The sequence below is a fragment of the Pseudomonas sp. B21-019 genome (assembly GCF_024749225.1).
GTDB lineage: Bacteria > Pseudomonadota > Gammaproteobacteria > Pseudomonadales > Pseudomonadaceae > Aquipseudomonas.
In genome coordinates this window covers 2,176,707-2,231,986 of sequence record NZ_CP087193.1, presented here as the reverse complement: position 1 = coordinate 2,231,986, position 55,280 = coordinate 2,176,707, and the positions used below count along the sequence as shown (strand labels likewise).

At 57.9% G+C, this 55,280-nt stretch carries 60 protein-coding genes and 3 pseudogenes (2 of these 63 cut by a window edge); 29 read left to right on the top strand and 34 right to left on the bottom strand.

Annotated features, from left to right (window positions below):
- The 3 genes in view from cas6e to cas5e are tightly spaced (at most 3 nt apart) and all read left to right on the top strand, a layout consistent with a single transcriptional unit that may run on beyond the window.
- A protein-coding gene (gene cas6e / locus LOY36_RS10040) for a type I-E CRISPR-associated protein Cas6/Cse3/CasE (protein ID WP_258673198.1) crosses the window boundary here: on the top strand, positions 1-136 show its 3' portion. 500 nt of this gene lie to the left of the window's left edge; the window shows 136 of its 636 coding nt (coding positions 501-636); the start codon falls outside the window, past its left edge; the stop codon is at positions 134-136.
- Between the two features lie 2 nt (positions 137-138).
- Positions 139-1,158: a type I-E CRISPR-associated protein Cas7/Cse4/CasC gene (gene cas7e, locus LOY36_RS10035; protein WP_258673196.1), complete on the top strand. Its 1,020-nt coding sequence runs from the start codon at positions 139-141 to the stop codon at positions 1,156-1,158.
- 3 nt (positions 1,159-1,161) lie between these two features.
- On the top strand, positions 1,162-1,869 hold the full coding sequence (gene cas5e, locus LOY36_RS10030) for a type I-E CRISPR-associated protein Cas5/CasD (RefSeq protein WP_258673183.1): 708 nt from the start codon (positions 1,162-1,164) through the stop codon (positions 1,867-1,869).
- Between the two features lie 1,115 nt (positions 1,870-2,984).
- Here the strand turns inward: cas5e and LOY36_RS10025 are convergent.
- The 9 genes and pseudogenes from LOY36_RS10025 to LOY36_RS09985 all read right to left on the bottom strand — a co-directional run.
- A pseudogene (locus tag LOY36_RS10025) lies at positions 2,985-3,197 on the bottom strand (type II toxin-antitoxin system PemK/MazF family toxin); the annotation flags it as partial.
- Between the two features lie 114 nt (positions 3,198-3,311).
- Positions 3,312-3,485 carry a hypothetical protein gene (locus LOY36_RS10020; RefSeq protein WP_258673171.1) on the bottom strand — a complete coding sequence of 58 codons (174 nt, stop codon included), beginning with the start codon at positions 3,483-3,485 and terminating at the stop codon, positions 3,312-3,314.
- Between the two features lie 43 nt (positions 3,486-3,528).
- Positions 3,529-3,720 (bottom strand): hypothetical protein, encoded by a 192-nt coding sequence (locus LOY36_RS10015; protein ID WP_258673170.1) that lies wholly within the window; start codon positions 3,718-3,720, stop codon positions 3,529-3,531.
- A 185-nt stretch (positions 3,721-3,905) separates the two neighbouring features.
- Positions 3,906-4,048 (bottom strand): annotated as a pseudogene (locus LOY36_RS10010) (DNA-binding protein); the annotation flags it as partial.
- 122 nt (positions 4,049-4,170) lie between these two features.
- Positions 4,171-4,389, bottom strand: a complete 219-nt coding sequence (locus LOY36_RS10005; protein WP_217857770.1) for a CopG family transcriptional regulator — start codon at positions 4,387-4,389, stop codon at positions 4,171-4,173.
- Between the two features lie 38 nt (positions 4,390-4,427).
- On the bottom strand, positions 4,428-4,670 hold the full coding sequence (locus LOY36_RS10000) for a hypothetical protein (protein ID WP_258673167.1): 243 nt from the start codon (positions 4,668-4,670) through the stop codon (positions 4,428-4,430).
- Positions 4,671-4,812: 142 nt separating this feature from the next.
- Complete coding sequence (locus tag LOY36_RS09995; RefSeq protein WP_217857771.1) at positions 4,813-5,031, bottom strand: ribbon-helix-helix protein, CopG family; 219 nt, start codon at positions 5,029-5,031, stop codon at positions 4,813-4,815.
- A 202-nt stretch (positions 5,032-5,233) separates the two neighbouring features.
- Entirely contained in the window at positions 5,234-5,371 is a 138-nt protein-coding gene (locus LOY36_RS09990) for a hypothetical protein (protein ID WP_258673155.1), read from the bottom strand.
- Between the two features lie 203 nt (positions 5,372-5,574).
- Entirely contained in the window at positions 5,575-6,171 is a 597-nt protein-coding gene (locus LOY36_RS09985; RefSeq protein WP_258673153.1) for a recombinase family protein, read from the bottom strand.
- A 1,018-nt stretch (positions 6,172-7,189) separates the two neighbouring features.
- On the opposite strand from LOY36_RS09985, the gene LOY36_RS09980 reads away from it, so the two are divergent.
- From LOY36_RS09980 to LOY36_RS09960, 5 genes are all read left to right on the top strand, one after another.
- Positions 7,190-7,696: a hypothetical protein gene (locus tag LOY36_RS09980; protein WP_258673151.1), complete on the top strand. Its 507-nt coding sequence runs from the start codon at positions 7,190-7,192 to the stop codon at positions 7,694-7,696.
- 169 nt (positions 7,697-7,865) lie between these two features.
- Positions 7,866-8,162 (top strand): hypothetical protein, encoded by a 297-nt coding sequence (locus LOY36_RS09975; protein WP_258673149.1) that lies wholly within the window; start codon positions 7,866-7,868, stop codon positions 8,160-8,162.
- Positions 8,163-8,178: 16 nt separating this feature from the next.
- Positions 8,179-10,962: a hypothetical protein gene (locus tag LOY36_RS09970; protein ID WP_258673146.1), complete on the top strand. Its 2,784-nt coding sequence runs from the start codon at positions 8,179-8,181 to the stop codon at positions 10,960-10,962.
- Positions 10,940-11,308 carry a hypothetical protein gene (locus tag LOY36_RS09965; protein WP_258673144.1) on the top strand — a complete coding sequence of 123 codons (369 nt, stop codon included), beginning with the start codon at positions 10,940-10,942 and terminating at the stop codon, positions 11,306-11,308. Before LOY36_RS09970 ends, LOY36_RS09965 begins: the two co-directional genes overlap by 23 nt.
- Positions 11,305-11,586, top strand: a complete 282-nt coding sequence (locus LOY36_RS09960) for a pyocin activator PrtN family protein (RefSeq protein ID WP_258673142.1) — start codon at positions 11,305-11,307, stop codon at positions 11,584-11,586. The genes LOY36_RS09965 and LOY36_RS09960 overlap by 4 nt, the downstream gene beginning before the upstream one ends.
- On the opposite strand, the gene LOY36_RS09955 is transcribed toward LOY36_RS09960, so the two are convergent.
- A complete protein-coding gene (locus tag LOY36_RS09955) occupies positions 11,583-12,695 on the bottom strand; it encodes a tyrosine-type recombinase/integrase (protein ID WP_258673140.1) in 1,113 nt (370 codons plus the stop codon). The genes LOY36_RS09960 and LOY36_RS09955 overlap by 4 nt on opposite strands.
- A 100-nt stretch (positions 12,696-12,795) precedes the next feature.
- On the opposite strand from LOY36_RS09955, the gene dusA reads away from it, so the two are divergent.
- Complete coding sequence (gene dusA, locus LOY36_RS09950) at positions 12,796-13,806, top strand: tRNA dihydrouridine(20/20a) synthase DusA (protein ID WP_258673121.1); 1,011 nt, start codon at positions 12,796-12,798, stop codon at positions 13,804-13,806.
- 357 nt (positions 13,807-14,163) lie between these two features.
- Positions 14,164-15,090: a transaldolase gene (gene tal, locus LOY36_RS09945; protein ID WP_019582092.1), complete on the top strand. Its 927-nt coding sequence runs from the start codon at positions 14,164-14,166 to the stop codon at positions 15,088-15,090.
- A 113-nt stretch (positions 15,091-15,203) separates the two neighbouring features.
- Here the strand turns inward: tal and rssC are convergent, their stop codons facing one another.
- Entirely contained in the window at positions 15,204-15,686 is a 483-nt protein-coding gene (gene rssC, locus LOY36_RS09940) for an anti-sigma factor antagonist RssC (protein ID WP_007935262.1), read from the bottom strand.
- A complete protein-coding gene (gene rssB, locus LOY36_RS09935; RefSeq protein WP_258673119.1) occupies positions 15,686-16,867 on the bottom strand; it encodes a two-component system response regulator RssB in 1,182 nt (393 codons plus the stop codon). The genes rssC and rssB overlap by 1 nt, the downstream gene beginning before the upstream one ends.
- Positions 16,868-17,143: 276 nt before the next feature.
- Between rssB and LOY36_RS09930 the strand changes: the two genes are divergently transcribed.
- A complete protein-coding gene (locus LOY36_RS09930; RefSeq protein WP_258673114.1) occupies positions 17,144-17,443 on the top strand; it encodes a PilZ domain-containing protein in 300 nt (99 codons plus the stop codon).
- Positions 17,444-17,515: 72 nt separating this feature from the next.
- Here the strand turns inward: LOY36_RS09930 and LOY36_RS09925 are convergent, their stop codons facing one another.
- A complete protein-coding gene (locus LOY36_RS09925) occupies positions 17,516-18,205 on the bottom strand; it encodes a VacJ family lipoprotein (RefSeq protein ID WP_019649407.1) in 690 nt (229 codons plus the stop codon).
- A 200-nt stretch (positions 18,206-18,405) separates the two neighbouring features.
- Here LOY36_RS09925 and LOY36_RS09920 point away from each other — a divergent pair, with 200 nt between their 5' ends.
- The gene (locus LOY36_RS09920; protein WP_019649408.1) at positions 18,406-19,026 is read left to right on the top strand and encodes a hypothetical protein; all 621 of its coding nucleotides are present in this window, start codon (positions 18,406-18,408) and stop codon (positions 19,024-19,026) included.
- Positions 19,027-19,135: 109 nt separating this feature from the next.
- Positions 19,136-19,399, top strand: a complete 264-nt coding sequence (locus LOY36_RS09915; RefSeq protein WP_019649409.1) for a DUF4404 family protein — start codon at positions 19,136-19,138, stop codon at positions 19,397-19,399.
- A gap of 154 nt (positions 19,400-19,553) precedes the next feature.
- Here LOY36_RS09915 and queF read toward each other — a convergent pair whose 3' ends face one another.
- Positions 19,554-20,384 carry an NADPH-dependent 7-cyano-7-deazaguanine reductase QueF gene (gene queF / locus LOY36_RS09910; RefSeq protein WP_019649410.1) on the bottom strand — a complete coding sequence of 277 codons (831 nt, stop codon included), beginning with the start codon at positions 20,382-20,384 and terminating at the stop codon, positions 19,554-19,556.
- 61 nt (positions 20,385-20,445) lie between these two features.
- A complete protein-coding gene (locus LOY36_RS09905) occupies positions 20,446-20,982 on the bottom strand; it encodes a plastocyanin/azurin family copper-binding protein (protein ID WP_007935275.1) in 537 nt (178 codons plus the stop codon).
- A 154-nt stretch (positions 20,983-21,136) separates the two neighbouring features.
- Here LOY36_RS09905 and LOY36_RS09900 point away from each other — a divergent pair, with 154 nt between their 5' ends.
- Together LOY36_RS09900 and LOY36_RS09895 are read left to right on the top strand one after the other, a co-directional pair.
- The gene (locus LOY36_RS09900) at positions 21,137-21,817 is read left to right on the top strand and encodes a heavy metal response regulator transcription factor (RefSeq protein ID WP_258673111.1); all 681 of its coding nucleotides are present in this window, start codon (positions 21,137-21,139) and stop codon (positions 21,815-21,817) included.
- Entirely contained in the window at positions 21,817-23,163 is a 1,347-nt protein-coding gene (locus tag LOY36_RS09895; RefSeq protein WP_258673109.1) for a heavy metal sensor histidine kinase, read from the top strand. Before LOY36_RS09900 ends, LOY36_RS09895 begins: the two co-directional genes overlap by 1 nt.
- Positions 23,164-23,281: 118 nt before the next feature.
- Here LOY36_RS09895 and LOY36_RS09890 read toward each other — a convergent pair whose 3' ends face one another.
- From LOY36_RS09890 to LOY36_RS09880, 3 genes are all read right to left on the bottom strand, one after another.
- Complete coding sequence (locus tag LOY36_RS09890) at positions 23,282-24,526, bottom strand: lipoprotein-releasing ABC transporter permease subunit (protein WP_018928148.1); 1,245 nt, start codon at positions 24,524-24,526, stop codon at positions 23,282-23,284.
- 65 nt (positions 24,527-24,591) lie between these two features.
- Positions 24,592-25,275, bottom strand: coding sequence for a lipoprotein-releasing ABC transporter ATP-binding protein LolD (gene lolD / locus LOY36_RS09885; protein WP_018928149.1), 684 nt, complete (start codon positions 25,273-25,275; stop codon positions 24,592-24,594).
- 7 nt (positions 25,276-25,282) lie between these two features.
- A complete protein-coding gene (locus LOY36_RS09880; protein WP_258673107.1) occupies positions 25,283-26,533 on the bottom strand; it encodes a lipoprotein-releasing ABC transporter permease subunit in 1,251 nt (416 codons plus the stop codon).
- A 94-nt stretch (positions 26,534-26,627) separates the two neighbouring features.
- On the opposite strand from LOY36_RS09880, the gene LOY36_RS09875 reads away from it, so the two are divergent.
- Together LOY36_RS09875 and LOY36_RS09870 are read left to right on the top strand one after the other, a co-directional pair.
- Positions 26,628-27,209, top strand: a complete 582-nt coding sequence (locus LOY36_RS09875) for a PilZ domain-containing protein (RefSeq protein WP_019649415.1) — start codon at positions 26,628-26,630, stop codon at positions 27,207-27,209.
- 13 nt (positions 27,210-27,222) lie between these two features.
- Positions 27,223-27,945 carry a glycerophosphodiester phosphodiesterase gene (locus LOY36_RS09870; protein WP_258673105.1) on the top strand — a complete coding sequence of 241 codons (723 nt, stop codon included), beginning with the start codon at positions 27,223-27,225 and terminating at the stop codon, positions 27,943-27,945.
- 42 nt (positions 27,946-27,987) lie between these two features.
- On the opposite strand, the gene sthA is transcribed toward LOY36_RS09870, so the two are convergent.
- Both sthA and LOY36_RS09860 read right to left on the bottom strand, forming a co-directional pair.
- Positions 27,988-29,382, bottom strand: a complete 1,395-nt coding sequence (gene sthA / locus LOY36_RS09865; RefSeq protein WP_258673103.1) for a Si-specific NAD(P)(+) transhydrogenase — start codon at positions 29,380-29,382, stop codon at positions 27,988-27,990.
- Positions 29,383-29,589: 207 nt separating this feature from the next.
- On the bottom strand, positions 29,590-30,639 hold the full coding sequence (locus tag LOY36_RS09860) for an FAD:protein FMN transferase (RefSeq protein ID WP_258673101.1): 1,050 nt from the start codon (positions 30,637-30,639) through the stop codon (positions 29,590-29,592).
- Positions 30,640-30,729: 90 nt separating this feature from the next.
- Between LOY36_RS09860 and LOY36_RS09855 the strand changes: the two genes are divergently transcribed.
- Positions 30,730-32,031: an MFS transporter gene (locus LOY36_RS09855; protein ID WP_258673096.1), complete on the top strand. Its 1,302-nt coding sequence runs from the start codon at positions 30,730-30,732 to the stop codon at positions 32,029-32,031.
- Between the two features lie 19 nt (positions 32,032-32,050).
- Here LOY36_RS09855 and LOY36_RS09850 read toward each other — a convergent pair whose 3' ends face one another.
- From LOY36_RS09850 to LOY36_RS09840, 3 genes are all read right to left on the bottom strand, one after another.
- A complete protein-coding gene (locus tag LOY36_RS09850) occupies positions 32,051-32,977 on the bottom strand; it encodes a LysR family transcriptional regulator (RefSeq protein ID WP_258673095.1) in 927 nt (308 codons plus the stop codon).
- Positions 32,978-33,005: 28 nt separating this feature from the next.
- Positions 33,006-33,980, bottom strand: coding sequence for a quinone oxidoreductase (locus LOY36_RS09845; protein WP_258673090.1), 975 nt, complete (start codon positions 33,978-33,980; stop codon positions 33,006-33,008).
- Between the two features lie 84 nt (positions 33,981-34,064).
- The gene (locus tag LOY36_RS09840) at positions 34,065-35,486 is read right to left on the bottom strand and encodes an MFS transporter (RefSeq protein ID WP_258673088.1); all 1,422 of its coding nucleotides are present in this window, start codon (positions 35,484-35,486) and stop codon (positions 34,065-34,067) included.
- 128 nt (positions 35,487-35,614) lie between these two features.
- Here LOY36_RS09840 and LOY36_RS09835 point away from each other — a divergent pair, with 128 nt between their 5' ends.
- Together LOY36_RS09835 and LOY36_RS09830 are read left to right on the top strand one after the other, a co-directional pair.
- Entirely contained in the window at positions 35,615-36,508 is an 894-nt protein-coding gene (locus LOY36_RS09835) for a LysR family transcriptional regulator (RefSeq protein WP_258673086.1), read from the top strand.
- Between the two features lie 124 nt (positions 36,509-36,632).
- Positions 36,633-37,178 carry a cupin domain-containing protein gene (locus LOY36_RS09830; RefSeq protein WP_258673084.1) on the top strand — a complete coding sequence of 182 codons (546 nt, stop codon included), beginning with the start codon at positions 36,633-36,635 and terminating at the stop codon, positions 37,176-37,178.
- A 297-nt stretch (positions 37,179-37,475) separates the two neighbouring features.
- Here the strand turns inward: LOY36_RS09830 and LOY36_RS09825 are convergent, their stop codons facing one another.
- Entirely contained in the window at positions 37,476-37,658 is a 183-nt protein-coding gene (locus LOY36_RS09825; protein WP_081628231.1) for a DUF1289 domain-containing protein, read from the bottom strand.
- A gap of 3 nt (positions 37,659-37,661) precedes the next feature.
- Positions 37,662-38,033: a hypothetical protein gene (locus LOY36_RS09820; RefSeq protein WP_258673081.1), complete on the bottom strand. Its 372-nt coding sequence runs from the start codon at positions 38,031-38,033 to the stop codon at positions 37,662-37,664.
- 365 nt (positions 38,034-38,398) lie between these two features.
- Here LOY36_RS09820 and katG point away from each other — a divergent pair, with 365 nt between their 5' ends.
- Positions 38,399-40,639 (top strand): catalase/peroxidase HPI, encoded by a 2,241-nt coding sequence (gene katG, locus LOY36_RS09815; protein ID WP_258673080.1) that lies wholly within the window; start codon positions 38,399-38,401, stop codon positions 40,637-40,639.
- Positions 40,640-40,865: 226 nt separating this feature from the next.
- Positions 40,866-41,297 carry a hypothetical protein gene (locus LOY36_RS09810; protein ID WP_258673079.1) on the top strand — a complete coding sequence of 144 codons (432 nt, stop codon included), beginning with the start codon at positions 40,866-40,868 and terminating at the stop codon, positions 41,295-41,297.
- Between the two features lie 310 nt (positions 41,298-41,607).
- On the opposite strand, the gene LOY36_RS09805 is transcribed toward LOY36_RS09810, so the two are convergent.
- Positions 41,608-41,937: a DHCW motif cupin fold protein gene (locus LOY36_RS09805; protein WP_007935309.1), complete on the bottom strand. Its 330-nt coding sequence runs from the start codon at positions 41,935-41,937 to the stop codon at positions 41,608-41,610.
- Between the two features lie 105 nt (positions 41,938-42,042).
- Positions 42,043-42,417 carry a tautomerase family protein gene (locus LOY36_RS09800; RefSeq protein ID WP_064616942.1) on the bottom strand — a complete coding sequence of 125 codons (375 nt, stop codon included), beginning with the start codon at positions 42,415-42,417 and terminating at the stop codon, positions 42,043-42,045.
- 108 nt (positions 42,418-42,525) lie between these two features.
- Between LOY36_RS09800 and LOY36_RS09795 the strand changes: the two genes are divergently transcribed.
- Positions 42,526-43,419: a LysR substrate-binding domain-containing protein gene (locus tag LOY36_RS09795; protein ID WP_258673078.1), complete on the top strand. Its 894-nt coding sequence runs from the start codon at positions 42,526-42,528 to the stop codon at positions 43,417-43,419.
- A 6-nt stretch (positions 43,420-43,425) separates the two neighbouring features.
- Here LOY36_RS09795 and LOY36_RS09790 read toward each other — a convergent pair whose 3' ends face one another.
- Both LOY36_RS09790 and LOY36_RS09785 read right to left on the bottom strand, forming a co-directional pair.
- Complete coding sequence (locus tag LOY36_RS09790; RefSeq protein ID WP_258673077.1) at positions 43,426-44,319, bottom strand: tyrosinase family protein; 894 nt, start codon at positions 44,317-44,319, stop codon at positions 43,426-43,428.
- Positions 44,306-44,770, bottom strand: coding sequence for a hypothetical protein (locus tag LOY36_RS09785; RefSeq protein WP_258673076.1), 465 nt, complete (start codon positions 44,768-44,770; stop codon positions 44,306-44,308). The genes LOY36_RS09790 and LOY36_RS09785 overlap by 14 nt, the downstream gene beginning before the upstream one ends.
- Before the next feature lie 532 nt (positions 44,771-45,302).
- Between LOY36_RS09785 and LOY36_RS09780 the strand changes: the two genes are divergently transcribed.
- Positions 45,303-46,559, top strand: coding sequence for a hypothetical protein (locus LOY36_RS09780; RefSeq protein ID WP_258673075.1), 1,257 nt, complete (start codon positions 45,303-45,305; stop codon positions 46,557-46,559).
- Positions 46,560-47,542: 983 nt separating this feature from the next.
- Here the strand turns inward: LOY36_RS09780 and LOY36_RS09775 are convergent.
- Positions 47,543-47,854 (bottom strand): annotated as a pseudogene (locus tag LOY36_RS09775) (malate:quinone oxidoreductase); the annotation flags it as partial.
- Positions 47,855-47,954: 100 nt separating this feature from the next.
- Between LOY36_RS09775 and LOY36_RS09770 the strand changes: the two are divergent.
- From LOY36_RS09770 to LOY36_RS09755, 4 genes are all read left to right on the top strand, one after another.
- Entirely contained in the window at positions 47,955-48,467 is a 513-nt protein-coding gene (locus LOY36_RS09770; protein ID WP_258673074.1) for a type VI secretion system amidase effector protein Tae4, read from the top strand.
- Positions 48,464-48,706, top strand: coding sequence for a hypothetical protein (locus LOY36_RS09765; protein ID WP_258673073.1), 243 nt, complete (start codon positions 48,464-48,466; stop codon positions 48,704-48,706). The genes LOY36_RS09770 and LOY36_RS09765 overlap by 4 nt, the downstream gene beginning before the upstream one ends.
- Positions 48,707-48,845: 139 nt before the next feature.
- Positions 48,846-49,316 carry a hypothetical protein gene (locus LOY36_RS09760; RefSeq protein WP_258673071.1) on the top strand — a complete coding sequence of 157 codons (471 nt, stop codon included), beginning with the start codon at positions 48,846-48,848 and terminating at the stop codon, positions 49,314-49,316.
- A gap of 29 nt (positions 49,317-49,345) precedes the next feature.
- On the top strand, positions 49,346-49,969 hold the full coding sequence (locus LOY36_RS09755) for a hypothetical protein (protein ID WP_019649435.1): 624 nt from the start codon (positions 49,346-49,348) through the stop codon (positions 49,967-49,969).
- Between the two features lie 164 nt (positions 49,970-50,133).
- Here LOY36_RS09755 and mqo read toward each other — a convergent pair whose 3' ends face one another.
- The 4 genes from mqo to LOY36_RS09735 all read right to left on the bottom strand — a co-directional run bounded on the left by mqo (position 50,134) and on the right by LOY36_RS09735 (position 55,063).
- Positions 50,134-51,774, bottom strand: a complete 1,641-nt coding sequence (gene mqo, locus LOY36_RS09750; RefSeq protein ID WP_019649436.1) for a malate dehydrogenase (quinone) — start codon at positions 51,772-51,774, stop codon at positions 50,134-50,136.
- A gap of 318 nt (positions 51,775-52,092) precedes the next feature.
- Positions 52,093-52,803: a GNAT family N-acetyltransferase gene (locus LOY36_RS09745; RefSeq protein ID WP_258673069.1), complete on the bottom strand. Its 711-nt coding sequence runs from the start codon at positions 52,801-52,803 to the stop codon at positions 52,093-52,095.
- Between the two features lie 77 nt (positions 52,804-52,880).
- A complete protein-coding gene (locus LOY36_RS09740; protein ID WP_258673068.1) occupies positions 52,881-53,450 on the bottom strand; it encodes a YceI family protein in 570 nt (189 codons plus the stop codon).
- Between the two features lie 281 nt (positions 53,451-53,731).
- The gene (locus LOY36_RS09735) at positions 53,732-55,063 is read right to left on the bottom strand and encodes a PLP-dependent aminotransferase family protein (protein ID WP_258673067.1); all 1,332 of its coding nucleotides are present in this window, start codon (positions 55,061-55,063) and stop codon (positions 53,732-53,734) included.
- A gap of 90 nt (positions 55,064-55,153) precedes the next feature.
- Here LOY36_RS09735 and LOY36_RS09730 point away from each other — a divergent pair, with 90 nt between their 5' ends.
- On the top strand, positions 55,154-55,280 hold the 5' portion of the coding sequence (locus tag LOY36_RS09730) for a DMT family transporter (RefSeq protein WP_258673066.1). The gene runs 770 nt beyond the window's last position; the window shows 127 of its 897 coding nt (coding positions 1-127); its start codon is at positions 55,154-55,156; its stop codon lies off the right edge, out of view.

Below are 55,280 nucleotides of genomic sequence, written 5' to 3'. Positions count from 1 at the left end.
AGCCCATGTAGAGGGCGTCCTTTCAGTTATTGATCGCGAACAGTTCACCCATTCATTTCGTCGTGGTATCGGCCGGGCTCGCGCCTGGGGTTGCGGCCTGCTCCAACTCGCTCCGGTTTCTCATAGGACTCACTGACAATGAAGAACAAGCGCATCGAGTTCCACATCCTGCAATCCTTCCCAGTCTCCTGCTTGAACCGGGATGATGTCGGTTCGCCCAAAACAGCCATCGTCGGTGGCACCCGCCGCGCCCGCGTCAGCTCTCAGTGCTGGAAGCATTCTGTACGCCTCGGCCTGCATAACGAAGGGATTACCCTCGGCCACCGTACCAAGCAAGTTGCGCAGTTCCTCACAGCGGCCTGCAGTGCGGCAGGCGCTAACGAGGAACAGGCCGTCGCCTGCGGCACAGCCATGGCGAACATTCTGGCCGACAACACGCTGTTCTTTATCGGCAATCATGAGGCCGAGACGTTTGCCCAGCTCGCCAAGGATAATGACTTTGACCCGGTCACCGTCAGTAAAAAGGCGATGACCAAGGCTTCGAAAGCTGTCTTGAACAAGAACCTCGATGCCCTGGATATCGCGCTATTCGGCCGGATGGTCGCCAAGTGCAAAGAGCTGCAGGTGGAAGCGGCTTGCAGCTTCTCGCATGCTATCTCGACACACTGGGCCCCGACCGAGTACGACGCCTTCACTGCAATGGATGACAACCCAGTTAAAGAAGGCGCAGCTCACCTAGACGTCCTTGAGTTCAACTCGGCCACCTACTACCGCTACGTCTCCCTCGACGTGGCTTCACTGCTGAACAGCCTTGGCAGCGGCGACGTGGTCTTGGCGGTAAAAGCCTTCACCTACTCCCTCTTCGACCAGGTACCGCGTGCACGCCAAACCACCATGGCCGCCGCCTGTAGTTGGGACTACGCGCGAGTGCTGGTGCGTACCGGTCAGCCGCTGCAGCTGTCATTCGATGAGCCGGTGAAATCCACTGGTGAGGGTTTTCTGAAGCCGAGCATCAAGGCCCTGGACCAGCAACTGCAGCGCAAGGAGAAATTGGCCGGCAGCCGCTTCGGGAAAATCATGGACCTGGCATTCGGCGTTGACGAGGACTATTCGATTGACCGTCTTGTCGAAGATCTCGTTGCCACCATAGAGGCTTGAACCGTGACCAATCGTTATTTGCTGATGTGGCTCGAGGCGCCGCTGCAATCATGGGGGTATGACTCCAAGTTCGCCCGGCGGGATAGCCTCGATTTCCCAACCAAGTCAGGGGTTCTCGGCTTGCTGTGCTGCGCCATTGGTGCCGGAGGCCCGCAAGAGCAATGGCTCGCTCATTGGTCAAATTTGGATATGCAGGTCGATGCCTATATGCGCACCGATTGGCAGGGCAATCCCCTGTCCCGGCTACCACTGCTGCGTGACTTCCAGATGGTGGGCAGCAGTTACGGTGACCCGCCCTGGGAAAAGTTAATGGTTCCCAAGATGTCTGATGGTGGTTCGCCGAATGGCTCTGGGGTAAAAGTCACTCACCGTTACTACGTACAGGACATGGCCTTTGCCGTCGCCCTTGAGGTGCCGGCAGCGCTCGAGGCAGATCTGGTCGAGGGTCTGGACAGTCCCGTGTGGCCGCTCTACCTGGGCAGGAAATGCTGTGTGCCGAGTGAGTTGATCAACCAGGGCGTGTACGTGACTGCATCTGAGGCCATGCGTGCTGGTGCCGCAATCGCCGCGGACAAGAAACGAGCCCTCTCCTTCAGCGTTGTCCAGGCCGAAGCTGAAGGTGAGCTTCTTACCCTCAACGATGTGCCGCTCGCCTTCGGGGAGCACAAGCACTACCAGGTCAGGCAGGTGACTGTGCTGAAAACCAGCTAAACCCTGCGAGTGGATGAACCACAACATGCTGGGGTATTGAAGCTGAAACCGTCTAAATGTTGGTGTCTCCCCACAGTTGTGGGGGTGTTTCCGCAATCAAAGCGATGATTAACAACCTGGAGGAGTCTTCTCCACACGTGTGGAGGTGTTTCTAAATTTCAGATCGGCACTGCCGAACTGCGGGTATCTTCCCCACGCGTGTGGGGGTGCGTCCATCCTCGACAAGTCGACCGAGGGCGACCGGCAGTTATCCCCACTGCGTGGGGAGTGTTTTCGAAAAGACGCTGGATCTCTACACCCACATGCGGGACTCCCCGCGAACGTGGGTTATTTCTGGTTCCCCGAGCTCCTGTTGCCAGAGCCGATTGGTGTGTCCTGAATCGGCGAACCTGCGATGGATTCGCCACCACCTCAAGCACTTAGCGGCGCATTACCTTAGCCCAGGCCGCTATGGCGGCTAGTGCGCGGAAACGAGGCAACAAAACCTGGGTATCGACTACGCGACTGGATACCTAGTTTTGAAGTATTACGCTTTCGTACTGAGTATTTATCGGATACCCAACTGATTATTTGCTTGCTATCTATTCGTTTGTTTAAACGAGTAGCTAGAATAGCGCTGATAGCAATACCTTTTCTCAAATTCGATATCGGCAAAAACCCCTCAAGACATTGATTGTATTAGAAATTATTAAAACAGCCGCAAACAGACCCGCGAAGAATTTGCCTTATAAACAAGTCACCAAGTCAACCACGAAGACTTAGCGACTTAATTTTTTAGGGTTTTCGATACGAGTTATTCTCACTTAGAATTCTTTCGCTTTTTTAGCCTTCCTTTCTCATATAAATAAATAATAATTAAATATTAATATATATAAGAAAGGTAGCTAAAAGTAGCGGGCAAGGCTCTGCCCTGCGGGAGCAGCTGAGTCCTTCCTGTCGGTTCCTTTCAGGCAGCCGTAAACCGTCGGCCAGCTTTTCAGCGGCAGCAGTTCGTTCGTACTTCAGTCCTGCGGCTAGGGTTTCCTCGCGTTTATAGTTCACTTCAAGGACTAGGAGCGTCTGGGGGTCGCTCCTTTTCAGGTGGAGCTACCTTGTCGGGTGGGTGCAGGGGTGGATTAAGGAGGACCAATCAACGCCGCAACCACGCGCTGGATTTGCTCCAGTTCTGCGGCGGTTAATTGGCCTTTGTACTGTACCTTGCGCGCTACCCAGTCGACTCTTTTGACTTTATCGGCCAGCACCGCGCTGGGCTTGGCCCCGGCAATCGGCACCTTGAACGGATAGCCCTTGATCTGGGTCGTCATGGGCGCACAGATCATCATGCCGCTCGCCCGGTTGTACCCGCCGGAGTCAGCACCACCGCAAGGCGGTGGCCGGCTTGCTCATGTCCAGCCAGCAGGCTGAACCACACCACGTCGCCCGCGTTGGGCACATAGACGCTTTTAGCTATTACCAGACCTCCTTGCCAACCGGTGGCCCCAGTCAACCGCTTCGTGGCGGTTCTCCGGGGTCACCTTGGCCAACAGCCTGGCCAGGTCCAAGGACTCGCGCACCGGTTCGATGATCATCCGGTTGCCTTCAACCCGCACGTCGACCTCCAGGTCAAGCTCGAACACGGTGCCACCGAGCACGGACGCCGGCAGACGTAGGGCCGGTCACCTACACGGTGAGACCAGCCTCGGTGATGAACAGGCCAATGGCGAAGGCAAGCGGATACCAGAAGGTCTCGCGGGTGAACTGCCGCGCTTCGACGTTCGGCGTTCGGGTCGCGGGACCGACAAGCTTCATGGTCTCGACCCGCAGCCGGGCAATGTCAGCGTGGATTTTTTCGAGTTCGGCTTGGGTCAACATGCGGTTCTCCTTCTGGCCCCCATGCTTCAAGTTCGCGGCCTACCGACGGAGCTTCCAGCCATGCGGTCTCTTCTGCCGACCTCGGCACCTTCCAGTCGCAGCGGGCCAGCAGCTCGTCCAAGGTGTAGTGGGGTTTCTGCTTCGTGCGCTTCATCGGGGTTGTCTCCTTCTCAGGCAGGTCCGGCTCACACATGCAGGCGGATGGTCATGTCGATGCCCACGGTGCGCATCACCGCCAGATGGTCTTCAGGGTGGGGTTGCCCTTCTCGCTGAAGGAGCGGTACAGCTGTTCGCGGGCCAGTTCGGTCATGCCTTTCGCGCGGGCGACGAACACCCCGAAGCAGATCAGTCCCAGCAGCATCTGCCGGGCAAAGCGTAGCCGCTCGCCTTCATTGAGTGACACTCCCGCCCCGCGAACACCGTGGCCAGGCATATAGTCGGGCTTGTCCATCAGAGACCCACCACGCGGCCCATGGCCTCCAGCGTGTGGTCGTCGCGTTTGCGGACGATGCCCAGCGAGAAGCCGGGCTTGCGCGCCTCACTGTCGGCGATGACCAGCAGGGCGAAGGCCTTGCGCATCGCTTCGGCCTTGGTGATGCCGCGACGGCGAGAAATGTCGTTGAGGGCCTGGTCGATCTCGTCGGACAGGTCGAGGGTCATGCGCGGCATGGGACTCTCCAGATAGGTGGAGGCGTAGTTACGCCGGTTTAGTGGAGCAGCCTGTAAATCACGGTCATGATCACGGCGATGACACAGTAGAGCCCAGTCACCACGGCCATCGGATACCAGAAGGTTTCACGGGTGAACTTGCAGGCCTCGACTGTCGGTTTCGGGACCTCGGCACTGACCTTGCGCGACTCTTCATTGCGCTGGATTGTCTGGTCGATCAACTGGCTGATCGCGGCATGGATCTTGTCCAGTTCGGCTTGTCTCAAACCGTGGGTGGCCATGGTGTTGGCTCCTCCTTCTCAGAAGGGGTTAAGAACGGCCAAACCTCCTTGCCAACTGGCGGACCCCAGTCGACCGGCGCATGTCGATTCTCTGGGGTGATGGCCGCGATCAGGGCGTCCAGATCAATCTCCGGCGTGTCCATCAGATCCCTACCACGCGGCCAACCGCTTCGAGGGTGTGATCGTCGCGTTCACGAACAATGCCCAGGGAGAAGCCGGGCTTCTTCTTCTCGGCGTAGGCCACCGCCAGCAGGGCGAACGCCCGGCGCATGGCTTCGGCCTTGGTGATGCCGCTTTGCTTGGCGATGTCGGTCAGCGCGCCGTCGATCTCGTCCGACAGGTCGAGGGTAAAACGTGGCATGGCGGATGCTCTAGTCGAGGGAATTGAGTGGAAATTTTACTGCATATTGCAGCTACTGCCGCTACTCCGTCCGACCACTGGCCTGGTGCACGCCCGTCGACCTGCGGCTGTTTGGCACCCTTGCGGCAGTTGTGGTGCAGGCGCGTGGTTTCGGCTGGCCAGACCTTGGCGTAGGTAGACCTCGCCCAACGGGTCGCCGAGATCAAAGCTGGTGGTGCCATTCGTGGTCGAAGTCGCCGACGTAGAGCCGGGCGAAGACCATCAGTTCGTCCAGCACGGCGCGGCCCAGCAGCCCGCTGGCGATCGCTGGGCGCCGACCGTGTTGGTTCCAGTTCGGCACAAAGGCTCAACGCGCCTCTGCGCTGTGTGTGTGTGTGTGTGCGCTCCCCCCGGTTCTTTCAGGTTGTACAGCGGCGGCTGTAGGTGGCTTCGACAGTCAGGGGCAGGACGCCGTAGGCGGCGAAGCAGGACCAGTCACGGAGCATAAGACATCCAATAGCTGTGGGATGCTTGGGCATGGCAGAAAAAACCGAATTCCCCCCTTCATAGTTCAGAAGTGAGCGGGACAGCTGACCGAGTCACGGCATCGGTACGGTAAAGGGCCAGTTCGCGGTAAACCGTGGCCTGCCCGACGCCAAGCTGCTTGGCAATCTCGACCTTAGTCACGCCCTCCCCCGCCAGGCGCAGTATGGCCGCGCGTTTTTCCTCGTGGATTGGCTTACGTCCCTTGTATTTGCCGGCCTTCCGCGCTTTGTCGATCCCCTCGCGCTGCCGCTCCAGCATCATTTCCCGCTCAAACTGGGCAATCCCTCCCAACACGGTCAGGATTAACTTGCCGGTGGGCGTGCTGGTGTCCAGCCCCAGATTGAGAATCTTGACCTCAACCTTTTTCAGTTCCAATCGGTACAGTGTCTGCAGCAGGTCGGTGATCGAGCGAGCCAGCCGGTCGAGCTTAGTGACCACAAAGGTATCCCCCACACGGGCAAACTCAATGGCCGCTTCAAGCTGGACGCGCTGGGCCACGGACGATACCTGTTCTTTAAATATTTTTTCACAGCCACATCGTTCTAATTCGCGCAACTGGGCTTCAAAACCAGCTTCTTGTTCGATGGTTGAAGTACGTGCATAGCCTATATCCATAGGTTTTCTCCCACATATGTTTAAGACTCTGTGATAGCCCACCTCCCAAATAAATTAACCCACTTATATGAGAGGTTTAGGTAGGGCTTCGCCTGCTATCACAAGGGCCGGCTCTATTTGGAGATTGCATATTTTTTGTCACACTGGTGAGCTTTCACCAATGCTTAGACGATCAGCTCGCCCAGGCTGGCCATCGCGGTCGTTTTCGCCAGTGACCGCGCCTCGATGGACGCAACACACGAATGGGTCGTATCTGCCGCTATCCGAACGCGATGCTGTTAATTTTTTCGGACGAACTAATTAATGCAGTCCTTTCTTAACCAGTCCATATTGCTGTCTTAGGCACGAATGAAAGCGTTCCCCCGGTGTGGCGTTTGCCATTTCTCCAAGGGGCACCGTCCTCTCGACATGACTGGCACATCACATAAAAAGCCAACCATACAAACATGTAAGCACAGCCAATAACAACGCAACATATATACTTCGACACGAACTAGATTATTTAGCAATACCTGAAAATATTAACCAATACATAAAATATAAAAGCATTTAACACACCAACAGACACCCCACCCACGACTTTTTGCTATTGTTTTTTTCTCAACCATCCAGTACAGACCTCCTAACTATTTTTAACCAATCCTAAATCCCAACTGTACTCAGTACAAGTTTTTAACCCCACCAACGGTACTCAGCACAAGTTTCTTACCCCCGACAGTACTCAGTACAAATTTCAAAGAAAAAATCACACAAAATGAAAAAAAACAGACCAATCAGCGGCAACACTAAAAGCACGCGCGGCCCCAACAAAAAAAAGATACAATATCCTATAAAATCAATCAGTTATTATAAATACACTTAACTTCCTATCCTGTGCCGCACTAGGTATCAGCACGTCGACGAGTGATATTTTTAGCCAGTAATTGCCTACCCCTACGCAACCGCTGCGGGATCCTTGTCTATTCTTAAGTGTGTAAACCGATGGACCAATCAAATAAGAAATTTTGGGGACTTCAGAATGAAAAGCAAAAACGAAGTCACTGCCAAACCGAACTGGAACGCTGACGGTATTGCGTTTTCAGTATTCGAGCCTGGTAGTCTCAGCTATGAGCATCTGATCCAAGAGCGCGTAACGCGTGCCTTCCACCACCAACCAGCGACCCTTATCTACGACGCATTGGCTTTAAGTTACAACCAGATCAAGAAGGGCGAGCTGATGCTGTTGGAGTTGCCGAACCGGCCGACCATCAGCAACCTGCGCAAGACCCTCGAGGGGCGCGGGCTGGAAGAGCAAGATTATCGCTTGTTCAAATCAAACTGCGACGAACACGGCCAGCTCGCCCCGAAAGACAGTCGGCCACTGGTTTTGCACCGCCTCAGTGAAAAAGTTATGAGGACGGTGCAGCCGTATATGACCATCGCGGCGAAGATGGCCGAAGAAGCCAAACAACGAGGCACCTCGCACAACCTCGTGCAAGATGAAAACCAAAAAAAAACCACAGGTAGTGGAGAACGTTTCATCTGAACATCAGAACCAGATTGATTCATTAAACAACAAGGATTGATTACGAAATGACCACCCCCTGAGAGGGCGGCATTCAAGTTAACACCCGGTTTATCCGGACCTTTTTCCTCCAATTTTGTATTAAAACGGGAACCCCTGGTTTTCGGGGGGTGCGATCAAGGTAACTATCGTGACCAAACACAATCGTCCCCGCACCGCCGGGGAAAGCATGACCGCGGATGATCGAATGGCGTACATCCGCAACCTCGCCAAATCCGACCACCTGTCACACGAGGATCTCGCGCTACTCACGGGCTATTCGCGGCACAGCGTTTCCGGTTGGTTCACCGACTGCGACTCACGTCGCCATCGGGACGTTCCGGCCAGAGCGATCGACCTCCTGCGGTTGAGGCGCGTCGCGGCGGATGCCAACGGTACCACGTCGACAGGGGGGCAACGGCATGTATCACTATTTTCAACGATCTGAGCACGACGCCTGGTTTGTGCTTCCCTTCAAAACTGGCGAAGACCCGGTCGCGCTGGCCAAGGCGCAGGGTGCGAAGAAGCTGACGATCCTCGCCGTCAATCAAATAATCAGCGACGGCACCGACGCCGAGATACCGCGCAACCGCGACAAGATCGGTTACCGGGGCCCACTGTACTTCGACATCGACTGCAAGGATGATCTCAGCCAAGCCATTCGCAGCGGCCAGGAACTGGTCGGTAAGTTGATGCGCATGGGCGTACCGAAAGGCGCCATCAAGGTCTACCTGTCGGGCAGCAAGGGCCTGCACATCTTGGTCGACGAATTGCTGTTCACGAGCAGCCGTTTCACCCTGCGCTTGCCGGAAATCTACAAGGAAATGGCGCGAGACTTATTCGTTATCGGCCTCGATTACTCGGTGTACAGCAGCGGTCGGGGCAACAGTTTTCGCATCGTCAACCTTCAGCGGCATGACGGCAACTACCGGGTGCCGGTGACCCCGAACGAACTGACCGAGCTGACCGTCGACCGCTATCGCGAGTGGGTCAAGGCGCCGCGCGTGGTGGAAGTCGACGACCCGCAGGGGCTGGTGGTGCACGAGCTGAAGGCGCTGTTCGAAGAGGCTAAGAAGCGCGTCAAGGCCAAACCGAAGCTGATGATCATCGCTTCCTCCGCGGACATGGAAGCCATCCGCGAGCCGATACCGGCGTGCGTCCAAATGCTGTGCGACAGCGAATCGCTGAAGGCGGACGCCTCATACAACCAGATCGCGACCCAACTAGCCACCTACATCGTGCGCGCCGGGGTGTCGCAGACCGTGGCTGAGAGCCTGGCTTCGCGCCTGGCCAGCAGCGCCAAGAGCAGCACGTACAGCACGCCGAAGTTGCGCCGCGATCACATCGAAGCGCAGATCCGCTACGTCGAACACACCCCGACCTTCGGTTTTGGCTGCAACGCGATCCGTGCCCTGCTGAGCAAGCGCCCGTGTGAGGGCTGCGCGATCGAGCATGGGGCGAACAAGGACGGCAACCCGGACGCCGACCTGAGCGCGGTGGCCGAGGCGGACGGCTACTACATCCGCGCCGGCGACAGCAAGCGGCGCATCAGCAACTTCACCCTCCAGCCGCTCGACATGTTCATCGACGTGCCGCAGGACAACACCAGCCCACGTCGGATCGGCACCCGTATGAATGTGCTGAAGGGCGGCGAGACGGTGGGCAGGATCATTTTCAAGGAGTCAGCCTTTGCCAGTCGCTCGGCGTTCCTGAAGGAGTTCGAAGGCATCACCGACCTGGTGTTTCAGGGCACCGACCTCGACATTCAGAAAATCAAAATTGTTGTGTTTCGGGAGGACCAGGACATGGGCGAGATTTTTCAGGTCTACACCGCCGGGGTCCACCTGGACTTCGTCGACAACAGCCCGATATTCACTTACGTGGAACCGGACATGTCCGTGAACTCGGTCAAGGTGCGTGACACCCACCAGTTTCTCGGCAACCTGCTGGCCCGCCCGTACTTTGCGCACACCACCATGGCCGAGTGTGGCGATGAAAAGGTCGACCAGACCCTAGCTCACCTACTCAAGATCAATCAGAAACACGAGATCGGCCTGATGATTGGCTGGTGCATCGCGGCGCACTTCAAGTCCCACTTCATGCACCTGTACAGCCAGTTTCCGATCCTCGCGCTGTGGGGCAGTGCCGGCGCCGGCAAATCGAAGACCGCTGGTTTGATCACCTGGCTCAACGGTACTGACTACATGCAGAGAGACTCTGGAATCAGTGCTCCATCAACCTCGCACTATGGCTTGCTCGAGTACCTAACCAGCACCACGACCATTCCCCGGATCATCGAAGAGCTCAACAAATCGAAGATGACCAGCAAGACCTACAAGGACGTGGTCGAGAGGATCAAACAGGCGTGGAACGGCGAGGCGACGTTGAAGGGTCGACTGGGCCGGGGCAACATGGGACGCACCAACGCTGAGGCCATTTCCATCCCGCTATCGTCGCCGCTGATCGTGATCTCTGAACAAGAGATCGAGGTGCCTGCGATTCAGGAGCGGAGCATTCGCGTACACCTGACTAAAATCAAACGGGCGCACTGCCGGGATCACTTCCGGTTGGCCACGGCGGGCCGCGATCACTTGCGCAGCTTCGGTAAGGCAATCATGGCCAGCGCCTTGACCACACCGCCCGAGGAGATCGAGGCACTGATGGAGAAGGTTTCCGAACTGCTGCCGCCGGAAATGGACGACCGCCCGCGCTTTTCCTTACAGGTGGTCATCGTCGGCTTGTGGAAGTTGAAGGAAGTGTGTGAGCAGCTGCGTTTATTCCAGTCACTGAACGCGCTCGACCTAGTGATCAAGGTGATGATTGACCACTGCGCCAATTCCGGCGACGGTTATGTGCAGAGCGAGATCGACCTGGTGATGCAGAAGATCGCGGTCATCGTGGCCATTTCGCGCAGCGCCGAGGAAGCCACCAAGGGCAACGTCTACCTGACCGAGGGCCTGCACTACTCGATAACGCCCGAGTATCTGGTCCTCGACCCGGTACTGGCCCACGCCAGTTACACCCGCTATTGCAACATCGATGAACGCAGCACGCCGGTAATCAATAGCGGCACGCAGTTCATCAAGTTGATCACCGAAGAGCCCTATTTCGTGAAGAACGAGCCGTATTCCGGTATGGGTGGCGGTCGTCCGATGTTGTTCCTGTCGCTGAAAATGCTGCAGGAAAAGAACATCGACATCAGCCTGCTCGGCTGGGGAGGTACAAATGCAAACGCCAACTTTAGCTGAATACTTCCAGCGCGCCCGCATTGATCGTTATCCGGCATTGACTCCGTTCGTGCAGTTGGACAAGAAACCGTTCAAGTCCAAAGTGCGAAAGCCAAGCCTCTGCACGCATAACCAGTGGTACAAACTGCGCCCTGAGCCGAGCATATGGAAATCAATACCGGCGGTAGAGGCCGCCCCGCATTATATCTGCACGAGCAACCTTAAGCTGCTTCGCGTCACCAGCAAAAACTGGAACGACGCTAGCAGTGAGGGCGGCGGCGCCCCCCATCTCAAACTGATGCAGCGGGTCTTTGCTCTTTACCACGAACTGGCCATGGCCAGGAAGTCGATAACAGGTGCGGTATGAATACGGCCTTCCTGCTAATGGCGCAGTACAACGGCCAGGCAATCATCCCGCTTGAGCGCGTCTGCGCTGACTACTTCAGCCATCTGACACCGGAGAAAATGAAGCTCAAGGTCGCCGCAGGCCAGATAGACCTAACGCTCGTGCCAATGGAGAGCAGCCAGAAATCCGCGCGAGGCGTCCACCTGTCTGACCTGGCTGATTATCTCGACGCTCAGCGCACCAAGGCCAAGGCCGAGCACGAAAAACTAATGGGCCGAGGCATACACCGAGCGTCCTAACCTGACATGGCCCCAATCACGGGGCCAGTTACAATTTTCTCCAACCACGGCCAATCCTTGTATGGGTCGCCATTCCCACGCAGGTGCGTATAGCGTCGCATCGAGTTCCAATCTCGGTGGCCCGACACACTGGCCACTTTCGGAATATCCCACCCCATTTCAAACAGTCGGCTCACGCCATCGTGGCGCAGGTCGTGAAAATGTAAGTCCTCAATTTCGAGGAAATGACAAGCCCGGGTAAATGACGCCGATATGGATTTGGCATTGTACGGAAACACCTCGTCGGCGACTTTCGGCATGGACTTCAATATCCTCCAGGCCTCGTCCGGAACATAGCACCAAACGTCGTTGCCATATTTCTGCCCGGGATTCTTCATGTCGGTGATCAGCACCGATTGGCGAGCCTCGTCCATCGCGTCCCAGCGAATACGGGTGATTTCTTCCTGTCGGCGCGTGGAGAACAGTGCGAAAGCAGTCACCCTAACCATGTCGATCTCTTGCTTACGACGTGCGCGCATATCGACAAAGTAGGTCAGGATACTTTCGAGTTCTTCCAGAGTGGGTCTGCGGCCTCGCTCCTTACTCCTGGACACGGCGCCCATTTTGCGTAACACGCGGCGTGCATCCGGCATAGCCATGGGATCGATATCAAATCCCCAGGCCGGTCGGGCAATAGATAGCACCGCGCCAAAGTGTGCTAGGTCGTTGCCAACGGTCTGCGGTTGAATGCCGTCGCTCTGCATCCGGTCGTTGGCATACTCAACCAGTTTCTGGCTGGTGATGTCCTTATCTTCAAGCTTACCCAGCCAGGTTTCGCTGATAGCCTTGAGGGTGGCGCGCTTGGTTTTGCCCAGTGGCCGGAGTTTTTCATACTCCTCGAGATAGCGCTCGATCATTTCCTTGACCGTCACGCCCTTACGGTTGGCCTTGGCAATCGCACCAGGTTCGGCCATCTCAGTCTCGCGCCGCTTGATCCAGGCCTGAGCCGTGGTCTTACGGTCGAACGTCTGGCTTTCCTGATAAACTGTTACACCCTTTTGCATGATGCGGATCTGTGCGGTGTACGCTGCAGAGCCATTCTTGCGCTTGCGAACGGTGATCGATCCCATGATTTTGCTACACGACAGGTTAGAGTTGCTACATTGTAGCAACGACCTTGCTAAAACAAGCAAAAACAGTGGCAAATAGTAGTGAATGAGAAGTAGCTAAATGCAGACGAAACCCGCAGAAAACCTAGCCCATCCAGCATATTCAGTATCTAGGAGGTTTTCTGTTGCGCCCATGATGGATTGGACCGACCGCCACTGCCGTTTCTTCCTGCGCCTGCTCTCCAAGCACGCCCTGCTCTACACCGAAATGGTCACCACCGGCGCCCTCCTCAACGGCGACCACGACCGTTTCCTGCGTCACAACGAAGCCGAGCACCCGCTCGCCCTGCAGCTCGGCGGCAGTGTTCCGCTGGACCTGGCCGCCTGCGCCCGCATGGCCCAGGACCACGGTTACGACGAGGTAAACCTGAATGTCGGCTGCCCGAGTGATCGGGTGCAGAACAATATGATCGGGGCGTGCCTGATGGGGCATCCGCAGTTGGTGGCCGATTGTGTGAAGGCGATGCGTGATGCGGTGTCGATCCCGGTGACGGTGAAGCATCGGATCGGGATTAATGGTCGGGACAGTTACGAGGAGCTGTGTGATTTCGTTGGCACGGTTCGGGATGCCGGGTGCACGAGTTTTACCGTGCATGCGCGGATTGCGATTCTGGAGGGGTTGTCGCCGAAGGAGAACCGCGACATTCCGCCTCTGCGTTATGACGTGGCGGCGCGGTTGAAGGCGGATTTTCCGGAGCTGGAGATTATTCTCAACGGCGGGATCAAGACGCTCGAGGCCTGTCACGAGCATTTGCAGACGTTCGACGGTGTGATGCTGGGCCGTGAGGCGTATCACAATCCTTATGTGATGGCTGAGGTGGATCAGCAGCTGTTTGGCAGCACGGCGCCGGTGATCACTCGGGCCGAGGCGCTGGCGCAGTTGCGGCCTTATATTGCCGAGCATCTGCTGGCGGGTGGCGCGATGCATCACATCACTCGGCATGTACTGGGGCTGGGCACCGGGTTTCCGGGGGCGCGCAAGTTTCGGCAGTTGTTGTCGGTGGATATTCACAAGGCTAAAGAGCCGTTGGCGTTGCTGGATCAGGCGGCAGAGTTGTTGGAGGGACGTTAATCCCTCATCACTCACTTGCAGGTTTCGCGCGCCGGTGTCCGCGCTCTGCCTCGTTAGAAAATGGCCGCTTTGAAATGGCGGCCGTCACTTGTTCGGCCCGAGCGCTCAAAGGTCTAATTCGCAAGCTGGTCAAATCGGTAAGTATTGAGGACATGACCCAGGCCTGCTCAGCACGCTAACCGTCACCTCCATTGAACCTGCCTTCCATTTCAGCATCGTATTTACCGAGACCACGCCCCGCCTTTCAAACATCCGTTTTCAGGATGTTGCCACTGGGGCCTTCGATACGCACATGCACCCTTGAGTGGCTGTCAGCGCTCGGGTAATGTCATTAGACCCATAGGACAGAGCACGCCCATGACTTCCAAGCTGGAACAACTCAAACAAATGACCACCGTGGTTGCCGATACCGGCGACTTCGAAGCAATCGCTCGCGTTAAACCCGTGGACGCCACCACCAACCCTTCCCTGCTGCTCAAAGCAGCGGCCATTCCCGGTTATGCCGAGTTGCTGAACGCTTGCGTCAGCGACTGCAAGGGCGATGTGGGCTTGGCCAGTGACCGTTTTGGTGTCGCGGTGGGGCAAGAGATTCTGAAGGTGATTCCTGGCCGTATTTCCACTGAAGTGGATGCGCGCCTGTCGTTCGACACTGACGCCGTATTGAAGCGTGCGCACCGTCTGATCGACTTGTACGAAAAGGCCGGCGTTGGCCGTGACCGTGTGCTGATCAAGATCGCTTCGACCTGGGAAGGCATCCGCGCTGCCGAGAAGTTGGAAAAGGAAGGCATTCAGACCAACCTGACCTTGCTGTTCTCTTTCGCTCAGGCGGCGGCATGTGCTGACGCCGGGGTTTTCCTGATTTCGCCGTTCGTGGGCCGTATCTACGACTGGTACAAGAAGGCCACCGGCAACGACTACACCGGCGCGGATGATCCGGGCGTGCAGTCGGTGACGCGCATCTACAACTACTACAAGGCCAATGACTACAAAACCGTAGTGATGGGTGCCAGCTTCCGTAATCTGAATCAGATCGAGCAGTTGGCCGGTTGTGATCGGTTGACCATCAGCCCTGATCTGCTGGAGAAACTGGCGGCGGATACCGGCAAGCTGGAGCGCAAATTGGTGCCGGGGCATGCGGGTGAAGCGCGTCTGAGCTTGAATGAAGCGCAGTTCCGTTGGTTGTCCAACGAGGATGCGATGGCGACCGAGAAGCTGGCTGAGGGCATTCGTCAGTTTGCTCGGGACCAGGAGAAGCTTGAGGCGTTGTTGCAGGCCAAGCTGTGATTTGAGTTAGCTGGATGCAAAAAGGGCGAACCATGGGTTCGCCCTTTTTTTGCGTTGAATTTGGGTAGTGGGCTTTGTGCTGGAAGATGTGGCGGGGCCTCAGCTTCAGGGAATCAATGACGCTCCAGCGCATTCACCAGGTCGTGAAACGCCTCACGGTTGGAGTCGTTCAGGCCCATGAGGATTTTGTGTGCTTCGAGGACTTTGATCCGCACCACTTCTTCGGACTGGTCCTGGTCTGGCAGGTCGGTCAGGCATTCAGGGCATGGGATCGGGCGGTCAACGATGTTGAACACTTGCTCGAAGCCCATGGACTGCAGCAGACGGGTGATGTCTTCGTGGGTGGTGACAACAGTCGGCAACAGGCCGACTTTTTGCCGCGACAGGATCGACAGCTTGGCCAGCAGGCCCAGGGTGGTGCTGTCGATGCTGCGGGTTTCGGTCAGGTCGATCACGATGGCGTTGAAGTTCAACGCAGTGAAGATCCGCTCAATAGTCGCATCCAACGCCGAACACAGGGTCAGGCGAACTTCACCGACGAACTTCAGGACGAAGGTGCCGTCCTGCTCGGCGAACTGGATTCTACCGGTACTCATTAAAGATTCCTGCTCAACACCAACAGGGCGATATCATCCGGCATCTCCCCTAGCGTGGCCAATCCAAAAACCTGGCGCAGACCATCCAGGCTGCCGCCCGCCGCTTTCACCCGTTGAGGCAAAGCAGCTTCTTTATCTTTGAGTGTGGGTTCTGGCAAAAGGTCCAGAATGCCATCAGACATCAGCGTCAGGCTGAATACCGGCGGCAGCTCCAGTACGTGGTCTTCGTAGGTGGCTTCATTGAAGAGGCCCACCGGCAGACCACGCCCATCCAGGTAACGAACACTGTCTGGCGTGTACAACACGGGCAACGGCAGATGACCGCCGATGCTATAGGTCAACAAACCTGTCTCCTCGTCGATGACTCCACCGACCATTGTGACGTGTTTACCCAGCTTACAACTGATCAGGCCCCGGTTGATATGACCAAGGACTTCTGAAGGCTTGAATTCCGGCAATGTGCCGTTGCGCTTGGATTCGAACAGCAAGCGCGTGGTCATGAACTTCAGCAGCACGGTAACGAAGGCTGAAGAGGCGCCATGACCGGAAACGTCGGCCAGGTAGAAGGCTACCCGACGCTCGTCGACCCGAAAGTAGTCGACGAAATCGCCCGACAGGTACAGCGACGGGATGATCTGGTGCGCAAACTGAAACTCGTCGATGGTCCAGGGGCTGACCGGCAGCATGTTCATCTGCACCTGGCGACCAGCGTTCTGGTCCTCCTGGAGCAAGTTCAGGCTGGCTTCCAGCTCGCGGTTGGCCTTTTCCAGCTTCTCGCGGTAGCGCTGGTTTTCCAGCAGCAGGCGCGCACGATCCAGGGCACGACGCACGGAGTGCTCGAGCACGGCGAGATCTTCGAGAGGCTTGATCAGGTAGTCCGCTGCGCCCAGGCGCAGGGCCTCGACGGCGTCGTTCATCACACCGGCGCCCGAAACCACGATTACCGGGGTTTGCGGCGACAGTTCGGTGACCTGGCGAATGAGTTCGAGTCCGCCCATCTGCGGCATGCGCAGATCGCAGATGACCAAGTCGGGCTTGTCTTGCTCGAATACCTGTAGACCCTGCTGGCCGTTACTGGCCTGCAGGACACTGAAACCACTGTCTTCCAAGTAGGCCGCGAGGCTCGCACGCACTACTTCGTCATCATCGATTATCAGCAGCGTGGCACTGGTTTTTGGCATGTGGGCAAACGGCGCCAGAATTAGGTTGGCGTAGCAGGCTGGGCATTTGGCCCTGCACACACTACTGGATTCGCTTTCTAGCCTCTCTGCTGCACCGTTTTCGAGCGTTTGCCCTACTCACTGTTCCACCAGAGGTGCCCTTCTAAGGCGCAGACGGTACTCCCATCCGCGAGGCGTTTCAAGCTCACGCCGATGGTCGCTTGACGTCTTTACTTGTCAAATCACCGAGAGTTATAAGAACAGGCAAAACCGTAACCCAAAGGAAGGATCGAGCCCATGAGCCAAACCGATCGGGACTACAGCGAAAAGCGCGATTTCATCCGCATGCGGGTTGATGCCGATGTGTCGCTGATTCATGAAGGCGACGAGGTGCAAGCCGTCTGCATCGACCTTTCCAGCAGTGGCATGCAGCTGGAGGCGCCCCGCTCATTCAAGGTCGGTGACCGGCTCAGCGTACGGATCGATTCCGATCACGCAGCCCTCAGAGGCCTTGAGGCCGACACCGAAGTGGTGTGGGTGAAAGCACAGGACGATGGCGGCCAGAAACTCGGGCTTACAATCCGGAAGATGAAATAGCCCTGACTTAACCCGCAAGCCAAACGAAAGAAGGCGGCCAAATGGCCGCCTTCTTCGTTTTACCGGTCGAGATTAAAAATCGTCTTCGACCTTACCGTCCTTGACTTTGAATTCGCGGTTTTGCAGGTATGCATTGCGAATAAAGGTGTATTTGTCGCCAGTGATCAGTTTCTCGGCCGACAACAGGCTGGCGCGAGTGTCGACGATGTTCAGGCCGTAAATCGAGTTACGCACCGGTATATCGTTGATGTAAGGGTACGGACCGGTATAGCCGTCGACGTACTTGGAAGGCGCATCACGCAAGGTGCTTGGGCCCAGCAGCGGCAGCATCACGTACGGGCCGCTGCCCACGCCCCAATAACCGAGGGTCTGGCCGAAGTCTTCGTCGTTGCGGTGCAGGCCCATTTTGGTGCCCACGTCAAAGAAGCCCAGCAGGCCGAAGGTGGTGTTGAAGATCAAACGCGCGGTGTCGACGCCAGCCGCGGCGGGCTTGGCCTGCAACACGTCGTTGGCGAGGTTGGTCACATCGCCGACGTTGCGGAACATGTTGTGGATGCCGTCTTCCAGGAACTGCGGTGTGACGAACTGGTAGCCCTGAGCCAACGGCTTCAGTGCGTAGGTGTCGACAAAGTCGTTGAATTTGTAGATCGGGCGGTTGATGCTTTCCCAAGGGTCTTCTTCCGTGGCAGCCTGGGCCGCGAACGGAACCAGCAACACGCTGGCACACATACAAAGCTGAGCGAGTCGATTGCTCCAGCGCATAAGAAACTCCTTGGATTGTACTGACGCGGGCGCTTGGCCCAGGCGCAAAGACCGCTAGTATATGACGGAAAACCCGGTTTAGGCAGCATCGTGCACGATGGTCTACGAACGACGCCCTCCTGACGGCGAGCGATTCACATCCGTGTCACTCGATTGTCATCGTCCATGAATAGCCTTGTCGCTATTTCAGGGACGTTTCCATGCCGCACGCCGAAGTCTTGCCCCTTGCCGCACCAAATCTGACCGCCGTGCTGTTCGGCCTCAGTGGTTGCCTGGTGGATTTCGGCGCGCGCACGCGTCAGCACGGTACCGTTTCTGCCGAGCACGCCGAGGTCACGCCCGGTGCCCTGGAGAGCCTGTCCAGCTTGCAGCGACAACGGATTCCCTGCGCCTGGATTGATGAACTCCCCCCTGCCCTCAGCCATTCCCTGGCCGTCGCACTTCCGGCCTGGATCAAATCTTTGCAACACTCTGAAACAATCAATCCATGGCCGGCCCCGAATGCCTGCTGGCAAGCCTTGATGGCGCTGAATGTCGAGCGCCTGGACGGTTGCGTGCTGGTCAGCGGCGAGCCGCGACTGCTGCAATCGGGCCTGAACGCCGGGCTGTGGACCATCGGCCTGGCGTCGTGCGGCTCGCTATGCGGGCTCGCGCCGAACGAATGGCAAGCCTTGAGCCAGAAGGAACGGGAACACTTGCGCGGCAAGGCGACGGTGCAGTTGTTCGGCCTGGGCGTGCATTCGGTGATCGATCATCTGGGCGAACTCGACACCTGCCTGGCCGATATCAGCCTGCGTCGGCTCAAAGGCGAAAAGCCCTGACTGAGATCATGCAGGTTGCCCGGGAGTGGATTAATCTAAAGGTCAGCCATAGACCTTTGGCACGCCGCTGCGGTCTATGCCAGTGCCTATCGATAAAAGGAAGAACGCCATGCCCGCCCGCGAACTGCAAGAACAGCTCAATAAACTGCGCGAGCAATTGGAACAGAATCCGCCACTGACCGAAGCCGAGCGCGAAGACCTGCACGCGCTGATGCAACAGATCCAGCTGGAGCTTGAGCTGGAAACCAAAACCCAGGACACCAACCTCGCCGACAATGTGAACCTGGCCGTCGAGCGCTTCGAACTCGAACATCCCACGCTGGCCGGCACCCTGCGCAACATTGTGCAGGCCTTGGGCAACATGGGGATCTGAACCCTTCAGATGCAAAAAAGCCCCGCTATTGATAGCGGGGCTTTTTGATTTCCAGAAGCAAAAGCAAAAAGATCGCAGCCTTCGGCAGCTCCTACAGGGTGTACGTCGTCCCAATGTAGGAGCTGCCGAAGGCTGCGATCTTTTGATCTTTAACCTACTGACGGACCAGCCGATGGTTCGGCAGTTGCACCTCTTCGGTGCTGCGATACGGGTTGATGTCCAATCCACCACGACGCACATACCGCGCGTACACCGTCAATTTCTCCGGCTTCAGCAACCGCTGCAGGTCGAGGAAAATCCGCTCTACGCACTGTTCATGGAAGTCCGAGTGCTGGCGGAAGCTCACGATGTATTCCAGCAAACTCGCGTGATCCAGCGCCGCGCCACGATACTCCACCACCACGCTGCCCCAGTCAGGCTGACTGGTGACCGGGCAGTTGGATTTGAGCAAATGGCTGTGCACGCACTCTTCAACGATGCGCGACTCATCGCAACGCAGCAGTTCCGGACGCGGGTGCTCATAGTTGCTGACACTGATGTCCAGGTCATCGATGCACACGCCCGGCAACGCCACGACGCCTTCCGCCTCTACCTCTTTCAGGCTGCGAACCCGCACGCCCACCGATTTGCCGGCAGCGGCCGAGAGGTCTTTCACCAGCGTCGCTTCAAGGCTGGCGGTGTCGGCAAATGGCGTCTGGTTCAGCGAGTTGAGGTACAGCTTGAACGACTTCGACTCGATGATGTTCGGCGAATCCGCCGGAATGCTGAATTCGCCGATCGCCACCACAGGCTTGCCAGACGGCAACAGCCACGACAGCTCGAAGCAGTTCCAGAAATCCACGCCCTTGTACGGCAGGGTTTGCGCGGTCAGGCCCAGCTCGGCCCATTTCGCGGTGCGCGGGATCGGGAACAGCAAGGACGGCGTGTAGGTGGCGATGTATTCGCTGGATTTGCCCAGCGGCGAATGTTCGGCTGCGGGATGCATGGCGGAAACCTGACTGAAGAATCAGCGGATTCTACCAGCCTTTGCTCCCGCCTTTGAGTGCTTACTGACTGACTGTCAGTTTGCCGACCATGCCGGCCTGGTAATGGCCGGGGATGTTGCAGGCAAATTCCAGGTTAGTGGCCTTGGTGAAGGTCCAGGTCAGCTCGGCGGTTTTACCCGGTTCCACCAACACACTGTTGGGGTCGTCATGCTTCATGCCGTGATCCATGGCGCCATGATCCATTCCGGCCATGGAACCGTGGTCCATGGCCTTCATGCCTGTAGGCATCAGCATGCCGCTTTGCTGCATCTGGAGCATTTCCTGCTGATGCCTGGCATGCATCTGTGCATCGCCGAGGTTGAATTCATGCAACAACTGGCCTTTATTCACCAGTACGAGACGCACGGTTTCCCCGGCCTTGATATCGATGGTCTTGGGGCTGAAGGTCATATCGCCCATTACCACTTCGACGCTGCGGGTAGCCTGGGCGGCCGAGGCCGGCTGACCGAAATCGTAGGTCTGCGCCGGTGAGGCTTCCAGCCCTAAACTCAGAGTCAGCAAACAAGCGGCCAGTACCAGACGCTTTTGCAAAAACATAGTCGCACTCCAATAAGATGAGGTTCAGCTTGTGGGAAACTCTACTCCGCCGGCTCTGCCAGCCACCTGACAGGCAGATTACAACTTTGTCAGGTTGGCCTGTTTCCTCGCCGCCCACGGTATAACGCACCTGTTCAAACTGCCCGAGTCGCCCATGAAACTGCTGATCGTCGAAGACCAACCGAAAACCGGCCATTACCTGCGCCAGGGCCTGACCGAGGCTGGCTTCAACACCGAACTGGTGGCCGATGGCAGCACTGGCCAGCAACTGGCCTTGAGCGGCGATTACGCCTTGTTGATTCTCGATGTGATGCTGCCTGGACGCGATGGCTGGCAGATTCTGCAAGCGGTGCGCAGTGCAGGCCTGGACACGCCGGTACTGTTTCTGACCGCGCGGGACGCGGTGGAGGATAGAGTCCACGGCCTGGAACTGGGCGCCGACGACTACCTGGTCAAACCTTTCGCCTTCTCCGAACTGCTGGCCCGGGTTCGCAGTCTGCTGCGTCGCGGCAGCGCCACGCCCCAGGAAACCAGCCTGCAACTGGCCGATTTGCGCCTGGACCTGATCCGTCGCCGGGTCGAGCGTAACGGTCAGCGCATCGACCTGACCGCCAAGGAATTCGCCCTGCTGGAAATGCTCCTGCGGCGCCAGGGCGAAGTTCTGCCCAAGTCGCTGATCGCGTCCCAGGTGTGGGACATGAATTTCGACAGCGACACCAACGTCATCGAAGTGGCGATCCGCCGTTTGCGCCTGAAGATAGACGACGATTTCCCGAACAAGTTGATTCACACCGTGCGCGGCATGGGTTACGTCCTTGAAGAGCGCCCCGCCTGATGCGCCGGCTTTCATTAAGCAACCGCCTGGCACTGCTGTTTGCCGCCTGTACTGCGGTGGTGTCGTTGTTCGCCGGGGTGCTGTTCAGCCGCGCCAGCGAGGCGCACTTTGTCGAGTTGGACCAGCAGCTGCTGGATGACAAACTGATTGGTTTACGTCGGGCGCTGGATGACATTCAGGCCGGCGACGCCGAGGCCAGGCTGGCCGATGAATTGAGCCGACAGGCCGATCTTTCGCTGCGCATCATTAGCAGTGACGGCCAACGCATGTACGACAGCTCGCCCAGCGTGCCCAAAGAATTACCGCGCAAGCATGGCCTGTCGACAGTGAGCGATGACGGCACCGATTACCGCGTCCTGAATGCGCCGCTGTTCCTCGACAAACCCGACTCACCGCAACTGACCTTGTTGCTGGACATCACCCATCACCAACACTTTCTGCAGCGCATGCAGCACCTGATCTGGCTGACGGTCGGCCTCTCGGCCCTGGCCACCGCCCTGCTCGGTGCCTGGGCGGCGCGCAGTGGTTTGCGTCCGTTGCTGCGCATGAGTGCGGTCGCCAGCGGCGTGTCGGCGCAATCGCTCAACGCCCGCCTGCCGGAAGCAGGCATGCCGCCGGAACTCGCGGAAATGGCCCACAGCTTCAACGCCATGCTCGGACGCCTCGATGACTCTTTTCAGCGGCTCTCGGCCTTTTCCGCCGACATCGCCCATGAACTGCGCACACCGCTGTCGAACCTGCTGACCCACACCCAAGTCACCCTCACCCGCCCTCGCCCCCTTGAGGATTACCGCGAGGCGCTGCACAGCAACCTCGAAGAACTGCAATGGATGGCGCAACTGGTCAACGACATGTTGTACCTGGCCAAGGCTGACCACGGTTTGCTGATGCCCAAGCGCGAACCGCTGGACCTGGCGGAAGAAGCGGATGTGCTGCTGGAGTTTTTCGCGCCGCTGGCCGAGGACGCCCGGGTGAAGCTGAGTCGTGACGGCCGCGCGAGCCTGCAGGGCGATCGCAGCATGCTGCGCAGGGCATTGTCCAACTTGCTGGACAATGCGTTGCGGTTTACCCCGGCCGGTGGTGAGGTGCGGGTAAAGATTGTCGAGCAACCGGCAGGCTTGAGCCTGACTGTTGAAAACAGTGGGGACGGGATTTCAGAAGACTTGTTGCCGCGGTTGTTTGACCGTTTCTACCGGGCAGACCCCGCGCGCCGTGAAGGCAGCAGTGAGCATGCGGGATTGGGGCTGGCGATCACCCAGTCGATCATCCGCGCCCATGGCGGGCAGATTCGTTGCGAATCGGCTCAGGGATGGACGCGGTTTGTGATTGAGTTACCGCAAACCTGATCATTCCCACGCTCTGCGTGGGAATGCAGCCAGTGACGCCCTGCGTCACATCAGGAGCCGAACGCAGAGCGTCCGTTGAGGCATTCCCACGCGGAGCGTGGTAACGATCATTGGGGACTCACGAATACCGCAACGCGGTAGCCGGCTCGACTTTCGCCGCCCGCCACGCCGGATAAACCGTCGCCAGAAAGCTCATGATGAAACCGGCGGAGCAGATCAACAGCACATCCGCGCCCTGCAATTCGGACGGCAAGTTGCTGACGAAGTACACATCGGAACTGAAGATGTGCTGTCCGCTGACCCGCTCCATCCAGCCCACCAGTTCACTGACGTTCAACGCCGCGATCACGCCCAGCACGCCACCGATCAAGGTGCCGACAATCCCGATCACCGTGCCCTGCACCATGAAGATCGCCATGATCTGCCGAGGTGTGGCGCCGATGGTGCGCAGGATGGCGATGTCCGCACCCTTGTCGTTCACCACCATGATCAGCGTGGCAATGATGTTGAACGCTGCCACCGCGACGATCATCAGCAACAACAGGCCGATCATGGTTTTTTCCATTTTCATCGCGCTGAACAGACTGCCCTGGGTGTGGGTCCAGTCGTCAGCCTTGTAGGCGGCGCCCAGGCCGGTCGCGATGTCGCTCGATACTTGCGGCGCGGCGTACAGATCCTTCACCGCCAGGCGCACGCTCTGTACCTGATTCGGCTGCCAGTGCTGCATTTGCGCGGCATCGGCCATGTGGATCAGCGCCATCGAACCGTCCAGTTCGGCACCGACCTTGAACACGCCCACCACGTTCAGCCGCTGCATGCGCGGGGTTATGCCACCCGGTGCATTGCTGACTTCCGGCACGATCAGGGTGATCTTGTCGCCGACGTTCAAGCGAAAGCGCCGCGCGGTGATCTCGCCGATCACCACGCCGAACTCGCCCGGCTTCAAGGCGTCGAGACGCCCCTGAACAATGTGCTTGGCAACGATCGAGACCTTGCTTTCCAGCGCCGGATCGACCCCGCTGACCTGGATCGGCTGCATGGTGCCCTTGTAGGACAGCATGCCTTCCATCTCGGTGAATGGCACGGCGGCGGTGACTTCAGGATTCTTCATCGCCGCGGCGGCCACCGGCTGCCAATCGTCGATAGGGTTCACGCCGACGATGGTCGCGTGGGGCACCATGCCGAGGATGCGCGAGCTCATTTCGCGCTGGAAGCCGTTCATCACCGACAGCACCACGATCATCGCCAGCACGCCCAGGGCGAGGCCGATCATCGAGGTCATCGAGATGAAGGAAACAAAGCGATTGCGGCGCTTGGCGCGGGTATAGCGCGTGCCGATAAAGATCGATAACGGTCTGAACATTCGCTGGGGCACCGTATAAAAATAAAAGACCCGACGCACTGTTCAGTGCGCCGGGTTTCAGCCAATCAGATGGGGGTCAGGCAACCTTCCTGCAAATGCAGGACGCGATCCATCTGGCGAGCCAGGTTCATGTCGTGGGTCACCACCAGGAACGCCGTGCGCATCGAGGTGCTGAGTTCCAGCATCAAATCCTGAATGCCCTGGGCGGTGTGGGAGTCGAGGTTGCCGGTCGGCTCGTCGAGCATCACCAGGCCTGGCTTGTTCACCAGGGCGCGGGCAATGGCCACACGCTGGCGTTCGCCACCGGACAATTCCGCCGGTTTGTGCTCCAGGCGATGGCCCAGCCCTACCCGCTCCAGCAACGCCGTCGCGCGCTGACGCGCTTCCGGGATCGCGGTTTTGCCGATCAGCAGCGGCATGCAGACGTTTTCCAGCGCAGTGAATTCAGGCAGCAAGTGGTGGAACTGGTAAACGAAACCCAGCGACCGGTTGCGCAACAGGCCACGGGCCTTTTCGTTCAGGGCCGAGAGTTCTTCACCGGCCAGCCAGACGCTACCCTTGGTCGGCGTATCGAGGCCGCCCAGCAGGTTGAGCAAGGTACTTTTGCCCGAACCCGACGTACCGACGATCGCCACGCGCTCACCCGGATGCAGTTCCAGTTGCAGACCGGCCAGAACCTCTACCGATTCCGGGCCTTCCACGTAGGATTTGCCCAGGTTGCGGCAGCTCAAGATTGCTTTATCACTCATGCCCGACTCACTCATAACGTAGCGCCTCCGCAGGCTGGGTGCGCGCGGCACGCCAGGCTGGATACAGGGTGGCGAGGAAACTCAGGACCAACGCGGCGGCGCAGACCATCAACACGTCCTGGCTCTGCACTTGCGACGGCAGGTAATCGATGAAATACACGTCGGCGTTCAAGAACTTGTGGCCGATCAGCCCTTCGAGGGCCGAGATCGCCGCGCTGACGTTCAGTGCGGCGAAGATCCCGACCACGGCACCGATCAGCGTACCGACCACACCAATGACCGTGCCCTGGACCATGAACGTCGCCATGATCGAACCCGGCGTGGCGCCCAGGGTGCGCAGGATCGCGATGTCGCCCTTCTTGTCGTTCACCACCATCACCAGCGTGGAAATGATGTTGAACGCAGCAACGGCGACGATCAGCAGCAACAGCAGGCCGATCATGGCTTTTTCCATGCGGATCGCCTGATAAAGATTGCCGTGGGTACGGGTCCAGTCGCGGGCGTAGTACTTGTCTTCGCCAAGTTGCTGGGCGATGGTCCACGCGGTGCGCGGCGCCTGGAACAGGTCGTCGAACTTCAGTCGCAAGCCCTGAACCTGATCCGGTTGCCAGCGGTGCAACCTGGCCAGATCCTGCAGATTGGTCAGGCCCAGATAGCCGTCCAGCTCACCGGCGCCGACATGGAAGATGCCGACCACAGTAAAGCGTTTCATGCGCGGAAACATCCCGGCCGGGGTCACGGTGACTTCCGGCGCGACAAACGTCAGCTTGTCGCCAACCGCCGCGCCGAGCTTGGCTGCCGCCTTGTCACCGATGACGATGCCGAAACTGCCCGGCGCCAGGTCGTCGAGTTTGCCCTGCTGCATGAAGTTATCAATGATCGACACCTGCCGTTCCTGCACAGGGTCGATGGCATTGAGCAGCACTTTGGAAACCTTGCCGTTATTGGTCAGCAGGCCCTGCATCTGGACGAAGGGCGCAACCGCTGCCACCTGCGGGTTCTGCTTGACCTTGGCGGCCAGGCTTTGCCAGTCGCTGATTGGCTCGCCGGACTCGATGGTCGCGTGGGGCACCATGCCCAGCACACGGGTGCGCATCTCATGATCGAAGCCGTTCATGACCGACAGCACCACGATCATCACGACCACGCCGAGGGCGAGTCCGATCATCGAGGTCAGGGAAATGAATGACACAAAATGATTGCGACGTTTTGCACGGGTATAACGCGTGCCGATAAATACGAAGAGAGGTCTGAACATGTCGGGGCTTGTTCGGAGGGAAAAGGAACGTCCTTGTGGCGGGGGTCGATAACCAGCTTTACACTCAGACCACCGCCGCTACCATGGGTTCGCCATGTCGACATTAGATGAAGAAGATCGCCGCGAATACTACCGTATCGAGGACACGATCGCACTGGAAATTCGGCCCCTGTCTGCTCCCGAAGCAGCAGGCCAGGAAGTGTTGCAGGATGCTTCCCCGCTATTCAACCTGCTCAGCGAACTGCACCTGAGCGAATTCGAGTCGCAACACCTGTTGCGCCAGATCAACGAACGCGACCGGACCATCGCCGCATTCCTGAAATCACAGAACAAACGCATCGATCTGCTGAGCCAGGTGGTCGCCCTGACCGTGCTCGGACAGATCGGCGAACCGCAGCCGGTGATCATCTCCGAAGGTGGCATCGACTTTCAGCATCCGACGCCCATTGCCACCGGCGCGCACCTGTCGGTCAAGCTGGTGCTGATGCCACAAGCCCTCGGCCTGTTGCTGCGGGCCCGCGTCACCCATTGCGACCGCAAGGGTGGCGGCTACGACGTCGGCACCGAGTTCGAATACCTGTCCGATGCCCAGCGACAACTGCTGGCCCGCTACATCTTGCAGCGACAGGCACAAGAACGACGCCTGGCGCGCGAACAAAACGAAACCGGCCATTAATTAAGGAAGAACCGTGACTCTCATCTACGGCCATCGCGGCGCCAAAGGCGAAGCACCGGAAAACACCCTGACCAGCTTTCAGCAATGCCTCAAGCACGGCGTGCATCGTTGCGAACTGGACCTGCACCTGTCCATGGACGGCGAGTTGATGGTGATCCACGACCCGACCCTCAAACGCACCACCGACCGCCGCGGCAAAGTGGTCGAACACACGGCTGCGGAGCTGGTGACCTACGACGCGCGCAAGGGTGGCCCGGGCTGGATCAAACCCTGCCCGATTCCAACGCTGGAACAATTGTTCGAACAATGCGATTTCGAGCACTGGCAACTGGAAGTCAAAAGTGCTTCACGCACCCGTGCCGCAACCACCGTGCTGGCGATTCGCGAAATGGCCCAGCGTTTCGGCATACGGGACAAGGTCACGATTACCTCGAGTTCACGCGAAGTGTTGAAAGCCGCGCTGGACCTGGTGCCGGACGTGTCTCGCGGACTGGTGGCCGAGTACGCCTGGCTCGACCCGTTGAAGGTCGCGCAAAACTATGGCTGTGAGATGCTGGCGCTGAACTGGACCCTGTGTACGCCGGAACGCCTGCAGAAGGCGCAGCGTCAGGGGCTGCATGTGTCGGTGTGGACAGTCAACGAGCCTGCGCTGATGCGCAGGCTCGCCGACTTCGGCGTTGACAGCCTGATTACAGACTTTCCCGGTTTGGCCACCGCCACGCTCGAGAATTGCTGAAATCGGTCTCCCCGGCCGGCTCAGGCCACCGGCCGGAGCCGCTCAAAAAAGCCGGTTGAGGCCATCGTACGCCGCTACCCGATAGGCTTCAGCCATGGTCGGGTAGTTGAACGTCGTGTTGACGAAGTACTTCAGGGTGTTCTGCTCGCCCGGCTGGTTCATGATCGCCTGACCGATGTGCACGATCTCCGACGCCTGATAACCGAAGCAGTGAACGCCCAGCACTTCCAGCGTCTCGCGGTGGAACAGGATCTTCAGCATGCCTTGCGGCTCGCCGGCGATCTGCGCACGCGCCATGCTCTTGAAGAATGCCTTGCCCACTTCGTACGGCACCTTGGCCTGGGTCAGCTCCTGCTCGTTCTTGCCGATCGAACTGATCTCCGGAATGGTGTAGATGCCGGTCGGCACGTCGTTGACGAAGCGCCAGCTGTTGTTATCGACGATGCTGCCAGCGGCCGAACGACCCTGGTCGTGGGCGGCACTGGCCAGGCTCGGCCAGCCGATCACGTCACCGGCGCCATAAATGTTCGGCACGCAGGTGCGGTAGTTCTCGTCGACTTCGATCTGGCCACGGCTGTTGACCTTCACGCCGATGTTTTCCAGACCCAACTGATCGGTGTTGCCGGTACGGCCGTTGCACCAGAGCAAGGCGTCGGCCTTGATCTTCTTGCCGGACTTGAGGTGCAGGATCACGCCGTTGTCCACACCTTCGACACGGTCGTAGTCTTCGTTGTGGCGAACCGTGATGTTGTTGTTGCTGAAGTGGTAGCTCAGGGCCTGGGAAATTTCCGAGTCGAGGAAGCTCAGCAACTGACCACGGTTGTCCACCAGTTCAACCAATACACCCAGACCACTGAAGATCGAGGCGTATTCGCAGCCGATCACGCCGGCGCCGTAAACAATGAGTTTACGCGGGGTGTGGCCGAGGCTGAGGATGGTGTCGCTATCGTAGATGCGCGGGTGATGGAAATCGATGTCCGCCGGACGATAAGGACGCGAGCCGGTGGCGATGATGATGTGCTTGGCCACCAGTTTTTCGACCACACCGTTGGCGCAGACGACTTCGATGGTTTGCTCGTCGGCGAAGCTGCCGGTGCCGAAGAACACGTCGACGCGGTTACGGGCGTAGTAGCCGGTGCGCGAGGCGACTTGTTTGGAGATGACTTTTTCAGCGCTTTTCAATACGTCCGGGAACGAGAACCAGCGCGGCTCACCAATGGCCCGGAACATCGGGTTGGTGTTGAACTGCATGATCTGCCGGACCGAGTGACGCAAGGCCTTGGACGGGATGGTGCCCAGGTGGGTGCAGTTGCCGCCGACCTGGCGACGGCTATCGACCATCGCTACCTTGCGCCCTGCCTTGGCGGCGTTCATTGCCGCGCCTTCTCCCGCCGGGCCGGAACCCAACACCACCACATCGTAGTTGTAGACAGCCATGCGTACTCCTCAGAACAGGCCGCGGCACCCTCGGCGCCTGCGGCTAAATCACACCGATCGGCGGCGTGAAGGAACAATTTGGGGCCAGTGCAGAACCCGGACACAGTCTATAGAAGCGTCAACGCCGCGCACATTAACCCTTGGTCGCGTCGTAGGCTAGTTTTGCCTGCACTACAAAGCCATCGAAAAATGCTTTTGCAGCCGCAATCACTCGGTTTTCTCACCGGCCAGGCGCTCAAAAGCCTGATTGGTGCGTGTGACAAAACCTGTATCGGCACGAATCACAAAGAATGCAGCAATGTCATGCGTCTGGGCATAGTCCCAACCCCGTTCAGGGCCAAGAATCAGCAACAGCGTCGATAAGCCATCGGCCATCAACGCTGAAGGATGAATCACCGTGACTGACGCCAGAGTGTGTAGGACCGGTGTTCCGGTGCGGGCATCGAAGGTGTGGGAATAGCGCCGGCCACCCTGCTCGAAATAGTTACGGTAGTCACCGGAGGTGGACACGCCGTAGCCGTCGACGGCGATGACACGCTCGGCCACGTGCTGATCATCACGGGGTTCTTCCAGGGCGATGCGCCACGGTGAGCCGTCGAGTTTTTTGCCGACGGCCTTGAGTTCACCGGTGGCTTCAGCGAGGTAGTCGTGGATGCCCAGCGCTTCGAGTCTGGCGGCAATCGTGTCGACCGCGTAACCGGCAGCGATGCTGTTGAAGTCGACTTCGATCGCGGCATCCTTGCACAACTGGTCGCCGTCGATGCGCAAGTGGCGATGGCCGACGCGCTGCCGCACCTCGGCCAACGCTTCGGCACTCGGGACTTTCTCCTCACGCGCCTGCGGGCCAAATCCCCAGAGGTTGAGCAGCGGCTCCACCGTCAGGTCGTAGGAGCCGTCGCTTTGGGATGACAACTGTTCGCCCACACGGATCAATTCAAGGATCGGCGTGGGCATTTTCTGACAGTGGTTGGCGGGCAAATTATTGAAGCGCTCGATGTCCGAGTCGCTGCGATAGGTCGAAAATTGTCGATCCACTTCGGCGAGGATATTTTCCACTTCGGCCTGCACCGCTTTCGGCCCGGGCGTGGAGGCATGTCTTACGTATTGAATGGAATAACGACTGCCCATGGTCGGGCCGTCGAAGCGTTCCAGGCTGTCGCCGTTGCCACAACCGGATAAAACGCCGGCCAGCACCACAAGTCCGCCCCACCGTCCAGTTAACAAATCTTCATCTCCCCTCAAAACCGCGCCCGCCATTATGGGCTTCAGAGCGCATGGGAGCGAGGCCTGCTCCCTCCCACAGGTGCAGCGCTTTCAAACAAGATTGACCAGAGTGAGTATCTACAAATGTCTTCCAGCACGAGCAAAGGCAAAGCGATCTTTCGCGTTGTCAGCGGTAACTTTCTCGAAATGTTCGACTTCATGGTCTACGGCTTTTACGCCACGGCCATTGCCAAAACCTTCTTTCCCGCCGATAGCGCGTTTGCTTCCCTGATGCTGTCTCTGGCCACTTTCGGGGCTGGTTTCCTGATGCGTCCGTTGGGGGCGATTTTCCTCGGCGCCTACATCGACCGCCACGGCCGCCGCAAAGGCCTGATCATCACACTGGCGTTGATGGCCGCCGGCACGGTGTTGATTGCCTGCGTGCCGGGTTACGCCACGCTGGGCGTCGCGGCGCCGCTGATCGTATTGTTCGGCCGCCTGTTGCAAGGCTTCTCCGCTGGCGTGGAACTGGGTGGTGTGTCGGTGTACCTCGCCGAAATTTCCACACCGGGTCGCAAAGGCTTCTTCGTCAGTTGGCAGTCCGCCAGCCAGCAAGCCGCGGTGGTATTCGCCGGCCTGCTCGGCGTGGGCTTGAACCACTGGCTGAGCCCCGACCAAATGGGTGAGTGGGGCTGGCGCGTGCCGTTCCTGATCGGCTGCATGATCGTGCCGGCGATCTTCGTGATCCGCCGTTCGCTGGAAGAAACCCCGGAATTCCAGGCACGCAAACACCGCCCTACCCTGCGGGACATCGTCCGCTCGATCGGTCAGAACTTCGGCATCGTCCTCGCCGGCATGGCGCTGGTGGTGATGACCACGGTGTCGTTCTACCTGATCACCGCCTACACCCCGACCTTCGGCAAAGCCGAGCTGCATCTGTCGGATCTGGATGCGTTGCTGGTGACGGTGTGCATCGGCCTGTCGAACTTCTTCTGGCTGCCGGTGATGGGCGCGCTTTCCGACAAGATCGGACGCAAACCCCTGCTGCTGGGTGCGACGATTCTGGCAATCCTCACGGCTTATCCGGCGCTGTCGTGGCTGGTGGCGAACCCCAGCTTCAGCCATTTGCTGATTGTCGAGTTGTGGCTGTCGTTCCTGTATGGCTCGTACAACGGCGCCATGGTGGTGGCCCTGACCGAGATCATGCCGGTGGAAGTTCGCACCACCGGTTTCTCCCTGGCCTACAGCCTGGCGACCGCAACGTTCGGTGGTTTCACCCCGGCGGCCTGTACGTACCTGATCCATGTGCTGGACAACAAGGCAGCGCCGGGGATCTGGCTCAGTGGCGCGGCGGTGCTGGGGTTGATCGCGACACTGGTGTTGTTCCGTGGCAATCGGCATGAGTTGCGCACGGCGCAAGCGGCGGTCGTCAGCGGCACTCACTAACAGGAACGCAGAGAGGCCGTCACACGGCATGCAGCCAAGGCGGCCCCTCTGCGAATCTGGTCTCAAGCCATGTCTTGAATGCCATGAGCGTCGCCGGTGTGAAGGCGGCGGACGCTCGCACCAGATAGATCCCGCCCTGGGCATCCAGATCCCACTCCGGCAGAACGCGCACCAACTGGCCGTTGGCGATCTCCCGGCTCATCAGCCACTCGCCGGCGCCCAGGATACCGACGCCGGCCTTGGCCGCAGCGAGCAATGCTTCGCCGTCGTTCGAGGTCAAGGTTCCCCGCGTGATGACCTTCTCGTGCCGATCGCCCTTCGACAAGCGCCATTCAGGGAACGCCGCCAGGCCGGTAAAGCCCAGGCAGTTGTGATCGGTCAGCTGTTTCGGGCTGGTCGGTAAACCGTGCTGTTCTATATAAGCAGGTGAAGCGCAGAGGATGCGGCGATGATCGCTGAGCTTCTTCGCCACCAGGCGGTTGTCATTCAATTCGCCGATACGAATTGCCGCATCGAATCCTTCAGCAATGATGTCGACGACACGATCACTGTAATCCACCTCGACGGAAACCTGCGGATGAGCTGCCAGAAATTCCGGCAACATCGGCGCCAGCCACAGGCGCCCCATCGCCGCCGGAAAAGCCAGGCGCAAAACGCCGCGCACCTGCGCGGCGCCCAGTGAGGCTTCCTGTTCGGCCTCGATAATCAACCCGGTGGCAGAACGCAGGCGTTCGACGAGGCGGTTGCCGGCATCGGTCAACCGCACCTGTCGTGTCGTACGCTCCATCAGCCGCACGCCCAAACGCTTTTCCATGGCCGCCAGCCGCTTTGAAATCACTGTCGGATGACGTTGCAGCAGGCGCCCGGCGGCCACGAATGAATGCGCCGAAGCAACCGCAAGCAACGCGGCAATTTCATCGATGTGGCGGCTGTCCAGTGGGTTCACGAAACACTCTTCTTTCAGATAGCGGCGATCAAGGTTTGAGGACAATCGCTCCGCGAGATTGGCCACCTTGCAGATCGGCATGGGCCTTGGCCACATCGGCCAATGCATAGCGGCCCCAGATACCGGGCTTGATTATGCCCGCCTCGACTGCGGCCAGTACATCATCGGCCCGTTGCCGGTATTCAGTGATGTCCGCGGTGTGCGCACCCAGTGAAGGACGGGTCAGAAACAGCGAGCCCTTGGCATTGAGCGTGGCCAGTTCGACCGCCGTCGGCGCCCCGGACGATGCGCCGAAAGACACCATCAACCCACGTGGTCGCAGGCAGTCGAGCGACGCTTCGAACGACACGCGCCCGATGGGATCGTAGACCACATCGGCTTTCTTGCCGTCGGTGATCTTCGCGACATCCGCGGCGAGTGTCCGGGCGTTGAACACCAGCACCGCATCACAGCCCAGCGCCTTGGCCGTCTCGACACTCTCGGCCCGGGACACAATGCCGATGACAAAAGCCCCCAGGTGTTTGGCCCACGTCGCCATGATCTGTCCGAGGCCGCCCGCTACGCCATACAGAACCACGATGGTGCCGGGGCCGACCGGATAAGTCGTCTTGAGCAGGTATTGCGCGGTAATGCCTTTGAACAACACCGCGGCGGCCTCTTCAGCGGTCAACGCGTCGGGAATCGGCACCAGCCGCTCGGCCGGATACAGTCGCGCACTGGCGTAAGCGCCAACCGGCCCCGTGGCGTACGCCACCCGATCACCCACCTTGACGTTGCTCACCCCCGCGCCGATGGCGGCAACCCGGCCCGCCCCTTCAAGACCCAACCCCGACGGCAATGACAGCGGTACGGCGCCGTTGCGCTGGGTCACATCGAGGAAGTTGACGCCAATCGCCTCTTGCTCCAGCCAGACTTCACCCGGCCCCGGTTCACGCGCCGTCACCTGCTCGATGTTCATCACTTCAGGTGCGCCGGTGTGTGCGATACGAACAACAGAAACCATTGCCTGACTCCTTCACTTCAGCGCAGCCCGTCTGCGCGATGTGAAGGGAGTATCGGCATTCGATTTATAGCGAACAATATAGCCTTACTGCAGTTCATTACTGCACACAGTGCAGCAGTCCGAAACCCTCGGCAACAGGGCCACAGCAAGGGCCAGGATGATCAGTGCCACGGCGACGGCAAACGTTATCCGCATGCCGCTGGCGACGGCTGCGGGAGACGCGCTGGTGATGTCTGTCGTCGCCGAGGCAAGCGCAAACACCGCGCCCATCACCGAAGCTCCGGTGATCAAGCCGAGATTGCGTGACAGACTGAGCATGCCGGAAATCACGCCGCGCTGGTCCGGGCGGATGTCGGTCATGATCGCGGTGTTGTTGGCCGCCTGAAACAACGCGTAGCCGGCCGTGATCACCGCGATGGGGGCGAGGTAACCGAGGAGGCCGAACCCCGCTGGCATCATTGATAAAGCACTCGCGCCGAGCGCCATTGCCGCGAGCCCGACAAGGGTCATGCGCCGAGTGCCGAAACGGTCCACCAGGCGACCGGCCGGCACGCCGGTCAATGCAGCCACCAACGGGCCGACCGACAAAGCGAAACCGACAAGTGCGGTGCCGAGGCCAAGCGCACCCGAGAGATAAAACGGCCCGACCACCAGCGTCGCCATCATCACCGTCGAAACGAGCGCGCTCATGGCCAGGCTGGCGCTCAATCCCTGTTGGCGGAACAGCGCTAATGTGATCAATGGCGATGCAACCGTGGCCTCAACGAAGATGAAAAGCCCAACGCCGAAAACAGCCGCCAGTAGCAGCGCGATATTGAGCGGACCAAAATCACCGCGCCCGATCGTCATGGCCAGCGCATACGCTGCGAGCGTCAGTGCCAGCAACAACGTGCCTGCCTTGTCGAATCCCACCCGCCCCGCTTTCGCCCGCTGAGCATCCGCAGGCAAATAGCGATACGCGAGCCAGATATTCAGCACACCCAGCGGTATGTTGATCAGAAAAATCGCCTGCCAGCCAACGCTGGCAATCAACATCCCACCGAGCGACGGCCCCAGCGTGGTGCCGATCGCCGACATCGTTCCGAGCAACCCCATGGCGCTGCCGGTCTGCGCTTTCGGCACCGTCTCACCGACAAATGCCACGGTCAGCGCCAGCATGATCGCCGCCCCAAGCCCCTGCACCGCCCGGGCGCCGACCAGCCACCCAAGCGACGGCGCGACACTGCAGGCCAGCGATGACAAGGTAAAAATGCCGATGCCCACCAGTAGCAAACGCCGACGGCCGAGCATGTCGCCAAGCCGTCCGACGCTGACGATCAGCGTGGTGATCGCCAGCAGATACGCCAGAACAATCCACTGCACGTGTTGGAAGGAAGCATCGAACGCCTCGGCCAACGTCGGCAATCCCGCATTGGCGATGCTGGTGTCGAGTGAAGGCATCAACATCGACAGCGAAAGGCTGGCAAGCGCCCAGCGCACCGAACCTGATTGAGTGATGGATTTCATTGTCTGGCCACGTCTGAAAGGTAGATCAGCAGCGTATGCCCGTGCGTGACAAGGCGGAAGGCGCAGCATTTGCACTTGATAGATGCGTTTGACGCCATGTCAGCCCGGAGCCGTGCTAACGTTGCGGCATGACGACTCCTGACCTCAATTTGCTGATTACCCTGGACGTGCTGCTCGCCGAAGGCAGCGTCGCCCGCGCCGCCCAACGACTGCGGCAGAGCCCGTCGGCCATGAGCCGGGCGTTGGCGCGGTTGCGCGAAACAACAGGCGACCCGCTGCTGGTCCGGGCCGGACGCGGCCTGGTGCCAACGCCCCGGGCGCTCGAATTGCGCGAACACGTCAGTCGATTGGTGCAAGACGCCGAGGCGGTTTTGCGCCCCGCCGAACAGCTCGACCTCAAGCACCTGGTGCGCACGTTCACGCTGCGCACCAGTGACGGTTTCGTCGAAAACTTCGGCCCGGCGCTGATCGCCCGCGTCAGCGAAGAAGCCCCCGGCGTGCGCTTGCACTTTGTGCAGAAGCCGAGCAAGGACAGCGCCGCACTTCGCGACGGTTCCGTCGATCTGGAAACCGGTGTGGTCGGCGGCACGACCAGCCCGGAAGTGCGCACCCGCGCGCTGTTCGAGGACCGTTTCATCGGCGTCGTGCGCACGGGGCATCCGCTGAGCCAAGGCGAGGTCAGCGCCTCCCGTTATGCCGCTGGCCGGCACATCCTGGTTTCACGGCGCGGTCTCGATAAGGGGCCGATGGATGAAGCATTGGAAGCGCTGGGACTGCAGCGGGAAATCATCACCGTCGTCGGCGGTTTCTCAGCCGCCCTGGCACTGGCTCGCGCCTCGGACCTGATCGCCACCGTGCCTGCCCGACATACCCAAAACCTGCGCACCGGCCTGCACAGTTTCGATCTGCCGTTCGAGCTGCCGCCGATCACCATTTCGATGCTGTGGCATCCACGGATGGATGCCGACTCGGCGCATCGGTGGCTGCGTGATTGCCTTCGGGCGGTGTGCGCGCAACCTTAGGGGTTCGGACGTCGGCGCCATCACCGGCGAAGTCCCCGTCGACCTACACTGGATCATGGACAACGATATCCAGATCAGCGGTTCGGCCTGGTTCACCATGGGCTGCCTCATTGAGTAATCCAGAATGAAGATAAGAAGAATCGTGACCGGCCACGACGAACAAGGGAATTCCGTGTTCGTTTCCGACGACTATGCCCCAAGGGCGCAATCCTTTGCCTCCATCCCGGGGCAAGCGATGGCACAGCTGTGGACCACTCCCGCCAATCCGGTACTCCTTGCACAGGAACACGATCCCACGCTCGATTATGCGTCGCTGATTCCTCCTCAGGGTGGCACCAGCATCGCCGTGTTTGATTTCCCGCCTGACACCGTCATGCAGAATCTCGTCGATGGCGTTAAGGCTTTTGAAGAGCTGAGCGCCGCACTGCCGGGCCTGATCGAAACGTTTGAACCGGAAAATCCGGGCATGCACACCACCGCCACCATTGATTACGGAATCATTCTGGAGGGAGAGATGTGGTTGGAGCTGGATAACGGTCAGAGCCGTCTGGTGAAGGCAGGCGAGATCGTTATCCAAAACGGCACCCGGCACGCCTGGCGGAACAAAAGTGAGCGGATAGCCCGAGCACTTTTTGTGATGATCGGCACGTCGCGTCCAGAAAAAACCTGATGGGTAACCGAAAAGGGCAACCAGAGGAAGCAGGTGGTGTTGATGCTCAGCCAGACGCCAGTGGGCTCAAGGTTTTACGCCTGAACTGAGCGTTTAATCTGATGCTTGGTACGTGTCCAGACACGCACTCGTTGTAGCAGCCGCCGAACGCTGCGTTCGGCTGCGAAGCAGTCGTGAGTCCGGCCGACGCGATCTGCCTAATGCACTGCAAACTCTGGCTTTACGACTGCTTCGCAGCCGAACGCAGGCTTCGCCAGCTGCTACAGATCACATACGACCTTCAACAGGTATTTCCCCTCAAACCTTCCTTTTCTGAAGCCCCTTCAACCGCACACTCGCCCGCTGCGCCGCCGCCATTTTTTCCGGACGCTTCATGCGTTTCCATTTTCTGATGTCATCCTTGGTGCGACCACAACTGACACACAGTTCACCACTGAGCTGGCAAACGGAAATACACGGATTTTCGATATCCTTGGCCACGGCTCAACCTCGCGTCGAGCGCTTGGGCGCCAGGCGTTGCTGCCAGTTGCCGCCATTGGCACGCTGACATTGTTCTTCAGAATCAAACTGCACATGGGCCGCGACCGGGCTGACGAGTACGTCCGCTTCATTTAATGCTACGGCCGTCAGTTCAACCATGCGCTCGCCCTGCCCGCTCGCCAGCGCCTGATCCCTATGGGCCTGCGTATCGAAGACCCAAATCACCCGCAGGCTGGATGGAAAGGCGTCGTAATCGATTTCGTGGGTCAACCAGCAAAACCCGACTATTTCCGCCTTGGCCGTTTCACACGCCTCGGTCAGGGTGGCGACCAGGCGACGTTCGATGTGTGCCTGATCGCGTTTGCTTAAAGACATCGGGTGGATCCTTGGGTGGCGGTCAACGGAAAAGGCCCAGCATACCTTTTGATCGGCTCCATCTCGACGGCTCAGATAAAAGACTATCCCTATCACCCCCCAATACTCCCCCTATTAGCTGACTGCTTTATAGGCGTCTACCCTTACTGGAGCGCTGGCGTCAGCCGGCCGGTTGAGACCTGAGAAGAGATACGAATGAGTCAGAAAGCGTACTAGGCTTGCCGTGGGCCACCGTGCTGGCAACTCGATTGCCGCTATCCGGATTTCCCGTGTGACCACGACGATCAATTGATCGAACGGCTACAGCCTATGTCATTGATTCCGCTCGTCGCTATTGCGTGCCCAACCCCGGGCCGGATAGCCGGATGAACACGACCAAAGGTAGCGCATACATGGCAAATGAATCGAAATGCCCGTTCAAACACGCCGCCGCTGGCGGCGGCACGACGAACCGCGATTGGTGGCCGAACCAACTGAATCTTAGGATCCTGCACCAGCACTCGCCCCTGTCCGACCCCATGGACGAGGGCTTCAACTACACCGAAGCGTTCAAAAAACTGGACTTTGCGGCGGTCAAACAAGACCTGCATGCGCTTATGACTGATTCGCAAGACTGGTGGCCTGCGGACTTCGGTCACTATGGGCCACTGTTTATTCGCATGGCCTGGCACGCCGCCGGCACATACCGCGTCGGTGACGGTCGTGGCGGTGCCGGCTCCGGTCAGCAGCGCTTCGCCCCGCTCAACAGCTGGCCGGACAACGTCAGCCTCGACAAGGCGCGGCGGCTGCTTTGGCCGATCAAGCAAAAGTATGGGGACAACATCTCCTGGGCCGACCTGATCGTCCTCACCGGCAACGTCGCGCTGGAGTCCATGGGCTTCAAGACCTTTGGTTTTTCTGGCGGTCGGCCAGACGTCTGGGAACCGGATGAAGATGTCTACTGGGGCACCGAAAGCACGTGGCTGGGCGGTGACGTCCGCTACGGCAAAGACACAGAAGCCATGCAAGCACCCGGCGAACGCAACCTGGAGAACCCGCTCGCCGCCGTGCAAATGGGCCTGATCTACGTCAACCCGGAAGGCCCGGAAGGCAACCCGGACCCGGTCGCTGCGGCGATAGACATCCGCGAAACCTTCGGCCGTATGGCGATGAATGACGAAGAAACCGTGGCGCTGATCGCTGGCGGCCACGCTTTCGGCAAAACCCACGGCGCCGGCCCTGCCGACAACGTCGGCGCAGAACCCGAAGCCGCAGGCCTCGAACAGCAAGGCCTGGGCTGGAAAAGCGCTTTCGGCAGCGGTAAAGGTGGCGACACCATCACCAGCGGCCTGGAAGTGACCTGGACCACCACGCCCACGAAGTGGAGCAACAACTACCTGGAAAACCTGTTCGGCTTCGAGTGGGAACTGACCAAGAGCCCGGCGGGTGCCAACCAGTGGACGGCGAAAGGCGGTGCCGGCGCGGGCATCATTCCGGATGCTCACGACCCGTCCAAGCGGCGTAACCCAACCATGCTGACCACGGACCTGTCGCTGCGATTCGACCCGATCTATGAACCGATTTCGCGGCGCTTCCTCGCCAATCCGGACCAGTTGGCCGACGCCTTCGCCCGCGCCTGGTTCAAACTGATCCACCGCGACATGGGGCCCCTCTCCCGCTACCTCGGCCCGGAAATGCCCAACGAAGTACTCCTGTGGCAAGACCCGATCCCGGCGGTCGACCATGCCCTGGTCAACGACAGCGACATCGCCGCGCTCAAAAGCAAGCTCCTGGCCAGCGGTCTGACCGTCTCGCAATTGGTATCAACCGCCTGGGCAGCAGCCTCCACCTTCCGCGGCTCCGACAAACGTGGCGGCGCCAACGGCGGACGCCTGCGTCTGGCTCCGCAAAAATCCTGGCAGGCCAACCAGCCTGGGCAACTGGCGAGCGTGTTGGCGAAACTCGAAAGCATCCAGAATGAGTTCAACAGCGCGCAAACCGGCGGCAAGAAAATCTCCCTGGCCGACCTGATCGTGCTGGCCGGCTGTGTCGGCGTCGAACAAGCGGCAAAAAATGCCGGCCAGACCATCACGGTGCCTTTCACACCGGGACGCATGGACGCCTCGCAAGAGCAAACGGACGTTGAATCCTTCGGCTACCTCGAACCCGCCGCCGATGGCTTCCGCAACTACCTCAAAACCCGCTATCGCGTACCGGCCGAGGCACTGCTGATCGACAAGGCGCAACTGCTGACCCTCACCGCGCCGGAAATGACCGTGCTCATTGGTGGCCTGCGCGTGCTGAACACCAACGTCGGCCAAACCCAACACGGCGTGTTCACGAAACAACCGGGAGCGTTGACCAACGACTTCTTCAAAAACCTGCTCGACATGGGCGTGGAATGGAAACCGGTGTCAGAGGCCAATGAAGAGTTCGAGGGACGCGATCGTAAAACCGGCGACCTCAAATGGACGGGGACGCGTGTTGATCTGGTGTTTGGCTCGAATGCACAGCTGAGGGCGTTGGCTGAGGTTTATGCCAGCAACGACGCGAAGGAGAAGTTTGTGAAAGACTTCGTGGCAGCCTGGGTCAAGGTGATGAATCTGGATCGGTTTGACCTGAGGTGATGCAAGCGCTCAATCCAGCGTGAAAAAAGCCCACTGACCGTTACTGGTTCAGTGGGCTTTTTATTGCTTGGGCCCCCAGGTTCAAACCCAGTGGAACCGAATCACTAGCGATATAGGTATTTCCCAACTAGGGTTCTCAGTAGCGCATCACCGACGTGGCGAACCGAAGGAGCCAGATCAATTGATGAGGTCTTTTTGTGTCGCGGTCGCATTCGTAGCGCCCATCGTGTTGTCCACCACGGTCGCGGCTGAAGTACTTGCGCATAAGACAGCACTCGCTTTTGTTGCTCAAACCCATGTCGGTGACAGCCTGCCAACACTGGCCCTGTTGGCGGCAAAGAAAACACAAACCTTTGCGATGCTCATTGAAAAGTTAGGGAGTGAAAAAGCACACAGTGCCGTATCGAGCGAAATTGACGCGTTACTTCCACAGTACCAGCCGAAATGGAATCAGAATCTTGCTGCGGCTTATGAGAAGTCTTTTACTGAAGAAGAGCTGTTGTCACTCACGTCTGAAGGCCAGGCATCCAAATACGCTGGCAAAGTGCTGGAGCGGCGAACTGACATCGGCAGAGACATGCAGTCCAGCTCTACCCCGATACTGATTGCCCTTGTATCCGAGGCACTTAAGGCGGCCTATTCCAAGCATATTCGTTGAAGCGGTCTTGATTCCCCGTGCTATCAGCTTGTCCGAAGAAAACCAACGCCTCCCAGTGTGGAGGCGTTGTGCTTTTTGCTGATCGCAGGACGAGACTAAACGGGAGAGATCGTGGCCAGCGCGCCAATCAAAATGGTCAACACCAGAAATCCACCCAGGAAAATTGCCATCTTGCCCATGGGGCCTCCTACGCTATGAGTTTGCGGTGCAGCGGTTACCGCCACTGCTGACCGTGCCGTCATTGTGAGCCGCGGGCTGATCCCATTACAGATGCAGATAACCAAGAAAAATACGGATCAGATCCGAGACATCAATCCACAATGAACAACTTCGCACCGCTAGTGGTAAACGAGCGGTGCCCCTCAGCATCGTTGCCCACCTGATAGCTCATTCCGGCAGTCAGCGTGAACTGGCGGCCATCTTCCAGTTCTGTGTGTAACTCGCCTTCCAGGCACAATAGGATATGACCTCTCCAACACCAGTGATCGGCCAGATATCCGGGGCTGTATTCAACCATCCGCACACGCGTCGAACCAAACTGGCATGTCCGCCAGTAGGCCGTGCCCGTCTGGCCAGCATGTTCGACCGGTTCGATCTTCGACCAATCGGTAGTCCCAAAGGGGATGGCGGTAAGGTCCATTATTGCCTCATCAACGTGGAGTGAGTACGGACCCTATCAATCGGGCCACGCTGCCGATAGACACAGATAGCCCACATTTACGGAATACAGGCTTGAGAGCAAAAACTAGTTGCCCCGCCCGCCACCAAACGACCACTCATCTGCCGCGGTCGTGGTAATCACCACCATCACGTCCTCAGAATCGATGCCCGGCGCTCGGCCCAGTTTCTCGACCAGGTTGCGATAAAAACGCTGTTTCGTCTCGATGTCTCGAGGGCGACCGGCAGTAATCGCGATCAGCACAAAGTCATCACTACGAGGACCGCCCAGGTAGTCGGGATCAAAGATCAGCTCGCCCGTTTCATGTTGGTGAATGACCTGGAATCGATCAGCCATCGGCACTTCGAAGCTTTCTACCAAGGCGTCGTGCAGCCCTTGTGAGAGGGCCTGTAAATACTCGGCAGACTTTCCCCGGTGCAGTGAAATACGTGCAAATGGCATTAAGACCTACTCCTGAAAATCCAACTGACAGGGGAAAACTATCAAGTCGCGATCATTCCGAATATCAGATTTAATAGCAGCCTTAGTCCCGAATTAATGGATGATTAGATGCGCCGTCCGACCTTCGATCTTGATGTGCTGCGTACTTTCGTGACCGGCGTGGAGTTCAACAGCTTTGCCAAGGCGGCGGATCGGCTCAATCGCTCGACGTCTGCCGTAAGCGCACAACTCAAGAAGCTTGAGGAACAGGTAGGCACGCCAGTGCTGTGCAAATCCGGTCGAGGGCTGGTGTTGACGCCGGTGGGTGAAACCCTGCTCAGCCATGCACGCCGACTGCTTGAACTGAACGACAGCATTTTCCAGACCCTGCACGAAAGCCAGACCGCCGCCACGGTACGCCTCGGGCTTCAGGAAGACTTTGGCGAACACTTTCTCAGCGACATTCTGCGACGCTACGTCAAGATGTACCCGATGGTGAGCCTCGAAGTCAGGATCGCGCGTAATACCGAACTGCTTGCATTGATCGACAGCGGTGGCTTGGACCTGGCCCTGTCTTGGGACACAGGGCACAAGTCCCCCTACGCCACGCACTTGGGTGAAACGCAGATGCACTGGATCGGGCTTCGTGACACGCCCCCCATCAACGACTCTGTCGATCTCCCCCTGCCATTGATCATGTTCGACGCCCCTTGCGTGTTGCGCAGCGCGGCCACCCAGGCACTTGATGAGGCGCGGATTCCCTGGCGAATCGCGCTAACCAGCCCCAGCGTTGGTGGAATCTGGGCGGCCGTTGCGGCCGGTTTGGGCCTCACGGTGCGAACCCGCATTGGGCTGCCAGGGCATCTCGCCGTCATTGACGGTCTAACCCCGCTGCCGACCCTCGGCTATGTGCTTTATCGAGGGGCAGAACACTTGGCGCCTGCCACCCGACAATTGGCTGCGTTGATACAAACGAGTCTGCAAGAGCAGGCGTTCAGTATGACTAGAGGCTCCCCCGCTTGATGCTGCCTAAAGCAGGTCGCTCAAAGTGTCGTACTTGTAGTACTGGCTGTAATTCAGAACATCTCGAGGTGTCACCTTTTCCGGAAAAGGGCTGTACATCGGGTCATCGATCCGATGGAACTTGAGCGTATCGGGAGCCGCTGCGTCAGGTACGTAAGCGGCGGCGGGATGCTTCGCTTGCCATGCCGCCCAGAGCCGGTCGACATTGCAATGATGCAGAAAGAACACCGGGTCGTTTGGCGAAGACGACAACCCCATGTCACCGCCGACCCACACATGGACGTTGTTGTGAATGCGTTCTTTGCCAGTCCATCCCTCGATGTAGTTGCGCGCACCACCGGTGGATTGCGCCGCGTCGTAGGGCACTTTGTCATACACGGTATTTTCCTGGATGACCTTGCGTACATTGGCTCGGCTGGGCAGCGCCCCACCTCCCCCCAGATAACGCACCAGGGGGCGGTTTACCCGGCCCAGTTCCATGGTGCGGCCATCACCCATCAGTCGTACCCGCCACTTCCCGTCCACGAACTGTCCAAGGTACTGATTCGACCAGATGACTGATGTCCTGGGGTCCTGAAGTTCCGCGTCAGTGTTCCAGTCCCAATATGGAATTCGAAAGTGTGGGTCATTTACCGCTTTGCGAAGCAACGATTCCAGCCGCACTAGAAAGTAGCGATGCCACGGTAAAAATGATGGGCCTCCATGCGCAGCATTCCTGGCCATCTGCCCCGCAGGCGTTGAAATCATCATGGCCCGGTGGTGCCAGGCCACCAGGGAGTCATAAATCGAGAGATTGGCCTGCCCAGGCCAGGGATTCAGCGCAGGATCCTTGAGCAGCTTCACCCCTTCGACGTATTTCTGAAGCGCCGCGAGATCTTTGACAGCATTAGACCTGATCATGATGTGCTCCGTGATCATGGTGAACGGGATGGTCGGAGTGCTCTCCCCCGTCGCCATTGCCCTTGGCGAAAGACTCGGGATAGGCATCGATTACCGCTGTCATCAAATCGAGAGCCGATCCGTAAGAAACGAATGGAGTGGCGTGCGTATGGACCTGCCCAGCATCGTCCACAAACAGATGCGCCTGGACCGGGGTCCCATCCACCTCCACCTGGTAGGTGGTCACGATCCGGACAACGTGCCCTTTGTGATTAATCTCGCGAACCGTCCTGGCCTCATGGCCTGCATGCGGGTCCACGTACTCGGGAAACTGCTCCTTGATCCACGCAGGGTGCATTTTGTCAGGATCAGTGATGGATATCTCGGCGAGAGCAGCTATGTCGGGCGGGCTCAACAGCACGTTGGCTTCGGTAGCTGAGGGTTCAGGGCTGGAGACATTTTTCCTTGTCATGATTCCTCCTGGAGTGTGCCCCCGGACGATTGCCCGGACTGGCTGGAGAAAGTGTAGTTGGTGATGGGTAGAGATGCTGTTGAAGCCAGAATAATGGGGCCGGATTCATCTCTCCTGGGGGGGCGGACATTCAGTTTGAACACGGCTGCCAGTCCTCGGATCCCTTGTCAGGAAAGAATGATCCGAAAGACCAGTGGTGAGCCTTGACTTCATGGCTACCGGCTATATGCCTGGACTGGTTAAGCACAGGCAGCTGGTGATCGTAGATACCGTCCTGAACCTCATCTACTCCTGCGGATCAATCTGACCCAACAGTATATTGACGTCAAAAAACAGAAGTCGCGCGATTACAGCTGAGGGGTTGGGCGTGAAATATAGACCTATGATTTATATAGACTTTTAAAAAAGTCGGAATTGGTAGCGCAGAGTTATCTAGAGGCTTCTATTATTTCGTTACCGCCGAATTCGGCCCAATCATTGTTATGCGTCAACGACAACGCAAGCCCTTGATCAATAATTATGGGAGGGTAACATGTCGACAAAAAAAATAACTGCCTTACTCGTGCTGGCTTTTAGCTTTTTCGGAGTGACGAGTTGTGCCAACATAAGAAATTATTCAGAAGTCTCAAGCGAAAGAAATAATAGCATTGTTCCTGATATTGACTATTATGACCTCGCATACAATGTAGATATTATTGTGCTTCCTGCAGAAATAAAAACCAAAGAAAATGCAGATACAGACAACAACTTTTCAGGTGAATTACAAATTTCAAACTGGGGAAATTCCATCAAGAATGCGACCCAAAAAGAAATTCATAACAGTGATCGTTTTATCGAATTTGGAAAATACAGCGGCCGCATTGAAATAAGTACAGAAATATCTTCAGTATCTATAAGCAACGCCCGAGGCGGGACTCGATCGAAATGCAATGTTGTTTACACATATAAAGATTTAGCGGCAGGAAAATTGCTCTCCCGGCATGACAGTGCCATTGAATTAATAGCACCACCCTCTGCCATACCCAAAACCAGTAATAGCTTTTCTTACAGCCTTGATCAACTGACATACGCTATTGCTCGCGAGGCGATTTCTGGCCTCATTCGATTGTCGCCTGTTGCCGATATCCAGCTAACGCAGAAGCAAGTGAAATTTTATAATTCAAATATCAAAAGAAAACCCAACCAAATTATTAGCTATGTGCCGATCGACACTCTTATTCACAAGAACAAAAAAGAACTAAACTCTGCTTTTTCAATGGCTAAGAAAACGCAAAAAAATGGTAATAAGTCGACAAAGAAAAACAAACCAACAGTTAAAGTAGACACCGTCTCCGCTCCCGCCGCCCGCCCTCTGGAATCTAATAAAGCTAGCGACACACCCACCGCAAACACCGTGACATCGAGTGACCACCCTGTCAGTCAGAACTCAAGCCAGGCTGCGACTGAAAATAAGAAAGACGATAGTAATTCAAGCGAAATAGCTAGTTCATCGGAGCGTTTGAAGGATGGGACCATTAAAAACGATGAGCCCAATGATGACAGCAGTGGATATATAGCCACCCCGGAAAACCATCAACCTCAAATCGATGTATCGGCAGAGCAAGAAAGAGCACTGGATGAATGCTTGAAAAAGGAAAAAGAAAAGTTACAGGGCGCGACTGACAATGCCGCTTCACGTAACGGATATACAACCGTGTCGGGACTCTATCAACCTCAAAACAAGATATTAGCAGTGCAAGAAAGAGCAATGGATGAATGCTTGAAGAAGGCAAAGGCAAAATTACGGTGAGCGACTGGCAATGCTGCTTCACGTACCGGATATACAGTCGCGCCGGGACGCCACCAACCTCAGAGCATTCAAACAAACTCCACAGCACCAAAGAATATATGGATTCAAGAACGACGAGGGACACAATGAGCAACTCATTCTTGGCTTTCATAATACAATGGACAAGTGCAACTCTTCTGATACTGATTATTCTTCGATGGTTCATGAAAGAGCAGATGAAGGAACGGACGACTGAGGAATCAGGACTCTTGAGACTACCGAGAGGCGTCCTTATTGTTGGCCTTACTTGCCTCTTGGGATCCTCCGCCTTGGCAATCATCTCAAATATCATCAGCAATAAAACGACTACTGCGTGGACAACGGCTGGCTTTCTCAGCTTTGCGCTACTGGGACTCTATCTAGTTGCCGTTTATTTTCTCGAACGACACGAAGTCTCGGAGCATGGCCTTACATTCGGCCGAGTGTTCCGAAAGCACGGATATTTAAGTTGGGTCGAGGTTTGTAGTGTTCGATACTCTAGGGAGATGAATTACTTTCGGCTGGAAACGCATATGGGCAGTGTCGCGCGGATCTCGATCCTCTTCATGGGACTTCCCGAATTTGCAAAGCTGGTCCTCGTTAACGTCCCCCTTGAAATGATAGAACCTGGAACCTTGCCGGTTTTGGAAGCAATCGCAAACCGCAGCCCTGTTCAGTAAGGGAGGCGAAGATTTTTGGATTCAGAAAAGCAGGCGTATTACGCAAGGTTTGAGGCTACGGATAAATGGAAAAAAAGCCTGGAATTGATACATGACGATGAGTGAAACCGCTCTCCTCAGGTCTGCTTCACAGCCCAACGGGGGCAAGCCCCCTCGCCACAAAAAACGCGCCAAACTCAGGTATTGCGCTACCTGCCAGAGCTAAATCCCAGACACAAAAAAAGCCCACTGACCGTCACCGGTCCAGTGGGCTTTTGACAGGGCCTCTAGTTACAGAGCCATATCCGGCGGCGGAGTCAGCTCCAGCACCTTGGCGGCGTAAGCCCACTCTTGAGCCACTTTCTCAGGTCTGCTGCTCAGCTGAGTGCCATAGCTAGGCACGATCTGGTGCAGTTTTTCCTGCCAGGCTGGGGTGGCAACCTTGTCCTTGAACACTTTCTGCAGCACGGTCAGCAGACCGGCGATGGTGCCGTCAGCGGAAGCAACGATTTCGGTACCCAACTTCAGCACGCCACCCGCGGCTTCATCACGCTTGATGATTTGCACGCGTTGACCGGCTTGCCACAGACTGCCCTTCCCTACGGCAGGGTGAGGGAATATTCCGATTTTTCCATTGACCTCTGAGAGGTCTCTTCAGCAAATAGGACGTTCTGCTAGGCTAGCCGTCAGGATTAAAGGGCCACAGGGAGAAGGCAGGGTGCTCACATTCGACACGTTATGGAAAAACCACCCAGAAATATTTGGAGACGCAGCTCCGTGCAGAACCAACGGCGCCAAAAACTTCAGTGATCAGTGTGCTATCAACCTCGGCGTGGCACTACGCCGGGCAGGTGCTGATCTCGGCAAGCTCAAGGATGTCCGCCACTGTTGGCAGCACCCCAAGAGCGAAGGGCATGTATTGGCAGCAGAAGAAATCGCGCAGGCGTTAAGCCAAGCCAAAATACTCGGGCTGCATGCCGTCAAAAAGATAAAGCCGAAGGACTTCGAAGATGATCTTGAAGGGCAACAAGGCATCATTTTCTTCAAGGATTTCTGGCGCCGAGGAAACGAGACCTTCGGCAATCGCAGCGGCGATCATATCGATCTATGGAACGGGCGTAGACTCACGGACTGGCTGAGCTACCCTCGTATTCAGTTGGGTTTTTCCATTGAGGGCAGTTTCTCCGACTACCACGAGTCGAAGGAAATATGGTTTTGGAAGGTCATATGAAAATTGTTAAAGGGGCATTGTTCGTCATCCTTGTTGTTGCCCTGGCCGTTGGGGCGTTTAATTTGATATTCGTGGCAGTGTCTGGCTACTTTGGGCCGTTCTACGAGAGTGAGGCAGACCAAAGTCGAAACTTTGCGATTTGGCTTTTGGGTAATGCGGGGGTTGGGTTGCTTTCGGTTGTCATGGGTGTCGTTTTGTATCGGCGATATCTGCGACACGCGAACAACACGAACACATAGGAGCTGCCGAAGGCTGCGATCTTTTGATCTTTCAATCTTAAAAACACAAAAGCCCCGCCCCACATAAATGGGACAGGGCTTTTTACTACACAACACGCTGAACCAACGCCCCCAAGCCGCGCCAGGGGATATGGCTGTAGTGGAAGAAGCTTCAATCTCTGAGCAAGGACGTTTCGTTCGATTACTTTGTGAGCCCCGACCCGACTATCCCGAATGGCGTACCTCATTTCGTGAGGAAGGGCTGACCTACGAATTGCTTGCTAAATCCAACGCTTACAATGGCCTAGCCCTAATCGGTAAAAAATTCTCAATGCCCAACCGTTACTACCACGAAATCTGGCTATGCCCTGACGAAAACGGCCAGCAACTCCCCTCCTGCATCTCCCTCGGCCCATCCGGTGATGCCGCCAGAAACCTCAACGAGTCCGGCAGTGAATGCATATGGATTTTCTGGGCTACTTCCCACATTGAAGCAATGCAGATTTACTACGACTTTCTGGATTTCGGAACGTATCGAACCGAGTTTCCAGAGGACTCGGAGCCCTACCCGGACGCGTGGATAGCGGAACAGCACGCCTATCTGTCAGCGCACAAGAACGGACAAGGTTGATTGGTTATCTCAAGGATCGAGGACAGGGAATGAGCATTTTCAATCGCATCAAGACCTTCGTAAGGCGCGACCAAGAGGAGCAAATCGTCGGTTACTCCATACCGGAATTGAAGTCAGTTTTTATCGTCCCGTTACGACACCTCACTCGGCCTCTGACCGATTATCCGCAGGCGGTGTCTTTGGAGGGTTTCGGTGTCTCGGCCTATTACTCTGCGTTACTAATCGACCATGAATACGCTCATAAATTTTCGACACTCGTCGAATCGAATTTCAGATTCGAGGCTGAAAAGCCATTCAACGACCATCCCGTAAAGCGCTACTCAGACATCCGGAAAAACGAACACCTGATCTATTTCAAATCCAGTGGAGAATTTAACGCCACAACGATTCGGATGGTTACCAACAGCGTCGTTTTTCTGAACGTCATTCAGGATGAAAAATTGGCCGTTCCGCCGCCCTGGGTAGCGTTCGAGGGATACAACCCTTCCTGGTGGGGAGGCGATATGCAAGGCGCTCAGGGTTACTACAACGACAACTACTTCCTCCCCTTCTTCACTCAACTGAGTGATTCAGAAAAGCAGGAGTACTACGCAAGGTTTGAGGCTACGGATGAATGGATAAAAAGCCTGGAATTGATGTACGACGATGAGTGAAGCCGTCCTATCCAGGTCTGCTCCGCAGCCCAACGGGGGCAAGCCCCCTCGCCACAAAAAACGCGCCAAACTCAGGTGTTGCGCTACCTGCCAGAGCTGAATCCCAGACACAAAAAAGCCCACTGACCGTCACCGGTTCAGTGGGCTTTCGATAAGGCCTCTAGTTACAGAGCCATATCCGTCGCAGCATTCTCTTTCACAGCCTTAGGCTTCTCAGCCGGAGCAGCAGGAGTCGCTGCCTGACCAATCACCGGTGGCGGAGTCAGCTCCAGCACCTTGGCGGTGTAAGCCCACTCTTGAGCCACTTTCTCAGGGCTGTTGTTCAGCTGAGTGCCATAGCTTGGCACGATCTGGTGCAGTTTTTCCTGCCAGGCTGGGGTGGCAACCTTGTCCTTGAACACTTTCTGCAGCACGGTCAGCATGATCGGTGCGGCAGTCGATGCACCTGGCGATGCGCCCAGCAGGCCGGCGATGGTGCCGTCAGCGGAAGCAACGATTTCGGTACCCAGCTTCAGCACGCCACCGGCGGCTTCATCACGCTTGATGATTTGCACGCGCTGGCCGGCTTGCCACAGGCGCCAGTCTTCGGCTTTGGCGTTCGGGAAGTATTCTTTCAGGGCGTTGAGGCGGTCTTCGTCAGACAGCATCAGTTGGCCTGCGAGGTACTCGACCAGCGGGTATTCCTTGATGCCGACGCGGGTCATTGGCCACACGTTGTGTGTGGTGGTGGTGGTCAGCAGGTCCAGGTACGAGCCTTCTTTGAGGAACTTGGTGCTGAAGGTCGCGAATGGGCCAAACAGGATGACGCGCTTGCCGTCCAGGACACGGGTGTCCAGGTGCGGAACCGACATTGGCGGTGCGCCAACGGAGGCTTTGCCGTAGGCCTTGGCCAGGTGTTGTTCGGCGATGGCCGGGTTATCGGTGACCAGGAACGAGCCGCCAACCGGGAAGCCTGCGTATTCCTGGGCTTCAGGAATACCGGACTTCTGCAGCAGGTGCAGTGCACCGCCGCCCGCGCCGATGAACACGAACTTGGCGTCGGTTTCGGTTTTGGTGCCGTCTTTCAGGTTTTTGTAGCTGACACGCCAGCTGCCGTCTGCGTTCTTGGTGATGTCTTGCACTTCGCTAGACAACTTCAAGTCGAATTTCGGCGTGGTTTGCAGGTGCGCAACGAACTGGCGGGTGATCTCGCCAAAGTTCATGTCGGTACCGATCGGGCTCCAGGTGGCCGCGACTTTCTGGTTCGGGTCACGCCCTTCCATCATCAGCGGAACCCACTTCTTGATCACAGCCGGGTCTTCGGAGTACTGCATGCCGGCGAACAGCGGGCTCGCTTGCAGGGCTTCGTAGCGCTTCTTCAGGAACTTGATGTTGTCATCGCCCCACACAAAGCTCATGTGCGGAGTGGAGTTGATGAACGAACGCGGGTTCTTCAGCACGCCTTGCTGAACCTGCCAGGCCCAGAACTGACGGGAGATCTGGAAAGCTTCGTTGATTTCAACGGCTTTCGCGATCTGGACGTTGCCCTTGTCGTCTTCCGGGGTGTAGTTCAGCTCGGCCAGGGCGGAGTGACCGGTACCGGCGTTGTTCCAGCCGTTGGAGCTTTCCTGGGCGACGCCGTCGAGGCGCTCGACCATTTCCATCGACAAGTCGGGTTCCAGCTCATTGAGCCATACACCCAGCGTTGCACTCATGATGCCGCCGCCAATGAGCAGCACATCGACTTTCTTTGCCTCCGCGTAAGCGGACGTGATCCCCATCGACAAAGCCAGCCCCAGCAGGGCTGTGTTCAGTTTCTTAAACATCTGTAACACCTATGATAAACGCCATCCGCCTCCAATTCCCGATCATGAGCAACCCAGGTGTACGGGTACGCAGGCAGCGTGCCGTGGGTTCCTGCACTTACAAGAGTTTGAAGGTGGGCACACAAGGCCGACGTGTCTCCATCGACCTCAGTTATATGTCCCTCGTGCACTGACTTCTTATCATTATTGGCTCAGCTACTTGAGCGACATTGATTCTGTCGCACGTCTGTGGACGTACGAACCGAATAAGTCAAACCAAGTTAATGCGACAGAATATCACGCCTCGGCCAGCCTGCGCGCCCGAAAGGACTCGACAGTCTAGACGGGACGAGACCCGCGCTCGGCGTTTTTGCTCAAACGATCCAGCACAAACGCCTTGGCGTTGCGCGTCATTTGGTCGAGATGCCGGTCGCGCTGCTTTTCTGCATCGATCATTGCCCGCTTGCCGTGTTTTTGCAGCAGATACGTATGTATCTGCCGCACCTCCAAAGAACTGTAGATCGAGGTGACATCCAACAGGCCCATCAGGCCTTCAGTGGCGTGATCACGGGTGTTCATCAGCACCTGAGTGCCGCGCACGCCCAGTACTTGAAAGCCCATCGACTCGAACCAGGGCACCTTGGCGACGGTGCACGTCAACTCGGCATGCGGGTAGCGACCGAGCATGTCTTGCAGCATCGCCCGCGCGACACCCTGTCGCCGGTGACTGGCCTGCACCGCCATGTACGCCACGCCGCAGGCCTCGGGATCGTCCTTGACCGGCAGGTACAGCAAAAACCCGATGACCTTCTCGGGATCTTCGTCATCCATGGCAACGATCAATTCGACCGCAATGCCTTTGGCGCCGCCGAGCGCTTCCAGGTACAGATGAACCTCATAGCCCACCGCGTATTGATAGACGTTGTACAACGGGTTGCTCGGCGCGATGCCTACCATGCTGATGTCGGTCAGGTTGTCGACGACCATCTGCAGAATCTGGCTGTTGATGGGCTCCGGGCATGGAGTGGCAAAGTGGGTGAGCTGGGGCATTGCGTTTCTGACTCCGGATCAAGGCTTACTGAACATCAGCCCGGCCATTGTCACAGATCGAGCCCCTCGCAGGAAAATCAACGCTGCGGCGCGACGATGCGAAAGCGGATGTCGATGTCGTTGGAGACCACCGTATCGGCCCACTCCCCCTCCCCGATCTTGAAGTCGCTGCGTTTGAGAATGATATTACCGTCGAAAATCCCGATGGCCTGCTCCGGCTTCAACAGCACCTTTACCTGCAGCTCACGCGTCATGCCCCTGAGGTTAAGTTTGCCGGTGATCAAAAAGCGTTGATTGCCCAGCGCTTTCACCCGGGTCGATTCAAAGGTCGCCACCGGATAATCCGCCGTGTTGAACCAGGCCGGCTTTTGCAGCTCGGTATTGGCATCGCTGCTGCCGGCGTCGATGCTGGCAAGGTCGATGGTCAGCCTGGCGTGGGCCGCGGTGGGGTTTGCCGTGTCGAAATCGAGCGTGGCGTAGAATTTACCGAAGGTGCCGTACACCCTCGAACCGAATTGGTTATAGGTGAAGGAGATCTTGCTGGCGGTGGTGTTGACCCGGGTGTATTCAACGGCTTGGGCACAGGGCAAGACGCCGATCGTGAGGATGGCGAGCAATGCGGCTAAACGCGGGAATCGAAGAGACATGGAATTCTCCGGGTGGAATGCCCTTCAGGGATTGAAGTGCTGCACCCGTGTGGCTGCGATAGCTGGACTTAAGCAAATATTCGGAGGTTATTCCAGCCAAACTACGCTCCGTAGCAGCTGCCGAGCTCGCGAGGCTGCGTTCGGCTGCGCAGCAGTCGTAAAATCAGGCACTGCGGTCCGTCAGGCACATTGTGCATTCAGGGTTCACGACTGCTGCGCAGCCGAACGCAGGCTTCGCCAGCTGCTACGGAGCGCATCACAACTTAAGAATTCGTCTGTCACTATGTATAAGCCCCCACCACCCACTTCACTTTCTCCAGCGCCTCCCTGAGCGCCCCCATCTCCACGGAGCCCAGCGCAAGACGAAACGCATGCGGAACGTTGGCCGACGTGGCAAACGGTTCGGCGGTTGAAACCGAGACGTTTTCCCGCATCAACGCCATGGCGATCTGGTCGGCCCGTGCGTCTTCCGACAATGGCAGCCAAAGAAAATACGACGACGGATGGCGAATACAGCGCAGCCCCGCCAGTACCTCGCCGGCCACGATTTGCCTGGCCTGCGCGTCCCGGCGCTTTTCGGCTTCCAATTGCATGACAGTGCCGTCGTCAAGCCAGGTGGTGGCAATCGCCGTCATCACACCCGGGGTATTCCAGGTGGTCGCTTTGATTGTGCGCTCCAGCGCGGGCACGTTCTGCAGGGGGGCGGCGACGAAGCCGACGCGCAGTCCGGTGGCCACGCTTTTGGAGAGCCCTGACACGTAAATCGTCCTCTCGGGGGCGAGTACCGCCAATGGCGCGGGCGGATTCTCCGCGAGAAAGGCGTAAGCGGCGTCTTCAATGATCAGCAGCCCATGCTCGCGTGCAATCGTCACCAGGTATTCCCGTTGCTCGGCACTCATCACCCAGCCCAGCGGATTGTGCAGGGTCGGCATCGTGTACACGGCCCGCACGCGTCGATGCCGGCACAGACTTTCCAGCGCTTGCAGATCCGGCCCGTGATCGAGCACCGGAATGGGCACGATTTCAAGGTGCAGCGTGTCGGCCAGGGCCTTGAACCCCGGGTAGGTCAATGCGTCCGCGGCAATCACGTCACCGGGTTGCAACAGCGCCATCATCGTCACCGCCAGCCCTTGCTGGGCGCCGGTGACGATCAGCACTTGCTCAGCCTCGACCGTCAGCCCTCGAACGCGCAGATGGCGCGCCACAGCGGCGCGCTCATGGGGTCGCCCGGCGTGTGGCTGGTAGCGCAGCAACGCCTCCAGATCGCCGGCCGAGGCGAGCTGACGCAGGGCATTGCGCAACAATTCGGCCTGCCCGGGAAGGGCCGGATAGTTGAAGTTCAGGTCGGTCATGCCGGCGGCAACGCTGTGTTGATCGATAGCTTGGTTGGGCGACCACGAGGTTTCCCTGACGAACGTCCCCCGCCCCGTCTCCCCGCTGACCAGGCCCATGGCTTCCAGCTCCGCATAGACCCGGCTTGCCGTCACCAGGGCCAGGCCTTCCGTGGTCGCCAACTGACGGTGAGTCGGCAGGCGTGTGCCCGGCAACAGGCGCCCTGAGCGAATATCCGCGGCAAACGTATCCACCAGTGATTTGTAGCGGGAACGAGGCATGAGCAGATGTATCCATGACAATATTTTGATTGTATTGAGTTTCGTCCATACGATGCCTTCCATGCAACCTGAGCATGAAGGGGATCCAGAATGGAACGCACATCGAACCTGCAACAGCGCACCACGGAAAAGACCGCGAGCGGATGGCTCAACGGGTTCATTGGCGTGCTCATCTTCAGCGGCTCGCTGCCGGCGACACGGGTGGCCGTTCTACAGT

Coding starts and splice junctions, on each gene's coding strand:
- cas7e (WP_258673196.1), top strand. CDS start 139: ATGAAGAACAAGCGCATCGAGTTCCACATCCTGCAATCCTTCCCAGTC.
- LOY36_RS10015 (WP_258673170.1), bottom strand. CDS start 3,720: ATGTTGACCCAAGCCGAACTCGAAAAAATCCACGCTGACATTGCCCGG.
- LOY36_RS10005 (WP_217857770.1), bottom strand. CDS start 4,389: ATGCCGCGCATGACCCTCGACCTGTCCGACGAGATCGACCAGGCCCTC.
- LOY36_RS10000 (WP_258673167.1), bottom strand. CDS start 4,670: ATGGCCACCCACGGTTTGAGACAAGCCGAACTGGACAAGATCCATGCC.
- LOY36_RS09995 (WP_217857771.1), bottom strand. CDS start 5,031: ATGCCACGTTTTACCCTCGACCTGTCGGACGAGATCGACGGCGCGCTG.
- LOY36_RS09985 (WP_258673153.1), bottom strand. CDS start 6,171: ATGGATATAGGCTATGCACGTACTTCAACCATCGAACAAGAAGCTGGT.
- LOY36_RS09980 (WP_258673151.1), top strand. CDS start 7,190: ATGAAAAGCAAAAACGAAGTCACTGCCAAACCGAACTGGAACGCTGAC.
- LOY36_RS09965 (WP_258673144.1), top strand. CDS start 10,940: ATGCAAACGCCAACTTTAGCTGAATACTTCCAGCGCGCCCGCATTGAT.
- LOY36_RS09960 (WP_258673142.1), top strand. CDS start 11,305: ATGAATACGGCCTTCCTGCTAATGGCGCAGTACAACGGCCAGGCAATC.
- LOY36_RS09955 (WP_258673140.1), bottom strand. CDS start 12,695: ATGGGATCGATCACCGTTCGCAAGCGCAAGAATGGCTCTGCAGCGTAC.
- dusA (WP_258673121.1), top strand. CDS start 12,796: ATGCAGACGAAACCCGCAGAAAACCTAGCCCATCCAGCATATTCAGTA.
- tal (WP_019582092.1), top strand. CDS start 14,164: ATGACTTCCAAGCTGGAACAACTCAAACAAATGACCACCGTGGTTGCC.
- rssC (WP_007935262.1), bottom strand. CDS start 15,686: ATGAGTACCGGTAGAATCCAGTTCGCCGAGCAGGACGGCACCTTCGTC.
- rssB (WP_258673119.1), bottom strand. CDS start 16,867: ATGCCAAAAACCAGTGCCACGCTGCTGATAATCGATGATGACGAAGTA.
- LOY36_RS09930 (WP_258673114.1), top strand. CDS start 17,144: ATGAGCCAAACCGATCGGGACTACAGCGAAAAGCGCGATTTCATCCGC.
- LOY36_RS09925 (WP_019649407.1), bottom strand. CDS start 18,205: ATGCGCTGGAGCAATCGACTCGCTCAGCTTTGTATGTGTGCCAGCGTG.
- LOY36_RS09920 (WP_019649408.1), top strand. CDS start 18,406: ATGCCGCACGCCGAAGTCTTGCCCCTTGCCGCACCAAATCTGACCGCC.
- LOY36_RS09915 (WP_019649409.1), top strand. CDS start 19,136: ATGCCCGCCCGCGAACTGCAAGAACAGCTCAATAAACTGCGCGAGCAA.
- queF (WP_019649410.1), bottom strand. CDS start 20,384: ATGCATCCCGCAGCCGAACATTCGCCGCTGGGCAAATCCAGCGAATAC.
- LOY36_RS09905 (WP_007935275.1), bottom strand. CDS start 20,982: ATGTTTTTGCAAAAGCGTCTGGTACTGGCCGCTTGTTTGCTGACTCTG.
- LOY36_RS09900 (WP_258673111.1), top strand. CDS start 21,137: ATGAAACTGCTGATCGTCGAAGACCAACCGAAAACCGGCCATTACCTG.
- LOY36_RS09895 (WP_258673109.1), top strand. CDS start 21,817: ATGCGCCGGCTTTCATTAAGCAACCGCCTGGCACTGCTGTTTGCCGCC.
- LOY36_RS09890 (WP_018928148.1), bottom strand. CDS start 24,526: ATGTTCAGACCGTTATCGATCTTTATCGGCACGCGCTATACCCGCGCC.
- lolD (WP_018928149.1), bottom strand. CDS start 25,275: ATGAGTGATAAAGCAATCTTGAGCTGCCGCAACCTGGGCAAATCCTAC.
- LOY36_RS09880 (WP_258673107.1), bottom strand. CDS start 26,533: ATGTTCAGACCTCTCTTCGTATTTATCGGCACGCGTTATACCCGTGCA.
- LOY36_RS09875 (WP_019649415.1), top strand. CDS start 26,628: ATGTCGACATTAGATGAAGAAGATCGCCGCGAATACTACCGTATCGAG.
- sthA (WP_258673103.1), bottom strand. CDS start 29,382: ATGGCTGTCTACAACTACGATGTGGTGGTGTTGGGTTCCGGCCCGGCG.
- LOY36_RS09860 (WP_258673101.1), bottom strand. CDS start 30,639: ATGGCGGGCGCGGTTTTGAGGGGAGATGAAGATTTGTTAACTGGACGG.
- LOY36_RS09855 (WP_258673096.1), top strand. CDS start 30,730: ATGTCTTCCAGCACGAGCAAAGGCAAAGCGATCTTTCGCGTTGTCAGC.
- LOY36_RS09845 (WP_258673090.1), bottom strand. CDS start 33,980: ATGGTTTCTGTTGTTCGTATCGCACACACCGGCGCACCTGAAGTGATG.
- LOY36_RS09840 (WP_258673088.1), bottom strand. CDS start 35,486: ATGAAATCCATCACTCAATCAGGTTCGGTGCGCTGGGCGCTTGCCAGC.
- LOY36_RS09835 (WP_258673086.1), top strand. CDS start 35,615: ATGACGACTCCTGACCTCAATTTGCTGATTACCCTGGACGTGCTGCTC.
- LOY36_RS09830 (WP_258673084.1), top strand. CDS start 36,633: ATGAAGATAAGAAGAATCGTGACCGGCCACGACGAACAAGGGAATTCC.
- LOY36_RS09820 (WP_258673081.1), bottom strand. CDS start 38,033: ATGTCTTTAAGCAAACGCGATCAGGCACACATCGAACGTCGCCTGGTC.
- katG (WP_258673080.1), top strand. CDS start 38,399: ATGAACACGACCAAAGGTAGCGCATACATGGCAAATGAATCGAAATGC.
- LOY36_RS09805 (WP_007935309.1), bottom strand. CDS start 41,937: ATGGACCTTACCGCCATCCCCTTTGGGACTACCGATTGGTCGAAGATC.
- LOY36_RS09800 (WP_064616942.1), bottom strand. CDS start 42,417: ATGCCATTTGCACGTATTTCACTGCACCGGGGAAAGTCTGCCGAGTAT.
- LOY36_RS09795 (WP_258673078.1), top strand. CDS start 42,526: ATGCGCCGTCCGACCTTCGATCTTGATGTGCTGCGTACTTTCGTGACC.
- LOY36_RS09790 (WP_258673077.1), bottom strand. CDS start 44,319: ATGATCAGGTCTAATGCTGTCAAAGATCTCGCGGCGCTTCAGAAATAC.
- LOY36_RS09785 (WP_258673076.1), bottom strand. CDS start 44,770: ATGACAAGGAAAAATGTCTCCAGCCCTGAACCCTCAGCTACCGAAGCC.
- LOY36_RS09780 (WP_258673075.1), top strand. CDS start 45,303: ATGTCGACAAAAAAAATAACTGCCTTACTCGTGCTGGCTTTTAGCTTT.
- LOY36_RS09765 (WP_258673073.1), top strand. CDS start 48,464: ATGAAAATTGTTAAAGGGGCATTGTTCGTCATCCTTGTTGTTGCCCTG.
- LOY36_RS09755 (WP_019649435.1), top strand. CDS start 49,346: ATGAGCATTTTCAATCGCATCAAGACCTTCGTAAGGCGCGACCAAGAG.
- mqo (WP_019649436.1), bottom strand. CDS start 51,774: ATGTTTAAGAAACTGAACACAGCCCTGCTGGGGCTGGCTTTGTCGATG.
- LOY36_RS09745 (WP_258673069.1), bottom strand. CDS start 52,803: ATGCCCCAGCTCACCCACTTTGCCACTCCATGCCCGGAGCCCATCAAC.
- LOY36_RS09740 (WP_258673068.1), bottom strand. CDS start 53,450: ATGTCTCTTCGATTCCCGCGTTTAGCCGCATTGCTCGCCATCCTCACG.
- LOY36_RS09735 (WP_258673067.1), bottom strand. CDS start 55,063: ATGCCTCGTTCCCGCTACAAATCACTGGTGGATACGTTTGCCGCGGAT.